This is a genomic window from Shimwellia pseudoproteus, assembly GCF_016415625.1.
In the GTDB taxonomy this organism is placed as follows: Bacteria; Pseudomonadota; Gammaproteobacteria; order Enterobacterales; family Enterobacteriaceae; genus Shimwellia; species Shimwellia pseudoproteus.
In genome coordinates this window covers 1-56,546 of record NZ_WBXP01000023.1, presented here as the reverse complement: position 1 = coordinate 56,546, position 56,546 = coordinate 1, and the positions used below count along the sequence as shown (strand labels likewise).

Sequence of the window (56,546 nt, the reverse complement as noted above, 5' to 3'; positions counted from 1 at the left end):
CCCATGCCTTTGATAAACACCATGCGTTATTTCACCTGCTGGAGCGGGTCCTCAAAGGGCCGGAGATCCGCCTGCCGGCCGGGTACAGCTTTGTTGATAAAACCGGTACTGAGCGGCGCAATATCCGGGCCCGCTGGTGGTGCCAGGATGCGGTCACTTATCGCCAGGCGGCGCAGGTCCAGCCAGCCATGGTCAACAATATCCCCGATCTCCCCCTGGCGCAGCCCGCGGGTACCCCCCCGGATGTCCCGGTGGTTATCGGGCATTACACCCTGCACGGTACCCCACAGCTGCTGAGCGATAGCGTTATCTGCGTGGACTATAACGCGGCCAAGGCCGGGCACCCACTGGTGGCCTGGATTTATGACAGTAACCACCCGGCGATGACCGCCCAGGGGTTTATTTCGGCTGGCGGTGGATGATGAATGGCCTGGGGGCTATTCGCACCGTGGCCTTTTCCCGTTCCTGCCCTATAGTTTGATGGCCGGCACGTTGCCAGGCGTGATGTCAAACAGGAGAAGCGAATGGCACTGGACAATACCTCACCGGTTACCTCACTGCGTTTTGCTATTAACCTCGGTAATCCGGTGCTGGCGCAGCAGCAACCGGATGGTACCCTCACCGGCATTACCCGGATCCTGGCGGAGCAACTGGCGGCATCATTGCATTGTCGCGCCGACTTTATCTGTTACGACACGGCAGGTAAGGTTGTGGATGATGCGGTGGCCGGGCGCTGGGATATTGCCTTTCTCGCCATTGATCCGCTGCGCGCCGCGGTATTGCGTTACACCGATCCCTATTTGATTATCGAGGGCACCCTGATGGTGCCGGTGGGCTCTGATATCACCCGGGTTAGCCAAATGGATAGCGCCGGAAACCGCATTAATGTTGGCCTGGGGGCAGCTTATGATCTCTTCCTTAGCCGCCACCTGCGCCAGGCAGGGCTTCAGCGGTTTGGCTCCTCACAACAGGCAATTGATAAATTTCTGGCCGGCGAGGGGGATATGGTGGCCGGTATTCGCCAGGTGCTGGAACAGTATGCCGCCCGGGACGGCCGTTACCGGGTATTGCCGGACAGCTTTACCGATATTCGCCAGGCGATTTGTGTGCCCCATAACAGCCCGCTCTATGATGCGCTAGCCGGCCAACTTGCCCTGTGGCAGCAAGATGGCCGCCTGGCCCTGTGGATTGAGCAGAATATCTCCGCAAACTGACTGTAAACCGGCCCATTACTGGGACGGCGGGAAATAAAGCCCGCCGCTGGCGCGCATTTAATGGTCAGGGGTCTGCAGTTCCGCTACGCTATGCCGGTAGCCGGCTCCTTATCTCTGGCGTACTGCCAGGGGATGCGGTCCAGAGCCGGTTTTTTATTTTATCAAACGGAGAGGTATTACCATGAGCCAGGGCCCATTAGACGCTGCAGAACTTGAATGGCTGGACGATGTCCTGATGGAGTACGGCAATGAAGGCTCGGTACTGGATGTATCAGAGCTGGACGGCTTTTTAACCGCCATTCTGTCTGGCCCGGTTGTTATCCCGCCTGAACGCTGGATCCCGGCAATGTGGGGAGGGGAGGCTCAGGTACCTCAGTGGAACACGCCCGACCAGCAGAAACGTTTCAGTAGCCTGGTCTTCCAGCATATGGATGACATCGCGCTGCGTTTGCACGATGCCCAGGATCAATTTGAACCGATGTTTGGCTTCCGCGAAGTGGACGGTCTGGAAGTGACCATTGTGGAAGAGTGGTGTTTTGGCTATATGCGCGGTGTGGCGCTGGCCCGTTGGCTGCCGCTGCCAGAGTCGTTACAGCCTGCGCTTAACGCCATTGCGCTGCACGGTGAGGAAGAAAGTTTCGATCGTCTGGATACGCTGAGTGGCGATGAATTTTTAGACAGTATCGATGCCATTCGCCCGGCGGCGCTGAGTATCTACCAGTGGTGGCGTAAAACCCACTGATCCCTATTAGGAACTGCCACCGGGCAGTTCCTGCTATTTATGCGCCCGGCAGCGTCGCTGCCGGGTGGTGAATCAGCCCACTGCCGGTAAGCATTTCAGGGCAATGGCCGCCTGAATCGCAATCACGGCGACACCACACAGCAGGATCAGGCACAGCGCCGGTTTCCCGCCCAGCACCCGGTACTCCGCTGACGGATACTGTTTGCGGCTTTGCCATACCAGTAGCGCAGGCAAGATCAGGGCCAGCACCGCCAGTGCGACCCCGGCATACCCCAGGGCAATAACAAACCCTTCCGGATAAAACAGCGCGAACGCCAGCGGCGGCAGGAACGTGATAAGCCCAGTCTGCAACCGTCCTGAGAACCGGTTATTGCGCTGGAACAGATCCGCCAGATAATCAAACAGCCCCAGCGAGACCCCGAGAAATGAGGTCGCCAGCGCCAGATCGGCAAACAAATGCACCGCCAGCTCCACGTGCGGGGTGGCGACCACTTCACGAATCGCCTGTAACAGCCCATTCAGGCCGCTATGACTGGCCATAATCCCCATGAAACTGGTGCTGCTGATGGCGCCCAGCGTTGTCAGTTGCCACAGGATATAGGCCATCAGCGGAATGGCGCTGCCGACAATAAAGACCAGCCGCAGCTTGCGCTGGTTGCCATTGAGGTAGCTGACAATACTCGGCACGCTACCGTGGAACCCAAAAGAGGTAAAAATAACCGGGATCGCCGACAGGGTAAGCCCCTGGGCCAGTGGCATGGTCAGCAGATTCGCTTTGTGGATATGGGGCAGCAGCAGCGCCAGCATAATGACCAGGAAGATAACTTTGGCGCTGAACAGGAAGCGGTTAAATAGATCCACCATCGCCGTGCCTGCGCATACCACGCCTCCGGCAATCACCGTAAACAGCAGCACTCCGGTTGTCGGGGTAATGGCGGTATCCAGCCACTGGCTCAGGCTGGAAGCCAGCAGTTCACCGGCCCCGCTGATATAGGCGGCGGTGAGTGCGTACATTAAAAACAGCATACTGCAACCGGCGATCCACTGGCCCGGGCGGCCAAGATAACGCAACGCCAGGCTGCTCAGCCCCATGTCCGCCGGAGCGTGTTGGTACACTTCCACCAGCAGCAGTGCGGTATAGCTCATTAACGCCCACAGGCCCACCAGCAATAGCAGCGTGACACCAAACCCGATCCCCGCTGCCGCCAGCGGCATCGCCAGCATACCTGCACCGATGGTGGTACCAGCCACGATGAATACACTGCCTAATACGCGATTTCTCACTATTTCCTCTGCCTGTGGCGCTGCTCTGTATCAAATTGTGTCGCAGATTAAGGCAAAAACCGGAGTTCGTCAAACCGGCTTTACAAGTGGTGTAATATATTATTTACATATAATGAAGGAAGAAAATGCCGCGTCGGAGCGCCCCGGGTGTCGCCAGCCCCAGGGCAAAAACTGTGAATGCATACTGTATTTTAAAACAAAATTTCATTAAATTTGAAAGTGAGTTTGCAATCGTGTTTTACGCCAGCGTATGGTAGGGGAATGCGTCCACCTATCGTGGTAATCAATGGTATTGGCCCAGGAGAACAGAGAATGAAAATTGCACTGATGATGGAAAATAGTCAGGCAGCGAAAAACGCAATCATCCACCAGCAGTTGCTCTCAGTTGTTGAGGAGAAAGGCTACCCGGTCTACAACGTGGGGATGTGCGATGAGCAAGACCACCACCTGACGTATATCCATCTCGGTATTATGGCGAGTATTTTGCTGAACGCCAAAGCGGTTGATTTCGTGGTTACCGGTTGTGGTACTGGCCAGGGGGCGCTGATGTCCCTGAATATTCACCCAGGTGTGGTGTGCGGCTATTGTATCGACCCGGCGGATGCTTTCCTGTTTGCCCAGATCAATAACGGTAACGCGCTGTCGCTGCCGTTTGCCAAAGGCTTCGGCTGGGGGGCAGAACTGAACGTGCGCTTTATTTTTGAAAAAGCCTTCACCGGCCGCAACGGGGAAGGTTACCCCCCGGAGCGCAAAGAACCCCAGGTGCGCAACGCAGGCATTCTCAACCAGGTAAAAGCGGCCGTGGTGAAAGATAACTATCTGGATACCTTGCGGGCTATCGATCCGCAACTGGTGAAAACGGCGGTGTCCGGCGAGCGCTTCCAGCAGTGCCTGTTTGAAAACGGCCAGGATCAAGAGATTGTGGCGTTTGTGCGCCAGATACTGGCATAGTTATCAGCCAATTATCCCGATTTACGGCCCGTGTATGACGGGCCTTTTTTATGTTTACCATTTAACACAACCTGTGGCAGTCTTTCTGTTTTCTTTATTTGCGCGTGGAGCCGCACATGAATATCAGACCCGTTACCTCAGCCGATTTCGCCCTCTGGCAGCCTCTGTGGCAACAATATCTCGATTTTTATCAGCGTGAGCTACCGGCGGGGGTTACCCGCACGGTGTTTGAGCGGTTATGTGTCGGCAATGAGATGCTGGGCCTGGTGGCCGCCGGTGATGACGGCCAGCTCCTGGGGCTGATGAATCTGGTGTTTCACCCCTCAACCTGGAGCCTGCACGGTTACTGTTATGTGGAGGATCTGCTGGTGGACCAGGCTGCCCGGGGGCAAGGGATCGCCCGCGCGCTGTTTAGCTATGCCGGGCAACTGGCGGACAAGCGCCAGTGCGATCGGGTCTACTGGCTGACCCGGGAAGATAACCAGGCCGCCCGCGGTTTGTATGATAGCATAGGCCACCAGATCCCCTTTGTGGTGTATAACCGCTAACCTTTTCCTGATACTGTGCTGCCCGCCCTGGCTGGCAGCCGCAGGGTATCCACCATGCCCAGCAGGCAAACCAGGGCCACCACCACAAAGGCCAGCCGGAAGCTGATCCCCGGGATCCCCGCCAGCAGGGGCCAGTGGGCAGCCATCTCCCCCAGGCGCACCCCAATGGCCCCGAGGGTGATCCCGAGGCCTACCGCCAGTTGGGTGGCGGTACTGAACAGCGTATTGGCATAACTCATTGAGGACGCAGGGACATCGGCAAAGGCCAGGGTGCTGATGGCGGTAAACTGCATCGAGCGGAACATCCCGCCGAGGAACAGGATCCCCAGCGTGAGCCAGGTCGCGGTATGCGGTGTCAGCAGCGCGCAGGCCAGCAGTGCAATAACATTCAGGCCACCGTTAAGCAGCAGCAGCGGTTTAAACCCCAGCCGGCGGATAAGCCAGGTGGTGGCGGGCTTCATGGCCAGGTTACCGGCAAACACTGCCAGCACCAGCGATCCGGCGTGGAAGGCATCCATACCGAACCCCACCTGGAATAGTAGCGGCAGCAGGAAAGGAACCGCGCTGATGGCGCAGCGAAACAGCGATCCGCCGTACATGGTCACCGCAAAGGTTGGCACGGCCATGGCGTCCAGGCGGATCATCGGGTGAGGGGCGTGGCGAAAGTGGCGCAGCGTCCAGGCCAGGGCTAACAGGCCGGTAACCAGGGCTGTGGCGGTTTGCCAGCCGTGTGACGCGGTTGCCGCCAGCATCTCCATGCCAATCACCAGGCCCACCATTGCCAGCGCCATCGCCAGAAAACCGGCGCTATCAAACGGCCGACGCTCATCGGCTTTGAGATTACGCACAATACGCCAGGCGAGGGCCATTGCCACCAGGCCGAGCGGGACGTTGATAAAAAAGATCCAGCGCCAGTTGGCAAACTGGGTGATAAACCCGCCCAGCGGCGGGCCGATAATCGGCGCCACCAGGGCAGGCCAGGTGAGGGTGGCGATCGCTTTAATCAACTGGTCCTTCGGGGTGGTACGCAACACCGCAAGGCGGCCCACCGGTACCATAAGCGCCCCGCCAATGCCCTGGATAATGCGCATTGCCACGAACATCTCAACACTTTCGGCCAGCCCGCAGAACACTGACGATAAAGTAAAAATACCCAGCGCGAGGGTGAAGATGTTGCGGGCGCCGAAGCGGTCTGCTATCCAGCCGCTGGCCGGGATAAGCACCGCGAGGGTCAGCAAATAGGCGCTGATACCAATATTCAGATCCACCGGCCGGACGCCAAAGCTCTCTGCCATTTGTGGCAGCGCCGTGGCGATAACAGTACCGTCGAGGAATTCCATAAAAAAGGCACCGGCGACCAGCAACGCCGTTGGCGAGAGCCCGCGGTTTGCCGGCACAACATGAGAGTCGGACACGGTAATTACCAGAAGTAAAATGGTGTTTTGAAGTATCCAGCTTTGCAGTAAACGTTTTGCGGCACAAGGGAATAGTTGAGTGGGTGAATTTTTGGTTATTTTAATGTTGTGACTTATGTCTCATTTATGTTGATTTTTGTGATTGATGTCATATTATTGGGCAACGATAAATATCACCTGCATAACCAGCGGCAGTATAAGCCGCATAACGGAGTGCTCATGAAGCAGAGACTGCGTAACATCCTCAAAAGCATGTTTGAAAACTACTGTAAGACGTTCAAAGATGTGCCCCCGAGTAATATGTTCTGAAACCTGCCGCTGGCAGGTTTTTTTATGCCCGCCAATTAACCCACCGCATGGATGAGGCCCGCTAACTGGGTTATGGTTTGAATACGATACTGTATTGAATCCATGAAGAGAGGCACATGATGGCGCGGATAGTTTATGTCAATGGACACTATATGGATGAACAGCAGGCCACGGTTTCAGTGTTTGACCGGGGGTTTCTGTTTGGGGATGCGGTCTATGAAGTGACTGCGGTGATTGACGGTAAACTCTGGGATCTTGAGGATCACCTGCACCGTTTACGGCGCTCTTGTGCCGGGCTTGAGCTGGACTGTCCCTGGTCTGAAGATGAACTGCGTGAGATGCACCACACCCTGGTGGCAAAGAACCAGCTACGGGAAGGTGTCGTCTATTTACAGCTCTCCCGGGGTAATGCCGGTGATCGTGATTTTTCGTATGCCGACACGGCCGTTCCCCCTACGCTGGTGATGTTTACCCAGCAAAAAGCCCTGGTGGATACCCCTAAAGCCCGGGAGGGCTTGCGGATGATCACGCGCCCGGATGTCCGCTGGCAGCGGCGCGATCTGAAAACCGTCTCTTTACTGGCGGCCAGCATGGCCCTGACTGAGGCCCGGCGCCAGGGGGCTGATGATGCGTTACTGGTTGAAAATGGCATGATCACTGAGGGGACATCGTCCAACGTCTTTATTGTCACCCAGGACGATACCGTGATCACGCGCCCGCTGGGTAGCGGTATTTTACCCGGCACCACGCGCCGCCTGCTGCTTGAGTTGATTGCGCACAATAATCTGCATCTCAGCGAACGGGTGTTTACGCCTGAAGAGGCGCGGCGGGCGAAAGAGGTCTTTATCAGTTCAACCACGGCATTAATCATGTCGGTGGTGGAGCTGGACGGCTGCGTCATTGGTAGCGGCGCCCCGGGGCCGGTTGCCACGGCGCTGCGTAACGGGCTTATCCGCTGGATCCGCCACGACGAGTAACCGCCCAACAGTACCGTTTTACTGACCGGCCATGTAGTATGGCCGCTTTGATATTTACAGGAGTAAGTGACAATGTCAGATATGTTGTCTGCGGATCAAGAACTGGTTTCCGATGTGGTAGCCTGCCAGCTGGTTATCAAACAGATCCTTGATGTGATTGATGTAATTGCCCCGGTAGAAGTCCGGGAGAAAATGGCTCAGCAGCTGAAGAGTATTGATTTTGCCAGCAATCCGGCGGCGGCGGATCCGGTTACCCGCCGGGCAGTACAAAAAGCCATTGCCCTGATTGAGCTGAAGTTTACCCCCCAGGAAACGTCCCATTAAACCCGGCTAGCCGACCCGCACCGCGGGCGGGAAATGGCCACAACTAAACCGGGTCTGAAAGGGAAATCGTGACCCGGTTATTGCGATAAGCCGATGCGATGTGCGCGCCCCACAGATTGCGTATTAGTGCAACAGACCGGCAAGGTGTTTATCAGTTTGCGCCATGCACATCCCCGCGTTGCGCGCTTGCCGGGCTTCGTCGGACAGTGCTTTCAGTAACCGGCCGCTCTGGTGCAGGCTGGTGCCAATGTCCTGCAGAAAGTGCAGGGTAGTGGTGTCATTCAGCGCTTCCGCTTCCGAAAATAACTGCTCCAGTGCCGCGCTGCGCGCCTGATGATCGTCAAGGGCTTTCGCAAACAGCGTTTCCAGTGAATCACAGGGATTGCCGGGCACGTGAATTTCGCCTACCACCGGGTTAGCGCCTGATTTTTTCATATAATCAAACAGTAACATCATCTGGGTGACATCACCCTGTGCCTGGCGACGCAGAAAATGGGCGGTGCCATTAAGGCTGTGCTCACTGCACCAGCTGCTGAGTTGTAAATAGAGATTTGACGAGTAGAAGACGCGGTTCATTTGCGCGTTGAGTTGTTCAACCATTCCGAAAACTGCCATAAAATATCCTTTTTTGATGGTACCGATTCACTGCTTACCGCTATAGCTCTTTCATCATGAAATATATAATGCGGTGTGGGATAAGAATGATAATAAAGAACACTGCAACCCGTTTAGCAACGCATGCGCTACATCACATAATGGCGCCAGTGCCGGTACATAATACCTTTTCTGATAAAATAGGAAAATATCCATAACGCGCGTTTTACGGATATTTACAACTAACCTGAATAATGGAATAAAATGGCGTATAGTTGATTAATATATTGAATATGAAGGTTATTTTTTCTGTTTTGTTTTGGTGGTTTATGGCGCGTTGGCGCGCCAAATGCTTGTTTTATACGCTGAATTTATTTTCTAAAAATAAGTGTTAATTTGTTTTTCTGCGATTGTTGACGTTATTTAAGTCGTTGCGATGTGAATATATTAGAGGCAGAACAGTAAATGCGTGCGGAATAATGATTTGCGCAATTCAATAATTGTTCTGGATCAATTTTTTCCGGTTTATACCCGTGGTTTGGTGGCCGGATAGATAAGAAATAATAATTAAATACGTGGCGTTATTAATGATCCGCGGGGCGCCGGGGCGATAATGCCTCTCGCCATCGCCGTTAATCCCTTCATGGCGCCCGCCGCTGCCACCCGCACCGCCGTGCTGAACATATGGACAATTCTGTCAGGCCTGACTCAATCGTATGATGATTACGCCCGTTTTTATGGGGTAAACCGCTAAATATATGTACGTAACCACTGTAATTCTGCGGTGTGATTTTGCTCTCCTATGGAGAATTAATTTCTCGCTACAACTATTGCAGTTTTAGCGAGTGCCGCGATGCAGCCGCACTAATTTATTGTTTTATTAACTATAACGCCTAAAACCCTGGTTTTTACTTCACACATTACCCTGTTCAGCCTGGAGTTAATCATGCACAAATTCACTAAAGCGTTTGTCGCCATTGGTCTTGCTGCGGTTATGTCACATTCCGCTATGGCCGATAATGTAAAACTGGGTTTTCTGGTGAAACAGCCGGAAGAACCCTGGTTCCAGACTGAGTGGGCCTTCGCCGATAAAGCCGGCAAAGATCTGGGTTTCGAGGTTATCAAAATTGCGGTGCCCGATGGGGAAAAGACCCTGAATGCCATTGATAGCCTGGCCGCCAGTGGCGCCAAAGGTTTCGTGATTTGTACCCCGGACCCGAAGCTGGGGGCGGCCATTGTGGCCAAGGCCCGCAGTTATGATATGAAAGTGATTGCCGTGGATGACCAGTTCGTCAACGCCAAAGGCAAGCCGATGGACACGGTCCCGCTGGTGATGATGGCGGCGACAAAAATTGGCGAGCGTCAGGGCCAGGAACTGTATAAAGAGATGCAGAAACGCGGCTGGGATGTTGGCACCACTGCCGTGATGGCGATTACTGCCAATGAGCTGGACACCGCGCGCCGCCGCACCAGCGGCTCACTTGACGCCCTGAAAGCAGCGGGTTTCCCGGAAAAACAGATCTATCAGGTTCCCACCAAATCGAATGACATCCCCGGCGCCTTTGATGCGGCGAATTCTATGCTGGTACAGCACCCGGAAGTGAAACAGTGGCTGATTGTCGGCATGAACGACAACACCGTGCTCGGCGGGGTACGGGCCACCGAGGGTCAGGGTTTTAAAGCCGCGAATGTTATCGGTATCGGCATTAACGGGGTGGATGCGGTGAACGAGCTGTCTAAATCCTCAGCCACCGGGTTTTACGGCTCCCTGCTGCCCAGCCCGGATGTTCACGGCTATAAATCCAGTGAAATGCTCTACAACTGGGTGACCAAAGACGCGGCACCGCCGACGTTTACCGAAGTGACCGACGTGGTGCTGATCACCCGGGATAACTTCAAACAAGAGCTGGCGAAGAAAGGGCTGGGCGGTAAGTAATACCGCCTGTCGCGGGCGGGCCTGGGGCCCGCCGTACCTCTCACTTCAGGAGGCATTATGATGCCGCAAACGCCATATCTCTCTTTCCACGCCATCGGGAAGACGTTTCCCGGGGTAAAAGCGTTACAGGACATTAGTTTTGACTGCCATGCTGGCCAGATCCATGCGCTGATGGGGGAAAACGGGGCGGGGAAGTCGACCCTGCTGAAGATCCTCAGCGGCAACTATGCCCCAACCAGCGGATCGCTGGCGATCAACGGCCAGCCCATGCACTTCAAAGATACCGCCGCAGCGCTGGATGCCGGGGTCGCCATTATTTACCAGGAGCTGCATCTGGTGCCGGAAATGACCGTGGCGGAAAATATCTGGCTGGGCCAGTTGCCCCATAAAGGCGGGATAGTGAATAACAGCCTGCTTAATTATGAAGCCGGATTACAGCTAAAACACCTCGGGCTGGATATTGACCCCCAGACCCCACTTAAATACCTCTCCATCGGCCAGTGGCAAATGGTTGAGATCGCTAAGGCACTGGCGCGCAATGCCAAAGTGATTGCCTTTGATGAACCGACCAGTTCGCTGTCGGCCCGGGAAATCGACAACCTGTTTCGGGTGATCCGGGAGCTGCGGGCAGAAGGGCGGGTTATTTTGTACGTCTCCCACCGCATGGAAGAGATCTTCGCCCTGAGTGATGCCATCACCGTGTTTAAAGACGGGCGCTACGTGTGCACTTTCACTGATATGGCACAGGTCAATCACGATAGCCTGGTCCAGGCGATGGTGGGCCGCGATCTGGGTGATATTTATGGCTGGCAACCCCGTCCCCACGGGGAAGAGTGCCTGCGGCTGGATAATGTCAAAGCACCCGGGGTCCGGGCGCCGGTTTCCCTGACGGTACGCCGGGGTGAGATTGTCGGGTTATTTGGTCTGGTGGGGGCGGGGCGCAGCGAACTGATGAAAGGGCTGTTTGGCGGCACCCGGATCACCGCAGGCCAGGTGTCGATTGACGGTAAACCGGTCACGATCCGTAAACCGGCAGATGCCATTGCCGCCGGGATGATGCTGTGCCCGGAAGATCGTAAAGCAGACGGGATAATTGCCGTCCACTCGGTGCGCGACAATATCAACATCAGCGCCCGGCGGCGATTTCTGCGCGCCTGGTGCCTGATCAATCCCGGCTGGGAGGCGAAAAATGCCGACCACCATATTCAGGCGCTGAATATCAAAACCCCTGGGGCAGAGCAACTGATCATGAACTTATCCGGCGGTAACCAGCAGAAGGCGATACTTGGCCGCTGGCTGTCGGAAGAGATGAACATCATCCTGCTGGACGAGCCGACCCGCGGTATTGATGTCGGGGCGAAACACGAAATTTACCACGTTATCTATGCCCTGGCCGAACGCGGGGTGGCGGTGTTGTTTGCCTCCAGCGATCTGCCGGAAGTGCTGGGCGTTGCCGACCGTATTCTGGTGATGCGGGAAGGGGAGATTGCCGGAGAGCTGCTCCACGAACAGGCGACTGAGCAACAGGCGCTACGCCTCGCAATGCCGGCCATGACCAGCCAATCCCATGACACACCAGACAACCGCCAGGCTGTGGCCTGATACGCTGTACAAACAGGAGTAATGCTATGTCTTCATTAACCACATCGGGTGCGACACCATCGCGGTTAAATCTCGGCCGTATCTGGGATCAGTACGGCATGCTGGTGGTCTTTGCCGTGCTGTTTCTGGCATGCGCTATCTTCGTACCGAATTTTGCCTCTTTTATTAATATCAAAGGGCTGGGGCTGGCCATTTCAATGTCCGGCATGGTGGCCTGCGGGATGCTGTTTTGCCTGGCCTCCGGGGATTTTGATTTGTCGGTGGCCTCGGTTATCGCCTGTGCCGGGGTGACCACGGCGGTGGTCATTAACCTCTCCGAAAGCCTGTGGATCGGTGTGTTTGCCGGCCTGATGATCGGGGTACTGAGCGGCCTGGTAAACGGCTTTGTGATTGCCCGGTTGAAAATCAATGCGCTGATCACCACCCTTGCCACCATGCAAATTGTCCGCGGCCTGGCGTATATCATCTCTGACGGGAAAGCGGTGGGCATTGAGGATGAGCGCTTCTTCGAACTGGGTTACGCCAACTGGCTGGGGCTCCCGGCACCTATCTGGCTGACGGTGATTTGTCTGGCTATTTTTGGCTTCTTACTCAATAAAACCACCTTCGGGCGCAATACGCTGGCGATTGGCGGTAACGAAGAGGCGGCCAGGCTGGCGGGTGTCCCGGTGGTGCGTACCAAAATCATTATCTTTGTCCTGTCCGGCCTGGTGTCGGCGGTGGCGGGGATTATCCTCGCTTCGCGCATGACCAGCGGCCAGCCGATGACCTCTATCGGCTATGAGCTGATTGTTATCTCAGCCTGTGTGCTGGGGGGCGTCTCCCTGAAAGGCGGGATCGGTAAGATCTCTTATGTGGTGGCGGGGATCTTGATCCTCGGTACTGTCGAGAATGCGATGAATCTGTTGAATATCTCGCCGTTCTCTCAGTATGTGGTGCGCGGTTTGATTCTGCTGGCGGCGGTGATTTTCGACCGTTACAAACAAAAGGCGAAACGTACGCTGTAATCGGCTTTACTGCACATCCACATCTCCCCATACAGCGCCGGTCTTCAGCACCGGCGCTGTGCATTTCCCCACCAAAAACTGTGTCAATTCTTATCAATAATCTCCCGGTGATCAGCGGTTTTTCAGAGCATTCTGGCATAAAAAAACCGCCGATCCGGCCCGCAGGCTGCCGCCTGGTATGGCGGTGTGGGGCTCAGGGACTATACTTTTTGGGGATTATGCTTTTTAGGCTAATGATAAGTATTGGTAACTATTTGATTATCACCATTGTATTGCCTGGCCGCTGCCAGGCAGCGCACACCGGACAATATTCCCGCATTGTACCGGGCATTAATCACAGGAGGACGACAAGGTGGCCGATGTACTCTCTGTTCCACCCCTGATATCCGAACCATACGGCTTTTTTTTTGATTTTGATGGTACCCTCGCGGAGCTACAGCCGCTTCCCGACCAGGTCGCACTGCTGACGGAACGCCGCCGATTACTGGCGCGGCTGCAAATTATCAGTGAAGGGGCCGTGGCATTGATTTCAGGGCGCTCCCTGGCGGAGCTGGATACGCTCACCGCACCATTGTGTTTTGCCCTTGGCGGGGTGCATGGTGCTGAACGCCGTGATATCAATGGTCAGTTATCGACAGTGACCCTCCCACCCCCCCTGATGGTGCAGCTCAGGGCGCAATTACAGGCGCTGTGCCTGCGTTTCCCCGGTACCTTTCTTGAAGAAAAAGGGATGGCATTTGCGGTGCATTACCGGGGGGCCGAGCAGGCTGGCCCGGCGGTGTATCAGGCTACTGCGGCCATTGCACAGCCTCACCCTGAACTGGCGTTACAGCCTGGCAAATGCGTGGTGGAGATCCGCCCGGCCGGGGTGTCCAAAGGCCATGCGCTGGCTCAGTTTTTAACGGAGCCGCCCTTTAAGGGGCGCCGCCCGCTGTTTATTGGCGATGATATTACCGACGAAAGTGCCTTTGAGGTGGTGAACCAGCGGGGCGGGATCAGCATTAAAGTGGGGGAGGGAGATACGCTTGCACATTACCGGCTAAATAGCGTGACGGCGGTGTATTTATGGCTGGCCAGGGTCGTTACCCGGCTGGAAAAGGCGTCAACGGGCGTGACCGTAAAGGGGGTGGGCTATGAGCCGTTTAGTGGTAGTCTCTAATCGCATCTCTATACCGGATGATAAAAAAACCGGCGCCGGTGGCCTGACGGTGGGGGTGCTCGGTGCCCTGAAGGCCGCAGGCGGGCTGTGGTTCGGCTGGAGCGGGGATATCGGCGATCCTGATGCCCCGCTGAAAACCACCCACCGGGGGAATATCCACTGGGCCTCTTTTCAGTTGAGTGAGCAAGACTACCAGCAGTATTACTGTGAGTTTTCTAATGCGGTACTGTGGCCTGCCTTCCACTACCGGCTGGATCTGGTGAAGTACGATCGCCAATCCTGGGAGGGGTATTCCCGGGTTAATGCCCGCCTGGCGGAACAGCTGCTGCCGCTGCTGGAACCGGATGATATCCTGTGGATCCACGACTATCATCTGCTGCCTTTTGCCAGTGAACTCCGCAAACGCGGGGTGCAAAACCGCATTGGTTTTTTCTTGCATATTCCTTTCCCGGCGCCGGATATTTTTACCGCGCTGCCGCCCTTTGCCACGCTGCTCGATCAACTGTGTGATTATGATCTGCTGGGCTTTCAGACTGAGGGGGATCGTCAGTCTTTCCTTGATACCCTCAATGGCCAGACTACCCTGTATAGCCCGGCAGCCGGTAGCCATCAGGCCTACGGGAAGACGTTTCGCACCGCCGTGTACCCGATAGGCATCTCCCCCGGGGAGATTGCCCGCCAGGCCGCCGGCCCGCTACCGGCGAAACTGGCGCAACTGAAAGCTGAGCTTGCCCGGGTGAAGAATATTTTCTCGGTGGAGCGGCTGGATTACTCAAAAGGGTTACCGGAGCGTTTTGCCGCCTTTGAATCCCTGCTGGAGAAATACCCGGAACATCACGGGCAGATCCGTTATACCCAGATAGCCCCCACCTCCCGGGGGGATGTCCAGGCGTACCAGGATATCCGCCATCAACTGGAAACCGAGGCCGGGCGGATTAACGGTAAGTACGGGCAATTGGGCTGGACACCGCTCTATTATCTCAACCAGCACTTTGATCGTAAGTTGCTGATGAAAGTCTTCCGTTATGCGGATGTCGGCCTGGTGACCCCGCTGCGGGACGGGATGAACCTGGTGGCAAAAGAGTATCTGGCGGCACAGGACCCGGCTAACCCGGGGGTATTGATCCTGTCGCGTTTTGCCGGGGCGGCCCAGGAGCTGGGCTCCGCGCTCCTGGTGAATCCCTATGATCGCGATGAGATGGCGCTGGCGATGCATAAAGCGTTAAAGATGCCGCTGGCGGAGCGTATTGCCCGCCACAGTGAGGCTATGGAAGTACTGCTCAAGAACGATATTGATCACTGGCAGAAGCGGTTTATCGCCGATCTTCGCGGCCTGGAGCCCGGGGTAGCAAAGCCCGGGATGGGGAATAAAGTGGCGCCATTCCCCAGGCGCGCCTGAGTGCTGACCGGCCAGGATGGCCGGTCGTCCGCAGAGGGTTATCTCAGGCAAACCAGCAACACATCCACCTTGCTGGCGGCGATCACCGATCGGGCAGAGCACAGCGCTTTGCTGAAAAAGGTGCTGTTGTGGTTACCGCAGATAACCAGATCGATGCGCTGCTGCTCACAAACCGCCATCAGGTGCGGCGTTAGCTCACCGGTGGCAATGATCTGTGCCGCAACCGGATAACCACAACCTTTAACCAGATCGTCCAGAAACAGCCGGGTCTCTTCCAGCAAGAGTTCACGCAAGTCTTCCAGCATCGGTGAGGCCATATGATTATAAAACTCGGGCTCCACCGCGAGGGTAATCAGCGTAACGGTGCCATTTACCGGCCGGGCAAGGGCGACGGCTTTATCAAGCAGTTGGCGGCTTTCCACCCCCGGGGCAACCGCCACCAGCAGACGGGTATAAGGCATTCACACCTCCATGAGCAGTCATCCTGCATTCAGTGTAGGTGCTGCTGGCCCGGTAAGACTGTGCGCTGAGGTAAAAATTAGGCGATTGTGTCCACCACGGCTTTTTTTGCTTACTTCATTCCCAGCCGCTTCGCCAGCCGGTGCAGGTTGGCGACATCGGTGTGCAGTGCCCGGGCGCTGGCCGCCCAGTTGTGCTGGTGGTTATCCAGAGTGGCCTGGATTAGCTGGCGCTGGAACGCATCGGTGGCGTCACGCAGGCTGGCGGCGCTATTGCCTGGGGTAAGGCTTCCGGCGGTGTTAATGTCCGGGGCGTTGCTGTTTGGCAGACTCAGGGGCTCCCCGGGGGAGGCTGTTGCCGCCAGCGGTAAATGGGCGGCGCTGAGCACCACATTGCGTCCCGGCTGGGCAGCCCGGGCAATAATGGTTCCCCGATAGATAGCGTGTTCCAGCTCGCGTACGTTACCCGGCCAGCGGTACTGTTGCAGGTGGTCCGCCGCATCCTGGCTGAGTACCACGCTGTCCAGGCCCAGCTTATTACGGCATTGTTCGCAGAAGTACCCCGCCAGCAGGACAATATCTTCACCGCGCTCCCGCAGGGGGGGAACCCAGAGCGGGAAGACGCTCAGCCGGTGGTAGAGATCCGCCCGGAAGCGGCCTTCTAGCACTTCGGTTTTCAAATCCCGGTTAGTGGCCGCCAGCACCCGCACGTCAACCCGCTGGCTGCGGTCGTCACCCACCCGCTGGATATCACCGTATTGCAATACCCGCAGTAATTTTGCCTGCAGGGCCAGGGATAGCTCGCCAATCTCATCCAGAAAGAGGGTGCCGTTATTGGCCAGCTCAAATTTCCCCTGGCGGTTGCCAATCGCGCCGGTAAAAGCCCCTTTTACGTGGCCAAACAGCTCGCTTTCCGCCACGGATTCCGGCAGGGCCGCGCAGTTCAGGTACACCATCGGTTTACCGGCCCGGGGGGAGGACTCGTGGATGGCCCGGGCCACCAGTTCTTTACCGGTGCCGGTTTCACCGCTGATCAGCACGTTAAGGTCCGAGGCGGCGACAATATCAATTTCGTGTTTCAGCGCCATCATGCCGGTGCTCAGGCCAATCATTCCGGCATCCGGGATACTGGCGCTGGCGCCGTCATGGGGGACCAGCAGGTTCTGGCTTTCCAGTTGCTCAATCAGCAGGGCGTTGTTCAGGGCGCCGGCGGCCAGGGCGCTGATCAGCCGCAGCTCTTCATCGCTGAAGATATCGAACTGATGGGGGGACATGCTGTCGAGCGTGAGGGCGCCAATCAAGTTATGGCCGGCAAATAGCGGCAGACCAACACAGGCGTGTACTTTAAGCTCTTGCTGGCCGGGGATCAGCCCATCGTAAGGATCGGGCAGGGTGCTGTCCGCCGGGAAGCGCACAATATCGCCGGCCCGGGCGATGGCCTCCAGCCGCGGATGGGTCTGGAGCGCAAACCGGCGCCCCAGCACATCCGGCGCCAGCCCGTCGATAGCCAGCGGGCGGAACTGCTGCTCTTCGTAGCGCAGCAGTGCGGAGGCATCACAGTGCAGCATCTGGCGCAGTGTGGTGATCAGGCGCTGGAAGCGATCCTGATGAGTAAGACCTTGCTGCAATTCAATGGCAACGGCGGCCAGCAAGTTAACGGAGAGAGCCATAGCGCCTCGTTGATGATGGAGTGTGTATCACAGTGCGTAGCGGGTAATTTTGTCATAGCGACACAGTGCGCGGGTAGCGTTTTTGGCCGGTAACATCACCGGCCAGCGGAATGGTCTGCGGGGCGGGGATTATTGACGCCAGAAATCGTCAAACACCGTAATTGGCGGCCGGCGTTTGTGTTCGGTTTTGGTGTACCAGTTCTCGATAATCGCCGTGAGCTTGCTGTCCAGCACTTTCCCTTCCAGGTAATCATCAATAGTGTCGTAATTGACCCCCAGGGCTATCTCATCCGGCAGGGCGGGGCGATCGTCTTCCAGATCCGCGGTCGGCTGTTTGAGATAGAGATGCTCCGGGCAACCGAGGGTCTTCAGCAAGAGCTTGCCCTGGCGTTTATTAAGGCGAAACAGCGGGTTAATATCGGTGCCGCCATCGCCGTATTTGGTGAAGAACCCGGTCAGCGCTTCGGCGGCGTGATCGGTGCCGACCACCACGCCTTTGGTCATACCGGCAATGCTGTACTGGACTTTCATGCGCTCGCGGGCCTTTTCATTGCCGCGAATAAAATCACTCAGCTCGATACCCGCCTCGCGCAGTGATTGCTCGCTGGCCAGCACGGCGGGTTTGATATTCACGGTCAGGGCGCGGTCCGGCTGAATAAACGCCAGCGCATCCTGGCAATCCTGCTCATCGGCCTGTACGCCATAAGGCAGGCGAACCGTAATGAACTGGTAGCTGTCATCGCCGGTTTCCTGGCGCAGCTCGCTGATGGCGCTCTGGCACAGTTTGCCCGCCAGCGTGGAGTCCTGGCCGCCGCTAATCCCGAGGACCAGTGAACGCAGGAACGGGTACGTCTTCAGGTATGATTTTAAAAAATCGATGCTGCGGCGGATTTCTTCACCGGCATCAATCTGTGGTTTTACCCCCAGCGCCTGAATAATGTCTTGCTGTAATGCCATAAACCCCTCCGTTAACGTCAAGCTGCCCGTGTGGCTAAATTTAAATAGTTAGAATGGCAACAAAATTACCGCGTTGTGCTGAAAACGACAAGCCGGACATCGTGGTTCTGGCCACTGACCGGCGGCGAAACCGCCCGCAGGGCGGGCCGGTGTTACATCATTCTGGTATTTCGCTAACCGGCAGAGCGTAAAATGGCTAACAGGTTGATAAAATATATTTTATATTCCAGACTTATAAGTGCATAACCGGATAATTATCAGAGGACGTAATAATGAATAAACATATCGCCGGAGTATTAGGTGCTGCCGCAGCGTTGGCAATGTTGGCGGGCTGTACCGCTTATGATCGCACTGCCGATCAGTTCACCCAGCCGGTAGTCAAAGATGTCAAAAAAGGGATGACCCGGGCCCAGGTTGCCCAGATTGCCGGTAAACCTTCATCTGAAATCACCATGATCCACGCCCGCGGCACCTGCCAGACGTATATCCTCGGCCAGCGTAATGGCAAAGTGGAAACCTACTTTGTTGCCCTTAATGACACCGGGCACGTGATGAACACGGGCTACCAGACCTGTGCAGAGTACGATACCGATCCTTCTGTTCAGAAATAACCCCCGTCGGTATTTGCCAGTGTGGCTCGGGTAAGCATGCTGGCAGATACCCGCCTGATTGACCCCACAGGATGAGTGCGTTACCCGGTAGCCGTTTCGCACGAGATGGGCGACGTCCCCGCCAGGCTAAGGTATAATTGCCGCTGTTTGTGTGATTGCCATAGAGCCTGATTTGACGCCATGAAACCACTTCGACAACAAAACCGCCCCATCGTTAACTATATTCCACGGGTTGAGCCTGCTCCCCCCAGCCACGCCTGGCGGATGGAAGAGTACCGGGATGTCTGGGTCCTGAAAAATAAATATGTCGCTTTTATTCTGGTTGGGGACCGGTTCCGTCAATCGCCGGGGTTTGATATCCCCCAGGCCGCCCAGCGCTGGGCCGATCAAATCCGTCAGGACGAGCTATAACCCGGCTGTTCCGGGAATAAAAAAACGCCGCCCTGTGACCAGTGCGGCGTTTTTTCGTTTCTGATAGTCAGCCGGTCAGGCATGACTTACAGAAATGGCTTGCGGGTATCAGTGCTGGGCCAGTTCGACATTATCGTCACTGTTAAGAATGTCGGTGTCGGTTTGCTTCATCAATTGGCTGGTAATGGTGCCCGCGGCCATCGCGCCATTGACGTTCAGTGCGGTACGGCCCATATCAATCAGCGGCTCAACCGAGATCAACAGCGCCACCAGGGTCACCGGCAGGCCCATTGCTGGCAGCACAATCAGCGCCGCAAAGGTGGCGCCGCCGCCGACACCGGCGACCCCAACAGAGCTCAGGGTTACCATCCCGGCGAGGGTGGCAATCCACATCGGATCTAACGGGTTGATGCCGACCGTCGGGGCAACCATGACCGCCAGCATTGCCGGGTACAGGCCCGCGCAGCCGTTCTGGCCAATGGTGGCGCCGAAGGAGGCTGAGAAGCTGGCAATAGATTCCGGCACCCCAAGGCGACGGGTCTGGGCTTCCACATTCAGCGGAATTGACGCCGCACTGGAGCGGCTGGTAAACGCGAAGGTGATGACCGGCCAGACTTTGCGGAAGTATTTCACCGGGCTGATACCGTTTACCGCCAGCAGAATCGCGTGTACCGCGAACATGATCCCCAGGCCAATATAAGACGCCACCACGAAGCTACCCAGCTTCACAATGTCCTGTAAATTAGATCCGGCAACCACTTTGGTCATCAGCGCCAGCACCCCGTATGGGGTCAGCTGCATCACCAGACGGACCAGCTTCATCACCCAGCTTTGCAGAGTGTCGATAGCCACCAGCACCCGCTGGCCTTTGGCCTGGTCATCTTTCAACAGCTTCAGGGCGGCGACACCGAGGAAGGCCGCAAAAATCACTACGCTGATAATGGAAGTCGGGCTGGCGCCGGTGAGATCGGCAAACGGATTTTTCGGCACAAAAGAGAGAATAAGCTGCGGCACGCTCAGATCCGCCACTTTTCCGGCGTAGTTGGTTTCGATGGCAGTCAGACGGGCGGTTTCCGCCGTTCCCTGTACCAGACCTTCTGCGCTTAACCCGAACAGGTTGGTGATAAAAATCCCCACCAGGGCGGCAATCAGGGTGGTAAATAACAGGATACCGATGGTCAGTACGCTGATTTTTCCCAGCGAGGCGGCATTATGCAAACGGGCCACGGCACTGAGGATAGAAGCGAAGACCAGCGGCATCACAATCATTTGCAGCATCTGTACATAGCCGTTACCGACAATATTCAGCCACGGCAGGGTTGCGGCCATTACCGGGTTATTGGCACCGTAAATCGCCTGCAAAACGAGGCCAAAAACCACCCCCATGCCCAGGCCGAGCAACACTTTTTTTGCCAGGCTCCACTGGGTGTGGCGGGTTCTGGCCAGCGCCAGCAACAACATAACGAACACGGCAATGTTCGCAATAAGTGGAAGGTTCATCCCCAAATCTCCAGTTCATTATTATCAGGCAGTCAATTGGTCATGCCTTTATACCGGTCAGGGTAGCAGAAGTCCTGACGGCTGTTTATATTCAAAAGATATTTTTTATTTCCGAATGGAATATATGACGCGAAGATTACTGTTGCTGGTGAATAATAAAACGATTAAATCCGCTCTGGAAGGTATTTATCAATTGGGTTGACCAGCGCACTACCTGATTTTCCGGCAGGCTTTGGGGCATCCAGATGGAGAAACCAAACAGCAGAATACATAACACCCGCTCCAGTTGGTTATTTTTGTGGGGGGTGACGATGGGCAACCGAAAACGCCAGCGGCAGGGCCACAGCAAGGGAACCCCGGCGGGGGTCAGCATATCGGCGGCAATATGGCTCAGGTAACCCAGTACCATCCCCTGTAAGACATCCGCAGGGATAAGCCAGGTCTCCGGGACCTTCAGATACAGCAGGGCCAGGGCGACAAACACCGCCATCAAACTGTGGGTGAAGCCCCGATGACCAAATGCCCGGGCAATGGGGGTGGAGAGTAACCGCAACCGCTGGCCGAGAAACGAACGCGGGTGGTCAATATCCGGCAGCAGACAGGTCAGGATCGCGGCGGGCACAATATGCCACCAGTCGCCCTGGGCCAGCACCGGGGTCAGCCCGGCATTTTTGGCGAAAACCGCACTGGCGATAGAAAAGAGCAGGTGGCCTTCCGCCGTCATGATACAACCCAAAAATAACTGTCGATTCATCCAGTATAGGGTTTTTATACAGTGGACGGAAGAGGTGACGCGGTAACAAATTGTCACGATGGCCCGACATTGCCGGGCCGGGGGGGAATCAGCCCTGCAAATGCGCGAGCTGTAATGCCTCAAGTGAAGGTAACTGGACGTCTGCCAGTACCCAGCGCGGGTTGGTGCGGTTCTCCGGGGCGGGCACCACAATCGAGCGCATCCGGGCGGCTTTGGTGGCTATCATCCCGTTAACCGAATCTTCCAGGGTGACACAATGCAGCGGGGAAATATCCAGTTGCCGTGCGGCATTAAGGTAAACCTGAGGATGGGGTTTGCTATAGGGCAGATGCTCTGCGGAGGCGAGGGTATCGAACTGGCTGCGCAGGTTAAACATTTCCAGCACTTGCTCCAGCATGGCAAGGGGGGAGGCGGAGGCCAGGCCCACTTTCATGCCGCTGGCTTTGCACAGCGCGATGGCTTCTGCGGCCCCGGGCAGCAGCGGACGATGCTGATCCACCAGCGCCAGGGTGCGTGTAAATATCGCCTGGGTCACTTCAGCTCTGGACGGCCCCTGCCACGGCTGGCGGGCGTACCAGAGGTCGACCACCATATCGATACGCAGGCCGAGGGTATCCGGTAGCTCATGACGGCGGCTGATATCGACGCCTACCCCGGCGAGGATTTCCAGTTCAGCCTGATCCCACAGCGGCTCCGAATCAATTAACAGGCCGTCCATATCAAACAGGGCTGCGGCAACACGAGGGGCAGTTGACATCGGCAATGACTCCTTAGCGGTAAAGTCGTTATTCGGGTTATGCCCTGATTTTACGCTGGCTGGCGCAATTAACAAAATGGCCAGCAAAGTTCAGGCGAAAAGCAGCGCGAACAGGTAAACTTAAGGCGGATTTTTACGAATATAAATCAAGGGGAAGGGATGACGTATCAACAGGTGGGGCGTGTTGCCATCATTAAACGTATTGCGGGCTGGGTGATTTTTATTCCCGCAGTGATATCGACGCTGGTGTCGATACTGCAATACTTGTACCTGCACAGTGAGAAAAAGCCGGGAATTGATGCCGTCATGCTGGACTTTGCCCATGTGATGATCGACATGGTGCGTTTTAACACCCCTTTTCTTAACCTGTTCTGGCACAATTCGCCGGTGCCGGATTTCCACCACAGTCTGAATATCGGCTTCTGGATTATTTATATTTTGATCTTTGTCGGTATTGCGCTCCAGGCCAGCGGTGCCCGGATGTGGCGCCAGTCGCGTTTCCTGAAAGAGGGCGTTGAGGATCAGCTAATCCTTGAGCAGGCCAAAGGGGCCGAGGGGTTAAGCCGCCGCCAGTTAGAAGAGCGGCTGGTGATTCCGCGCCACAGCGTGTTCAGACAGTATTTCCCGTTGTATATCTTGCCGGTTATCGTGGCAGTAATTGGTTACGTTTGCCTGTCGCTGCTGGGATTCCTGTGAACCCGTCAGGCTGCTCCGGCAGCCTGACGCTGAGCGGTCATGATGCCATAAAGCTATCCACCGCCTGATGTGCGGTTTGCAGATGCTGGCCGCCAAACAGGTTGGCGCGGTTTAGCAGGGTATAAAGCTGGTACAGCGGCTGGCGATCAAGAAAGTCGCCGGGCAGCGGTGAAACCGACTGGTAACCGTCGTAAATCTGCGGCGGTTGGTCCGGGTACAGCGGCAACATCGCCAAATCGCACTCGCGATCCCCCCAGTAGCATGCCGGGTCAAAAATCACCGGCCCGTCAGGCCCCTGTGCGCAGTTACCGGACCACAAATCCCCGTGCAGCAGAGAGGGCTGGGGCTGGTGGCCCGCTAAACGGCTCTCCACACGATTGACTATCTGGTCTATTTCACCGAAGTCGATGCCTTTTTCCGCGGCCAGCTCCAGTTGCCAGCCGATACGCTGCTCGGCAAAAAAGCCCGACCAGCGGCGTTGCCAGCTGTTGGGCTGCGGGGTGGTTGACAGGTCATTATCGAAATCCAGCCCGAATTGCGGCTGGTCGCTCCACTGATGGAGCCGGGCAAGCTGTTGGCCGAGTAAAAATGCGTTGTGTGCATCCAGCGGGCGCAACGGGAGGTAGTCGAGCAGTAAAAAACTGTACTGCCGGTCGCTGCCGACGCCCCATACCCGGGGAACGTGCACCGTACCACTGCGGGCCAGCAGTTCCAGCTGGTCGGCTTCGGCAGTGAAGATTGGCAGCAGCTCGCGTTGATCGCTTTTAATAAAAATATCTTTCCCGGCATACTGGCAGCGCCAGGCGCTGTGGATCTCTCCCCCGGGCAGTTCAGTGCGTTGCAGGGTGTCTGACTCTCCGAGTTGCTCTCTTAACAGACGACTGATGGCTTGCCACATAGTATTATCCCCACGTTGTCTGGTAGATCATTAGCTTACGCGTTAAGCATGGACAAAAACACGACTTGTTGCACAACAATCATGCGAAATAGCGCGGAATCCCGCTATTTGATCAACGCCCGCCACGCTTGCCAGGTCAGGGTGTTGACCTCGGGTTGTTCATTAATAGCGGATTCCACCAGTGATGAGACCATCCTGGTTATCTCCTGGGCCGTCAGGGGAGAGGTTATACCGAAAGTGCCTGGCCCCAGCTCGTGGATCTGGCCGTCTTCATCGGTCATGGTGAACTGGAAGCCGGCCCTTGATAGGTGGTTGTTGATCTCGTTAACCGCGGCCAGACTGTCTGCTTTCCAGTGCACTTCTACTATATAGCGTGCTGGTTCACCGTTACTCATCCTACCTCCAGTCAACAGCGCAGGGATTTGACTCAGTGTAAGGGGCGGCGTCGCCGCCTTTTCTGTGGTTTACGGGCAACCGGATCAAGCCTAGCACCGATAGCGAATTTTTGTCTGAATAACAGGCTGATTTATAATATAAAGCTTTTTTTTGTCCGGCTGTTTCTATATTCACTTTTAGTAAAATCCGGATATTGCTTATTCAAAAGATGAAATAAGAATTTATTGCTATGTAAAAAGGGCTTTTTTATAATTCGCCACCTTTCTATGGACAACCTATTTAGATCCTCAGAAAAATATCCGGGGCCGGAGCGGCCTCTTTTTATGCTGTGCGGACAACGAGTTAAATGAAACTTTTTAAGACAGTACCCGTGGCCCTGATCCTCGCGGGCAGCGCGCTTGTAAGTCATAATGTAGTTGCAGACGATAATGTTTTTACTGTCATGGATGATCCCTCCTCAGCGAAGAAACCCTTCGAAGGGAACCTGAATGCCGGCTACCTTGCGCAGTCAGGTAACTCTAAAAGCTCTTCATTAACCGCAGACACGACCATGACCTGGTATAACCGTTCTACGGCATGGTCCTTGTGGGGTAACGCCAGCAATAACTCATCGAATGATGAACGTTCTTCGGAAAAATATTCTGCCGGGGCCCGTGGCCGCTATAACTGGACCGATGTTGACTACCTGTTTGGCCAGGCCAGCTGGCTGACGGACCGTTATAACGGTTACCATGCGCGGGATGTGTTCACCACCGGTTACGGTCGCCAGATATGGAATGGCCCGGTGCACAGCCTGCGGGTGGAATTTGGTCCCGGGGTGCGTTATGACGAATATACCGACGGCGGCGATAAAACCCAGCCGCTGGGCTATGCGGCGGGCTCATATGCATGGCAACTGAGCGATAACGCAAAATTCACCCAGGGGCTCTCTGTGCTGGGCGCGGACGATACCACGGTGAACTCCGAGACGGCCCTCAACGTAGCGATCAATGACCACTTCGGGCTGAAGGTGGCCTATAACGTGACCTGGAACTCGAACCCACCCGACACGGCCCCGAAACATACCGATACCCGCACGACAGTGACCCTCGGCTACCGGATGTAACTATTATACAGGCCAGTGGATAACTGGCCTGTTATTAACGGACCATTAATTACTAACTTAATAATGACGGAAGTTACCTTTCGGTCAGCGACAGTATTCCCGCTGGTTAACAAAAAATGCGCCGGAAAAATAAAGCGTAATAAATTCCTGTGCGGAACGGCCTTGCCGGTGTCTGCCGGAAATAATCATTTGGCCCGCTTTTAACTTGCTATCTTTGATAAATGCAAAATAGCGCTTAGTTATTCATCGTTTTAAGCAAAACAAAGCAAAATTTACCTCAGTAGGGGCGGTGGGGCGACAACGACCCCCTAAAGTGCTACTATCCCTATTCGCAGGTTGTAACAGACACCTGCATGTTCAGATGCCGCCCCGCAACTCGCAATTGTCGGCGAGATGGGTTGGCAACACACCTAAATTCTAAGCTAATAAAACATTGTATGTGAGCTTTCGTGTGGCTCACCACTGCAAGTAAGGACTTATAATGCCTGTTATTACTCTTCCTGATGGCAGCCAGCGTGTTTACGACCACGCTGTCAGTGCAATGGATGTGGCGCTGGATATCGGCCCCGGTTTGGCGAAAGCCTGTATTGCTGGTCGCGTGAATGGCGAACTGGTAGATGCTTGTGATCCTATTGAACAGGATTCAACCCTGGCGATTATCACCGCGAAAAATGAAGAAGGGCTGGAGATTATCCGCCACTCTTGTGCACACCTGCTCGGTCATGCAATCAAGCAACTGTGGCCCAATACCAAAATGGCAATTGGCCCGGTTATCGACAACGGTTTCTACTATGATGTCGACCTTGACCACACCCTGACCCAGGAAGATATCGACCAGCTTGAAAAGCGTATGCACGAGCTGGCGGATACCGATTACGACGTCATCAAGAAAAAGGTGAGCTGGCAAGAAGCCCGCGATACTTTCGTCAGCCGTGGTGAAGACTACAAAGTGGCGATCCTTGATGAGAACATCAGCCATGACGACAAACCTGGTCTCTACCATCACCAGGAATATGTCGACATGTGCCGTGGGCCTCACGTGCCTAACATGCGTTTTTGCCACAATTTCAAACTGATGAAAACCGCCGGTGCTTACTGGCGTGGCAACAGCGACAACAAAATGTTGCAGCGTATCTACGGCACCGCCTGGGCAGATAAGAAAGCACTGAGTGCCTATCTGCAGCGCCTGGAAGAAGCCGCAAAACGCGACCACCGTAAAATCGGTAAGCAGCTTGACCTGTACCATATGCAGGAAGAAGCGCCGGGTATGGTGTTCTGGCACAACGACGGCTGGACCATTTTCCGCGAGCTGGAAGTCTTTGTTCGTTCTAAACTGAAAGAGTACCAGTATCAGGAAGTTAAAGGTCCGTTTATGATGGACCGCGTGCTGTGGGAAAAAACCGGCCACTGGGAAAACTACAAAGACGCGATGTTCACTACCTCTTCTGAGAACCGTGAATATTGCATCAAGCCCATGAACTGCCCGGGTCACGTACAGATTTTTAACCAGGGTCTGAAGTCTTACCGCGATCTGCCGCTGCGTATGGCGGAGTTCGGTAGCTGCCACCGTAACGAGCCGTCAGGTGCCCTGCACGGTCTGATGCGTGTGCGCGGGTTTACCCAGGATGATGCGCATATCTTCTGTACTGAAGATCAGGTGCGCGATGAAGTGAACAGCTGTATCCGTATGGTCTATGACATGTACAGCACCTTCGGTTTTGAAAAAATCGTGGTGAAACTGTCTACCCGTCCGGAAAAACGTATCGGTAGTGATGCCACCTGGGATCGTACCGAGGCAGATCTGGCGGCTGCGCTGGAAGAGAACAACATTCCGTTTGAGTATCAACCGGGTGAGGGCGCTTTTTATGGTCCTAAGATCGAGTTTACGCTGCATGACTGTCTGGATCGTGCGTGGCAGTGTGGTACTGTACAGCTCGACTTCTCTTTACCGGGTCGTCTGAGTGCGTCCTATATCGGGGAAAACAACGAACGTCAGGTGCCGGTTATGATTCACCGCGCTATCCTGGGGTCCATGGAACGCTTCATCGGTATTCTGACTGAAGAGTTCGCCGGTTTCTTCCCGACCTGGTTAGCACCAGTACAAGTGGTGATCATGAATATCACCGATAGTCAGTCTGAATATGTCAACGAACTGACCCGTAAATTGCAAAATGCGGGCATTCGTGTGAAAGCAGACTTGAGAAATGAGAAGATTGGCTTTAAAATCCGCGAGCACACTTTACGTCGTGTCCCTTATATGTTGGTTTGTGGCGACAAAGAAGTAGAAGCCGGCAAAGTAGCCGTGCGCACCCGTCGCGGCAAAGACCTGGGCAGTCTGGACGTAAATGATGTGATTGAGAAGCTGCAACAAGAGATTCGCAGCCGCAGTCTTCAACAACTGGAGGAATAAGGTATTAAAGGCGGAAAACGAGTTCAAACGGCGCGTCCGAATCGTATTAACGGCGAAATTCGCGCGCAGGAAGTTCGCTTAACAGGTCTGGAAGGCGAGCAGCTTGGTATTGTGAGTCTGAGAGAAGCTCTGGAAAAAGCTGAAGAAGCCGGAGTAGACTTAGTCGAAATCAGCCCTAACGCCGAGCCGCCGGTTTGCCGTATAATGGATTACGGCAAGTTCCTCTATGAAAAGAGCAAGTCTTCTAAGGAACAGAAGAAAAAGCAAAAAGTTATCCAGGTGAAGGAAATTAAATTCCGCCCTGGTACAGATGAAGGTGACTATCAGGTAAAACTCCGCAGCCTGATTCGCTTTCTTGAAGATGGCGATAAGGCCAAAATCACCCTGCGTTTTCGCGGTCGTGAAATGGCCCACCAGCAGATCGGTATGGAAGTGCTTAACCGCGTGAAAGAAGATCTGGTTGATCTGGCAGTAGTCGAATCCTTCCCAACGAAGATCGAAGGCCGCCAAATGATCATGGTGCTCGCTCCTAAGAAGAAACAGTAAGGCCATCAAGTGATCCTGTCTGAGGGGTTCGCCTCCCGGGCAGGGTTCGCCTTTGTTTCGTTTATTTAACAATGCGAAGTGGAAGTTAATAAGATGCCAAAAATCAAAACCGTACGCGGTGCTGCTAAGCGCCTCAAAAAAACCGGTAAAGGTGGTTTTAAGCGCAAACACGCTAACCTGCGTCATATTCTGACTAAAAAAGCGACTAAGCGTAAACGTCATCTGCGCCCGAAAGCCATGGTTTCCAAAGGCGATCTGGGTCTGGTAATTGCTTGCCTGCCGTACGCATAAGCCAATTTTTTAATTTAATCGCCCGATCCATTTTGCGTTGTGATCAGACCAATAGGTTCTGATCCCCAAAATGATGGGTAACAACAGAATATAGATACAGGAGAGAGCATATGGCTCGCGTAAAACGTGGTGTAGTTGCACGTGCACGTCACAAGAAAATTTTGAAACAAGCTAAAGGCTACTACGGTGCGCGTTCTCGCGTATACCGCGTTGCCTTCCAGGCTGTTATCAAAGCTGGTCAGTACGCTTATCGTGACCGTCGTCAGAAAAAGCGTCAGTTCCGTCAGCTGTGGATTGCACGTATCAACGCTGCAGCACGTCAGAACGGTATCTCTTACAGCAAATTCATCAACGGCCTGAAAAAAGCCTCTGTTGAAATTGACCGTAAGATCCTGGCTGACATCGCCGTATTCGACAAAGTAGCATTTACTGCTCTGGTCGAAAAAGCGAAATCAGCACTGGCGTAAGTCAGTTAAGAGAGGGAGCCTGGCTCCCTCTTCTTGTTTTATCTGGAAATATCAAGTGATTGACATTTCCAGATAAACACCTTTGAATAGAACGACGACGATAAGTACCACACAAGGTAACGCAAGCATGAATGCTGCTATTTTCCGCTTCTTTTTTTACTTTAGCACCTGAACCAGGAGGCTAGCGCGTGAGAAAAGAAACGGAAACAAGCGCCCAAGCCTCCTTATGGAGGCTTTTTTTATACCTGACGTTTTCGAATTTTGAATAAGACCAACGACTCCGGCTACTGAGCCGGCATAAGAGGAATACCATGCCACATCTCGCAGAGCTGGTTGCCAATGCAAAGGCAGCCATTCACGATGCCCAGGATGTTGCCGCGTTAGATACTGTACGCGTCGAATATTTAGGCAAAAAAGGGCATTTGACCCTCCAGATGACCACCCTGCGTGACCTGCCCCCTGAAGAGCGTCCCGCTGCCGGTGCGGTAATCAACGAAGCGAAAGAGCAGGTACAACAGGCACTCAACGCCCGGAAATCTGATCTGGAGTCCGCGGCGCTGAACGCCCGCCTGGCAGAAGAGACCATTGATATCTCCCTGCCGGGACGGCGTATCGAAAACGGCGGCCTGCACCCGGTGACCCGCACGATTGATCGCATTGAAAGTTTCTTCAGTGAGCTTGGCTTTACCGTGGCAACCGGCCCGGAGATAGAAGATGACTACCATAACTTCGATGCCCTGAATATCCCGGGCCACCACCCGGCGCGGGCAGACCACGACACGTTCTGGTTCGATGCAACACGCCTGCTGCGCACCCAGACCTCCGGGGTCCAGATCCGCACCATGGAACATCAGCAGCCGCCGATCCGTATTATTGCCCCGGGCCGGGTTTATCGTAACGACTACGACCAGACCCACACCCCGATGTTCCATCAGATGGAAGGGCTGATTGTTGATAAAAATATCAACTTCACCAACCTGAAAGGCACCCTGAACGATTTCCTGCGCAACTTCTTCGAAGAAGATCTGCAGATCCGTTTCCGCCCGTCCTATTTCCCGTTCACCGAACCTTCCGCGGAAGTGGACGTCATGGGTAAAAACGGCAAATGGCTGGAAGTGCTGGGCTGCGGCATGGTGCACCCGAACGTACTGCGTAATGTGGGCATCGATCCGGAGGTTTACTCCGGCTTCGCCTTCGGGATGGGGATGGAGCGTCTGACCATGCTGCGTTATGGCGTGACCGATCTGCGCGCATTCTTCGAAAATGACTTACGTTTCCTCAAACAGTTTAAATAAGGCAGGACTATCCAATGAAATTCAGTGAACTCTGGTTACGCGAATGGGTAAATCCGGCCATTGACAGCGATGCACTGTGCAGCCAGATAACCATGGCCGGTTTAGAAGTTGACGGCACCGAAGCCGTTGCCGGCACCTTCAACGGCGTTGTGGTCGGTGAAGTGGTTGAATGCGCACAGCACCCGAATGCAGACAAACTGCGGGTAACGAAAGTCAATGTCGGCGGTGAACGCCTGCTGGATATCGTCTGCGGTGCGCCGAACTGCCGCCAGGGCCTGCGCGTAGCGGTGGCGACTATTGGCGCCGTACTGCCGGGTGATTTTAAAATTAAAGCCGCCAAACTGCGCGGTGAGCCTTCTGAAGGGATGCTGTGCTCTAACTCTGAGCTGGGTATTTCTGACGATCATAACGGCATTATCGAACTGCCGGCCGATGCGCCCATCGGCACCGACCTGCGCGACTATCTGAAGCTGGACGACACCGCCATTGAAGTCAGCATCACCCCGAACCGCGCCGACTGCCTGAGCATTATCGGTGTGGCCCGTGATGTTGCGGTACTGAATAAAATGGCCCTTAACGAGCCGGAAATTACCCCGGTTGCGGCCACCATCAGCGATACGCTGCCGATCCGTGTTGATGCCACCGACGCCTGCCCGCGCTACCTGGGCCGGGTGATCAAGGGCATTAATGTGAAGGCCGCCACGCCGCTGTGGATGAAAGAGAAACTGCGCCGCTGTGGTATCCGCTCTATCGATCCGGTGGTTGACGTCACGAACTACGTTCTGCTGGAGCTGGGCCAGCCGATGCACGCCTTCGACCTGAACCGTATTGACGGCGGGATCGTGGTGCGCATGGCGGAAGAGGGTGAGAAGCTGGTACTGCTGGACGGTACAGAAGCCACCCTGAAAGCCGACACCCTGGTGATTGGCGATCATAAAAAAGCCCTGGCGATGGGCGGTATCTTCGGTGGCGAACATTCTGGTGTGAATGACGAAACTCAGGACGTGCTGCTGGAATGCGCTTTCTTTAATCCGCTGGCGATCACTGGCCGCGCGCGCCGTCACGGCCTGCATACCGATGCTTCCCACCGTTACGAACGCGGTGTCGATCCTACCCTGCAATTCAAAGCGCTGGAACGCGCAACCCGCCTGCTGATTGATATCTGCGGCGGCAACGCTGGCCCGGTTATTGACCAGACCAGCCTGGCTGATCTGCCGAAGCGCGCAACCATTACCCTGCGCCGCAGCAAACTGGATCGCCTGATTGGCTACCATATTGACGATGCACAAGTGACCGATATTCTGACCCGTCTGGGTTGTGAGGTCACCGTGGGTCAGGACCAGTGGCAGGCCGTCGCGCCGGGCTGGCGTTTCGATATGGAAATTGAAGAAGATCTGGTTGAGGAAGTTGCCCGCCTGTTCGGTTACGACAACATCCCTAACGCCCCGGTCCAGGCAGGCCTGGTGATGGGCAGCCATCGTGAAGCGGTGCTGTCCATGAAACGGGTGAAAACCATGCTGGTGGACAAAGGCTACCAGGAAGTGATCACCTACAGCTTTGTGGATCCGAAGATCCAGCAACTGCTGCACCCGGGTGAAGAAGCGCTGATCCTGCCAAGCCCTATCTCCAGCGAAATGTCTGCCATGCGGCTTTCCCTGTGGTCTGGCCTACTGGGCACCGTGGTGTACAACCAGAACCGCCAGCAGGGCCGCGTCCGGTTGTTTGAAACCGGGCTGCGCTTTGTCCCGGATACCAATGCAAACCTGGGTATCCGCCAGGACCTGATGCTGTCTGGTGTTATTTGCGGTAACCGCTATGAAGAGCACTGGGATCTGGCGAAAGGCAGCGTCGACTTCTATGATTTGAAAGGCGATCTTGAGTCGGTACTGGAACTGACCGGTAAATTATCTGAAATTACCTTCAAGGCAGAAGCCATTCCGGCACTGCATCCGGGCCAGAGTGCCGCCATTTATCTGGATGGCGCACGTATTGGTTATATTGGGGTGGTTCACCCTGAACTGGAGCGCAAACTGGATCTTAACGGCCGTACACTGGTGTTTGAGCTGCTGTGGGATGCGCTGGCAGACCGCGTTGTGCCTCAGTCTCAGGGGGTTTCGCGCTTCCCGGCTAACCGTCGCGATATCGCGGTTGTGGTAGCAGAAAACGTGCCCGCAGCGGATGTTTTGGCAGAGTGTAAGAAAGTTGGCGTAAATCAGGTAGTTGGCGTAAACTTATTTGACGTGTACCGTGGCAAGGGTGTAGCTGAGGGTTATAAGAGCCTCGCTATCAGCCTGATCCTTCAGGATTCCGGCCGTACACTCGAAGAAGAGGAGATTGCCGCTACCGTTGCCAAATGTGTAGAGGCACTAAAAGAGCGATTCCAGGCATCATTGAGGGATTGAACCTATGGCGCTTACAAAAGCTGAAATGTCAGAATATCTGTTTGATAAGCTTGGGCTTAGCAAGCGGGATGCCAAAGAGCTGGTCGAACTGTTTTTCGAAGAGATCCGTCGCGCTCTGGAAAATGGGGAGCAAGTGAAGCTTTCTGGTTTTGGTAACTTTGACTTGCGCGACAAAAACCAACGTCCAGGACGCAATCCGAAGACGGGGGAAGATATTCCCATTACGGCTCGCCGGGTGGTGACCTTCAGACCCGGGCAGAAGTTAAAAAGCCGGGTCGAAAACGCAACGCCGAAAAGCGAATAACTGACGACATCCAAAAGGCCGCCTTGTGCGGCCTTTTTTTTTATCTGCCCCGGTGTATTGCCATCCACGCACCCATAAATCCCTACCAACTGTATTGTTATTCTTCACTTTCCTGCGGTCCTGGCAGCCCGTAAAATCAGCCCGTTACCCTGATAATGGAATCTGCCATGCCCGGATTTATCCTTGCCCAGCGTCGCCGTGAAAAACAGTGGCTTATTGCGCTCACCCTGGTGGTGGTGGCCAGCCTGCTGCTGAGCCTGTGTGCCGGAGAGCGCTGGATTTTCCCCGGGGCGTGGCTGAGTGCTGACGGCCAGCTGTTTGTCTGGCAGATTCGCCTGCCGCGTTCGCTGGCGGTACTGCTGGTGGGCGGGGCCCTGGCGCTGACCGGGGCGATTATGCAGGGGCTGTTTGCCAACCCGCTGTCAGAACCCGGCTTGCTGGGGGTCTCTAACGGGGCCGGGGTTGCCCTGGTGGCGGGGCTATTCATCGGTGGCGGGGGCTGGCCTGGCTGGGCGCTGGGGCTCTGTGCGATTGTCGGGGCGCTGGTGATAACCGGGATCCTGCTGCGTTTTGCCCGCCGTCACCTCTCTACCAGCCGCCTGCTATTAGCCGGGGTGGCGCTGGGGATCATTTGCAGCGCCCTGATGACCTGGGCGGTCTATTTCAGTACCAGTATGGATTTGCGCCAGCTGATGTACTGGATGATGGGGGGCTTTGGCGGGGTGGACTGGCGCCAGGGGTGGCTGATGCTGGCGCTGGTGCCGGTAATGGTCTGGTTGTGTCGCGTAGGGCATCCGCTGAACCTGCTGGCCCTCGGGGAGAGCAGCGCCCGGCAACTGGGGCTGCCGGTGTCTCTCTGGCGTAATCTGCTGGTGCTGGCCACCGGCTGGCTGGTGGGGGTGAGTGTGGCCCTCGGTGGCGCTATTGGTTTTGTTGGCCTGGTGGTGCCGCATATCCTGCGTTTATGCGGGATCACCGATCACCGGGCCCTGCTGCCCGCCTGTGTGCTGGCGGGGGGCGGTGTCCTGCTGCTGGCGGATATCCTGGCCCGGCTGGCGATGCCGGCGGCAGAACTGCCGATTGGTGTGGTGACCGCTACCCTCGGCGCGCCGGTGTTTATCTGGCTGTTGTTGAGGTCAGCCCGCTGACTCTGGCGCGGCGCTGGCGCTCTGCTGGAGCATATCCCTGACTGCCTGAATAAAAACCGGCAGGGCGGGGTTCGGGTTGCTCTTCGAATAGACTAAAAAATTGTGCGCCTGAATATTGGCATCTTCAATATTAATATAAGCCACGTGCGGGAAATTAAGGGTCCTGGCGGATGCCGGGACAATCGCGCACCCCAGGCCAGCGCTGACCATGCCGAGAATAGTATGGGTCTGGGTGAACTGGTATTTATAATGGGGGCTAATATTATTGAACGTGAATAAATCAGTAATCCGTTCGTGAAAAATACGCGCTTCATTTTGGCTGTAACAGAAAAAAGGCTCATTATTAAAGGCGGAGAGCGGTATTTTTCGTTTTCTGGCTAACGGGTGATCCGTATGAAAAGCGGCAACAAAGGTTTCTTTGGTCAGCGGCAGGTAGGTGAGTAATGGATTTGGTGGGACGTGACGCACAAAACCGACATCAATAATATTATCTTCAATCGCGCTAATCTGTTTTTGTGAGACTTGCTCATCGAGCTCGAAATCCAGCCCGGGGAAGGTTGCGGTCATATTCTTCAGCAACTGGGGAATAAATTGCCATGAGAACACCGCCGTAAAGCCGATGCGCAGCGTCCCCACCACGCCATCTATCCGCTGCTGGGCGGAATACTGGAGCTGGTCCGCCAGCTTGAGGATCAGCCGCGCCTCTTTGAGCACGTTCTCCCCCATGTGGGTGAGGCCAACATGGCGGTTATTTCTGTCAAAAAGCGTGCACCCGAGGCTTTTTTCCAGCAGTTGTATCTGGCGACTAAGGGGCGGTTGGGTAATATGCAGACGGGCCGCTGCACGCCCGAAGTGCAGCTCCTCGGCAACGGCAATAAAACAACGCAACTGATAGAGATCCATGATTCAATTCTTATATCAATGAATGTCCAGTTTATATTAGACATGAAATAATTCGCTGTCCATCATCAGCATTAATAGCAACCGTCTGATGGATGACCGCGATGACAGAAAAATCAAACAACCAAAAAATACACATCTTATTAACTCAGCCCGTTCCTGAGCCCATCGATCAAATAATGGCGCGGGAATATGAAATCCACCGGCTTTATCAGGCTGATAACCCAGAAAACATGCTCGCTGAGATCGGCTTATTAATTCAGGGGGTAGTTACCGGCGGGGCCAGAGGGCTGCCGCGGGAAATAATGGCACAGCTGCCGCAATTAAAAATTATTGCTATCAGCGGCATTGGTACCGATGCCGTGGATCTCGACCTCGCCGCCCGGCGGGATATTTATGTCACCACCACCCCTCAGGTGCTGACCGATGATGTGGCGGACATGGCGATGGGGCTGATTATTACCACGCTGCGGCGGATGAGCGAGGCGGAGCACGTTGTCCGCACTGGCCGCTGGCCGGACACCACGCTCCCCCTGGCGCGTAAAGTGAGCGGCGCCCGCCTTGGCATTATCGGCCTGGGTCAGGTGGGCCTGGCCATTGCCCGGCGGGCGGAGGCATTCAGTATGCCGATTGCGTACACCAGCCTCGCCCCCCGGGACGATGTGGATTACCCCTTTATGGCTGATATTCATGCCCTGGCGCGCAGTGTGGATGTGCTGGTGCTGGCGGCGTCTGCGGATGGCGGGCAGGTGATTGTCGACGCCCCGGTGCTGGATGCCCTGGGGCCAGAGGGGTACTTCATCAACGTTGCCCGGGGCAAACTGGTGGATGAAGCAGCCCTGGTGAATGCCCTGCAACAGCGCCAGATTGCCGGGGCGGGCCTTGACGTATTTGCCGCTGAACCCCGGGTGCCGGAGGCGCTCTTCAGCTTGCCAAACGTGACACTGCAACCACACCGGGCCAGCGCCACTGAACAAACACGCATTCTGATGGGGCAGCGCGTACTGGAAAATCTGGCTGCCTGTTTTAACGGTCAGCAACCACCGCACCGGGTGTAAATCATGCCTCTCTGACCCGCACATAAAAAGGAAGTAATAACGATGAGCAATCATAAAGAAAGTTATGTTTCCCCCCGTCATGCAGGTTATACCGGACACCGCCGTTATTGGGTACTGGCACTCATTTTTATCATTACCGTTATCAACTATGCCGATCGCGCCACCATGTCGATTGCCGGGACCTCGGTTGTCCGGGATTTGGCGCTGGACCCGCTGATGCTGGGGGTGATTTTCTCCGCATTCGCCTGGGCTTACGCGATAGGGCAGATCCCCGGTGGCTGGTTGCTGGATAAGTTTGGCGCCCGGCGGGTGTACGGCACCAGTCTGATCCTGTGGTCGATTTTTACCGCACTCCAGGGCACCGTCGGGTGGCTGGGGATGTCAGGGGCGCTGGCGGCGATGACGCTGTTCCTGATGCGTTTTATGCTCGGGCTGGTGGAGTCCCCGGCCTTCCCGGCCAACTCGCGTATTGTCTCCTGCTGGTTTCCCACCCGGGAGCGGGGGCTGGCCTCGGCACTGTTTAACTCCGGGCAATATATGGCGGTGGTGGTCTTCGCCCCGCTGATGGCGTGGATCACCCACGCCTGGGGCTGGGAGCATATCTTTTTATGGATGGGGGCGATTGGCCTCGTGCTGTCGGTAGTATGGTTTGCCTCCTACCGGGAGCCGCACCGGGACCCACACCTGAGCCCGGAAGAGAAAACCCTGATGCGCGAAGGGGGAGCGCTGGTGGATCTGGATGCCGGGCATAACGCTCAGGCGAAGAAAGTCTCGGCCAGTGAGTTAAAAAGCCTGTTTGTCGAACGTAACCTGTGGGCGATTTATCTGGGCCAGTATTGCATTACCGCGCTGACTTACTTTTTTATCACCTGGTTCCCGATTTACCTGATTCAGGGACGCGGAATGTCGATTATGCAGGCCGGGTGGGTGGCCGCGTTACCGGCAATTTGCGGCTTCAGTGGTGGCCTGCTGGGTGGGTATTTGTCGGATCGCCTGATTGCCCGGGGGATGCACCCGTCCCGGGCGCGGAAAACCCCGTTTGTTATCGGCATGGGGCTGTCAACCTGCCTGGTGTTTGCCAATATGGTTGATACCAACAGCGCGGTGGTGTTCCTGATGGCGCTGGCGTTCTTCGGTAAAGGGTTTGCCGCCATCGGCTGGGCGGTGCTGTCCGATGTGGCGCCGAAGAATATGATAGGGCTGTGTGGCGGGGTGTTTAACTGCATCGGCAATATTGCCGGGATAGTGACCCCGCTGGTGATTGGTTATGTGGTGTCGGTCACCGGCTCGTTTAACCTGGCGCTCTATTTTGTTGCCGCCCACGGGGTGCTGGCGATTGTTAGCTATCTGGTGATTGCCCGCCGCTTTGAGCGTGTCGAGTCTTCCCCGCAACCGCGGCGTACCTCGGGTTATTCCGCCCGGGTGAGATCGTCTGCGGAGTAATCGTAAAACCAACTGACAACGCGGCAGGTTCGCGGGCAAAAGATTTGGCTATCCGGACCAGGATCTGGCTATTATTATCCTCCAGATGATAACAACAACCTGTAAGGATTTTGCTATGCAACAGTCGCTTGTCACTCTTCCGTTAACCACGCTCGACGGCCAGTCTGTCACCCTGGAAAACTGGCCGGATCAGGTATTGTTAATCGTTAATGTGGCCTCAAAATGTGGCCTGACCCCGCAGTACGAACAGCTGGAAGCCCTGCAAAAGCACTACCAGTCCCAGGGGTTCAGCGTGCTGGGCTTCCCTTGTAATCAGTTCCTCGGCCAGGAGCCGGGCAGCGCTGAAGAGATCAAAACCTTTTGCAGCACCACCTACGGGGTCACCTTCCCGATGTTCAGTAAAATCGACGTCAACGGCGAGCATCGTCACCCGCTGTATCAGGCGCTGATTGCCGAGGCCCCAGAGGCCATCTTCCCCCAGGACAGCGGCTTCTATGAGCGCATGGCCAGCAAGGGGCGGGCGCCAGCTCACCCCGGGGATATTCTGTGGAACTTTGAAAAATTCCTGATTGGCCGCGGCGGCCAGGTGATCGCCCGTTTCTCCCCGGATATGACCCCGGATAACCCGCATCTGATCACTGCCCTGGAAATGGCGCTGGCCGGGTAATGGTGGCGCTGTTAAGCCTGCAAAATATTGCCGTCACCGGGCGGCTGACCCCCCTGAGCGGCGCTGTCCTCCCGGGGGAGTACCTTCATCTGGTGGGGCCGAACGGTGCCGGCAAAAGTACGCTGCTGGCCTGTATGGCGGGGTTACATCCTCATCAGGGGACGCTGCTGCTGGAGGGGAAACTCCTTGCCAGCTGGTCCGGCCCGGCGCTGGCGCAGCGGCGCGCCTGGCTGAGCCAGCAGCAACTGCCGCCGTTTGCCATGCCGGTCTGGCATTATTTGTTACTGCACCAGCAGCGGGGCGCCGCCCGGGATGTTATGCAGTCCCTGGCCCGGGAGCTGGGGCTGGACGATAAGCTCACGCGCCCGGTAAGCCAGTTGTCTGGCGGGGAATGGCAGCGGGTGCGCCTGGCGGCCTGTGTGTTACAGATCCATCCCGATTGCCATGCTGAGGGGCGGCTGTTGTTGCTTGATGAGCCAATGGCAAGCCTGGACGTGGCGCAGCAGGCGGCGGTGGATAGGCTACTGGCCCGCTTACACCAGGCGGGGATCACCATTGTGATGAGCAGCCACGATCTTAACCATACCCTGGCACACGCCAGTGGCGTGTGGTTGCTGAAAGGCGGCGTTTTGCTGGCCAGTGGCACGGCAGAACAGGTGTTGAGTGAGTATCATTTATCCCGGGCCTACGGGGTAAATTTCCGCCATTTGCGGGCAGATGGATACAATATGGTCGTTCCTGTTCCCTGAGCAGGTCTGGGCCTTGCGGGGGAAGGGGGACGGCGCTACATTACGCGGGATAAAATACGCGATAACTAGAGGGATTTAGCGGAATGCGCTATTGGGTAATAGTCCTGGTGACTCTGATTCTGGCCGGGTGTAGTAGCCACCGGGCCCCGCCGCCTAATGCGCGGTTGTCTGACTCTATCACAGTGATCGCCCAGCTTAATGATCAGCTCAATACCTGGCGCGGCACGCCGTACCGCAATGGCGGTATGAGCCGCCGTGGCGTGGATTGTTCCGCGTTTGTCCTGATGACCTATCGCGATCAATTCAGCCTGCGGGTACCGCGGGTGACCACTGCACAGGCCAAAATAGGCACCGAGATCAGCAAAGACGAGCTGCTACCCGGTGATCTGGTGTTCTTTAAAACCGGCAGTGGCGAAAATGGCCTGCATGTCGGTATTTATGACACCGATAACCAGTTTATCCACGCCTCAACCAGCCACGGGGTAACCCGCTCGTCTCTGGATAATGTCTACTGGCGGAAAAAATTCTGGCAGGCTCGTCGCCTGTAGCCGCTATTCCCCCGTTTAGCGGGGGAATAACCCTGACGCCTCCCGGTGTTTAAAGGCGGCCCGAAGCACTACACTGCAGGCAGGAGGCGCTATGAACCCAACACCCCGTTTTACCAATAGCTGGTACCACCAGCTCCCCGGCTTTTACGCTGAGGTTACACCGTACCCCCTCGAGAATACGCGGTTAATCTGGCATAACCCGGCTCTGGCGGATGCGCTGGGCCTTGATCCGGCACTGTTTTCCTCCCCGGCCGTGTGGGCCGGTGAGCAATTATTACCGGGGATGGCGCCCCTGGCTCAGGTGTATAGCGGCCACCAGTTTGGCCAGTGGGCCGGGCAACTCGGGGACGGCCGGGGGATCCTGCTGGGGGAACAGTCCCTGGCGGACGGCAGCGTGCGCGACTGGCACCTTAAAGGGGCAGGGACCACGCCCTATTCCCGGATGGGAGATGGCCGGGCCGTGCTGCGATCCACCCTGCGGGAAGCCCTCGCCAGTGAGGCCCTGCATTATCTGGGCATTCCCACTACCCGGGCGCTGACGGTGATAACCAGCGATACCCCGGTATACCGGGAAACCGAAGAGCGCGGGGCGATGCTGATGCGCATTGCCGACAGCCATCTGCGCTTTGGTCATTTTGAACATTTCTATTACCGTAAAGCGCCGGAGAAGGTGCAGCAACTGGCGGACTATGCCATTGCCCGCCACTGGCCTGAGCTGGCGGCAGAGGCCGACGGCTACGTGGCGTGGTTTCGGGATATTGTTGAGCGCACCGCCCGGCTGATTGCCCACTGGCAGGCAGTCGGTTTTGCCCACGGGGTGATGAATACCGACAACATGTCCCTGCTGGGGCTGACCCTCGATTACGGCCCCTATGGGTTTATGGATGATTACCGGCCTGGTTTTATCTGCAACCACTCCGATAATCAGGGGCGTTATGCTTTTGATAACCAGCCGGCGGTGGGGCTGTGGAATTTGCAGTGCCTGGCCCGGGCGCTGTCGCCGTTGATTGCAGTGGACGATCTCAATGCGGCGCTGGATCTGTATCCTCAGGCGCTTTCCCAGGCGTGGGGTAGCCATATGCGCGCCAGGATGGGGTTCTTAACCCCGATGGATGGCGATAATGAGCTGCTGGTAGAGCTCTTCAGCTTAATGGCCCGGGAGGGCAGTGACTACACCCGTACCTTCCGGATGCTGAGCGCCACTGAACAGTACAGCGCCAGTTCGCCGCTGCGGGATGAATTTATCGATCGCGCCGGGTTTGATGCCTGGTTCAGCCGTTACCGGCAGCGTTTGCTGGATCAACAAATTGCCGACGGGGTGCGCCAGCAAGCCATGTACCGGGCCAATCCGGCGGTGGTATTGCGTAACTGGCTGGCCCAGCGGGTGATTAGCGCCGCGGAGCACGGGGATTATGCCCCGCTTCATGAGCTGCACCAGGTGCTGATGCAGCCCTTTGCCAGCCGGGATGACGACTATACTCACCGGCCCCCGGACTGGGGGAAACATCTGGAAGTCAGCTGCTCGAGCTAAAAAAATCCCGGCCACAGGTGCCGGGATTTTTTTGCCACAAGGATCAGAACCGGCTGTCGGTGGCGTCGGACAGCATCTGCAACAGGGTTTCGGTATCGTCCCAGTTCAGGCATGGGTCGGTGATTGACTGGCCGTACACCAGAGGCTGGCCGGCAACGATTTTCTGGGTACCTTCGCGCAGGAAGCTTTCCGCCATCACCCCGGCAATGGCCCGGGAGCCGTTGCGGATCTGCTGACAGACGTTCTCGCACACATCCAGCTGGCGGCGGTGTTGCTTCTGGCAGTTACCGTGGCTGAAGTCGATAACCAGGTGTTCCGGCAGATCGAAGCTGTGCAGCGCATCGCAGGCGGCGGCAATATCCTCGGCGTGGTAGTTCGGGGCTTTCCCGCCGCGCATAATGATATGGCCGTGGGGGTTGCCGCTGGTCTGGTAAATGGTCATCTGGCCGTTTTTATCCGGGGAGAGGAACATATGGCTGGCCCGGGAAGCGCGGATTGCATCAATCGCAATGCGGGTATTGCCGTCAGTGCCGTTTTTAAACCCTACCGGGCAGGAGAGGGCCGAGGCCATTTCCCGGTGGATCTGGCTTTCTGTGGTGCGGGCTCCGATGGCCCCCCAGCTGATCAGGTCAGCAATATACTGGCCGATCACCATATCGAGAAATTCAGTCGCGGTGGGGACCCCCAGCTCGTTCACCTGTAACAGTAAGCGACGGGCCTGCTCAATACCGTGGTTAACCCGGTAGGTGCCGTTCAGGTCCGGGTCGGAAATCAGCCCTTTCCAGCCCACCACGGTGCGCGGTTTTTCAAAATAAGTGCGCATCACGATTTCCAGCCGGTGCTGATATTTATCACGCATCTGCTGGATACGGCGGGCATAGTCCATGGCCGCATCCAGATCGTGGATTGAGCATGGGCCAACAATGACTAACAGACGGGGATCGGTGCCGTTAAGGATTTTTTCAATGCGGTGGCGCGCTGCGGTCACAGAACTGGCCACGGCACCGGAAATGGGGTGGCGGCTGGCCAGCTCTGCGGGGGTGACCAGGCTGTCGATACGCGCAGTCCGCAGTTCATCAGTTTTATTCATGCAATATCTCGGGAAAATGGTCTTCTCTGCGGTGAAATACCGGGAAGTGATGGCGATCACAATAAACCAAACCATGCCTAATGAAAAGCAAGGCGGCGCACCGGTAACCGGAAAGCCTGTACCCTAACATATCCACTTGTATTTGTGTACTAGTTTATCAGTACATGCGGCGACTTAATCCCATAATATCGAGGATTTTGGTGGCTATCTCCTCGACCGAGAAGTTGGTGCTGTTGATATAGGGCACCTGATGTTTACGGTACAGTGCTTCCACTTCGGCCACTTCCATCCGGCACTGGCGCAGTGAGGCATAGCGGCTGTTTTCCCGGCGCTCCTCGCGGATTGCCGCCAGGCGTTCCGGGTTAATGGTCAGCCCAAAGAGTTTGTGTTGCAGTGGTTTAAGGGCCGCGGGCAGTTGCAGATCGTCCATATCATCGGCAATAAACGGATAGTTAGCGGCCCGGACACCGAACTGCATGGCCAGATAGAGGCTGGTGGGGGTTTTTCCACAGCGGGACACCCCCAGCAGGATCACCTGTGCCTGGTCGAGATTACGCATTGAAATACCGTCATCATGGGCGAGGGTGTAATCAATGGCGGCGATACGGGCATCATATTTATTCAGGTTGCCCGGTGTCAGCCCGTGGGTGCGGTGAGCTATCGGGGTCGGGTCCAGTTGCAGCTCATGCTGGAGGGGGGCCACCAGCGCCTGCACGATATCCTGACAAAAACCGGCGCTTTGCAAAATAATGTTGCGGATCTCCGGCAGCACAATGGAATAGAACACCAGGGGGCGGATACCGGTTTGCTTCCAGATGGCGTCAATCTGTTCTTTTACCGCTCTGGCCCGGGACTCACTCTCAACAAACGGCAGTGTGATGCTGTTAAAGGTCACCGGAAACTGTGACATCACCGCGTGGCCGAGAACTTCTGCGGTGATGGCGGTGCCGTCGGAAATATAAAAAACATGTCGATCGATATAATTTTCCATGAAACGATCCTGATTAATTAATGATACCTGCCGATACGCTATAAATTAAAACAATCGACTGTATTTTGCTAACCCTGCCCCCATTAATAAATGAAATGGTGTTTTTACTTTTTATGAAATGGCCTGACCACATTTACCCGGCAGTCAGTTTCAGCGCTGTTTATTATATTTATGATGATAATCAGCTTGTTATAAAAAACTTCTTTTTTTCTTAAAAGTTAAAAAATATTTTTGCTTGAACGATTCACCGTTTTATCCGCTGCGATAAATATGCCAAGCTAAACAGGTAATCCGGTGTAGTAACGCCCCATTCCTATATCACAAAAAGGATTGTTTCGATGTCCAATAATGGTTCGTCACCGCTAGTGCTTTGGTATAACCAACTTGGTATGCATGATGTTGACAGAGTTGGGGGCAAGAATGCCTCCCTTGGTGAAATGATCACTAACCTTTCTGATTTAGGTGTTTCCGTACCAAACGGGTTTGCCACCACCGCAGACGCCTTTGACCAATTTCTGGATCAAAGTGGTGTAAACCAGCGGATTTACGCACTGCTGGATGAAACCGATATTGATGACGTATCGGCACTGGCGAAAGCCGGGGCGCAGATCCGCCAGTGGGTCATTGATACGCCGTTCCAGCCTGAGCTGGAAGAGGCCATCCGCAATGCGTATCTGCAACTGTCTGACGGTAATCCCCAGGCCTCCTTCGCGGTGCGCTCCTCCGCCACGGCGGAAGATATGCCGGATGCCTCCTTTGCCGGGCAACAGGAAACCTTTCTTAACGTCCAGGGTATCGACGCCATTATGGTGGCGGTGAAGCATGTGTTTGCCTCACTGTTTAACGATCGCGCGATTTCTTACCGCGTCCACCAGGGCTATGACCATCGCGGCGTTGCGCTTTCTGCCGGGGTCCAGCTGATGGTCCGTTCCGACCTGGCGGCCTCCGGGGTGATGTTCTCCATTGATACTGAATCAGGCTTTGACCAGGTGGTCTTTATCACCGCGGCCTGGGGGCTGGGTGAGATGGTGGTTCAGGGGGCGGTTAACCCGGATGAATTTTATGTACATAAACCGACCCTGGCTGCAGGGCGTCCGGCGATTGTGCGCCGCACCATGGGGTCGAAGAAGATCCGCATGGTCTATGCCGACAGCCAGCAACATGGCAAACAGGTGCGTATTGAAGATGTCCCGCAGGGCTACGGCGATCGCTTCTGTCTGACGGACGAAGAAATTCACGATCTCGCCAAACAGGCGTTACAGATAGAACAGCATTATGGCCGCCCGATGGATATCGAGTGGGCCAAAGATGGCCACACCGGCAAGCTGTATATCGTCCAGGCCCGCCCGGAGACCGTGCGCTCCCGTGGTCAGGTTATGGAGCGCTATACGCTGCATTCCCAGGGGAAAATTGTCGCCGAAGGCCGCGCTATCGGCCACCGCATTGGCGCCGGTGAAGTGAAAGTGATTCACGATATTAGTGAAATGAACCGCATTGAGCCCGGCGATGTGCTGGTGACCGATATGACGGACCCGGATTGGGAACCTATCATGAAAAAGGCGGCGGCGATTGTCACTAACCGCGGCGGGCGTACCTGCCACGCGGCGATTATAGCCCGTGAGCTGGGGATCCCCGCGGTGGTTGGCTGCGGGGATGCCACAGAGCGCCTGCATACCGGCGACAAGGTCACCGTTTCCTGCGCCGAAGGGGATACCGGTTACGTCTATAGCGACTTGCTGGACTTCAGCGTGCAGAGTTCCAGTGTGGACACCATGCCGGACCTGCCGCTGAAAATTATGATGAACGTCGGCAACCCGGATCGGGCGTTTGACTTCGCCTGCCTGCCTAACGAAGGGGTTGGCCTGGCGCGGCTGGAGTTTATTATTAACCGGATGATCGGGGTACACCCCCGGGCACTGCTGGAGTTTGACGACCAGGAGCCAGCGCTGCAAAACCAGATCCGCGAGATGATGAAAGGCTACGATTCGCCGCGCGAATACTATGTCGGGCGCCTGACGGAGGGGATTGCTACCCTCGGGGCGGCATTCTGGCCGAAGCGCGTTATTGTGCGACTGTCGGACTTTAAGTCCAACGAATACGCCAACCTGGTGGGCGGGGAGCGTTACGAGCCCCATGAAGAGAACCCCATGCTCGGTTTCCGCGGCGCCGGTCGTTACGTGTCCAACAGTTTCCGCGACTGCTTTGCCCTCGAGTGCGAGGCGGTGAAACGGGTACGTAACGAGATGGGGCTGACCAACGTTGAGATAATGATCCCCTTCGTGCGCACCGTAGAGCAGGCAAAAGCCGTGGTTGATGAGCTGGCGCGCCAGGGGCTGAAACGCGGTGAGAACGGCCTGAAAGTGATTATGATGTGCGAAATTCCGTCCAATGCACTGTTGGCGGACCAGTTCCTCGATTACTTTGACGGTTTCTCTATTGGCTCTAACGATATGACCCAGTTAGCCCTGGGGCTGGATCGCGACTCTGGGGTGGTCTCTGAGCTGTTTGATGAGCGTAACGAGGCGGTGAAAGCGCTGCTGTCGATGGCTATCAAAGCCGCGAAGAAGCAGGGTAAATACGTTGGCATCTGTGGCCAGGGCCCGTCGGATCACGAGGACTTTGCCGCCTGGCTGATGGAGCAGGGTATCGACAGTCTCTCTCTGAACCCGGATACCGTGGTACAAACCTGGCTGGGACTGGCTGAACTGAATAAATAAGCCCGGCCAGCGTGTGATAAACCGTCCTGTCCCGTCAGGGGCCGGGCGGTTTTTTTACGGGTAGAACCCGGCGAGCAGACAAAAAAAAGCCCATCGTGGGTGATGGGCAAAGACTACACACAGCAATTTGTTGATTCACTCAGGGGATGTATCCATGCTTATAAATCAATATGTTGATTCATAACCGTGTATTCATACTAGGTACTGGGGGGAAACCGTCGATCAGATTCATCCCAATAGTTGCGAAAAAGTAAACGTTAATCAGCGAATGTAGCAATTAATACCGAATTGCCGGTAGGTCAGAGAACGTCACAACAGGGCGCAGGGTTAATGGGCGGGCAGGGGGTGACAAGGGAAAGTGCCGGGAAAAAGAGAAAAACAGAAGAAAAGAGACGACGGCCCCGTGGCCGCCGCCGTGACCATTACTCCGGGTCTTGATTGATGGAGCTGGGGTGGTGGCCTTCGAGAATTTCCACCAGTTCTTCCGGGTCTTCATCCGGCAGGGCGGTTTCGTTAACCCACACCGCATACAGCCGGTAAGAGACCGCCAGCACAACCGGGCCGATAAACAGGCCAATCATCCCAAAGGCGATTAATCCGCCAATAACGCCAGACAGCACCAGAATCAGCGGCAGATCGGCCCCCATGCGGATAAGCATCGGGCGGATAACGCCATCCATCATCCCGACTATCGCACTCCAGACCAGCAGCACGGTGCCCCAGGTGGTATCCCCACTCCAGTACAGCCAGATAATCGCCGGGATAAGCACCAGCAATGGACCGATTTGTACCAGGCAGCAGAGGATCATCACCACCATTAGCAGGGTGACGTAAGGAATACCGCAAATGGCCAGCCCGATCCCCCCGAGGATGCCCTGCACCAGCGCAGTGACCACCACGCCCAGCGCCACGGCGCGGATAGCCTGAGCCGCCAGCACCACCGCAGCATCCCCCCGCTGAGCCGCCAGACGATAGGCAAAATGCCGTAACCCGAGGGCGACATTTTCCCCGCGCCAGTACAGCAGGGCACTGAAGGCCAGCATCAGGACGCAGTGCATTACAAAGCTGCCAACGTGGGCTATCTGGCCCACAAACCAGTTAGTGGTGGTACCGATATAGGGCTGGACTTTATCCATCAGCGCGCGGCCACCGTTGTGTAACAGGCCGTGCCAGCTCTGCCACAGCTTATCGCCCACCATCGGGATGTCGCGCAGCCAGTTAAGCGCCGGCGGGCTCATATGGCTGGAGGCGGTCGCCCAGTTGGCAATTGTGCTGCTGTTGTCGACGATGCTGTTCACCAGCAGCGCAATAGGGATCACGAACAACAGGGTTAATAACAGGGTCATCACCAGAACCGCCAGGGAGCGACGTCCCCACAGCAGGTGCTGTAAGCGCAGTAATACCGGCCAGGTGGCAATCACCACGGTACCGGCCCAGGCGAAGCCCAGAATAAACGGCTGCACTACCCACAGGCAGGCGATGATCATAATAGACAGGAACAGTACCGAGAGCAGCACTCGCGGAATGTCCACACGTTGATTTAAGCTGGGCATAAACCTGATTTACCTTAATAGTCTGCCAGGATGGCAAAAAGACGTACCGGGAAAGTACCTGATGTCTGTGATTTTAGCGCGTTTTTCGCGTTTTTGGGCAGTGTGTCACAATGCGATGGAAATTGGCGGGGAAATAACCGGACCCCCCGGGCGAGGGATCCGGCGGGATATTACCCGGCGTTAACGGTTGCGGCCTTCATTTTGCGGGCAAAATCCGTTAATTCGCGCAGCATAACGTCCGGCTGCTCAAGGTTTTTTTCAATGATTTTTACCACCGCCGAGCCGGAAATCGCCCCGGCGGCCCCGGCGGAAATGGCATCCTGCACCTGGGAAGGTTCAGAAATCCCGAATCCCTGGAGCGGGGGAGCAGCATGATAAGCGGCCAGTTGCTCCACCAGATGATGCAGCGGCAGGCTGGCGCGGTTTTCGCTGCCGGTTACCCCGGCCCGGGACAACAAGTAGGTATACCCCCGGCCATGGGAAGCAATCTGGCGCAGTAACTCATCGTCCGCATTGGGCGGACAGATAAAGATTGGCGCAACATTGTGCCGCAGGGCGGCCTGGCGGAACGGGGCGGACTCTTCCACCGGGACATCGGCAATCAGCACCGAATCCACACCAACGCTGGCACACTGGGCGTAGAACTCGTCAATACCGCGGTTGAACACCAGGTTGGCATACATCAGCAGGCCAATCGGCAGTGCCGGATATTTCGCGCGGATAACCGCCAGCATTTCAAAACACTGGCTCGGGGTCACCCCGGAGGCAAACGCCCGCAGGGTGGCATTCTGGATGGTGGGGCCGTCGGCCAGCGGGTCAGAGAACGGGATCCCCAGCTCCAGCGCATCGGCCCCGCCCGCCACCAGGGCATCAATGATTGCCAGGGACTGTGCCACTGACGGATCACCCAGGGTAACAAAAGGCACAAATGCGCCTTCATGGCGGCTTTTCAGCTGCGCAAATACGTGATCATAACGTTCCATCAGATTTCCCCCCGGGCTTTCAGGATGTCATATACAGTGAAGATGTCTTTATCGCCGCGCCCGGAGAGGTTCACCACCAGCAACTGTTCTTTATCCGGATTTTCTTTGATCATTTTCAGGGCATGGGCCAGGGCGTGGGAAGACTCCAGCGCCGGGAGGATCCCCTCATGGCGGCACAGGGTTTCAAAGGCATCCAGCGCTTCGTTATCGGTAATCGACACGTAATCTGCCCGGCCAATACTGTTGAGGTAGGCATGTTGTGGGCCGACAGACGGGAAGTCCAGCCCGGCAGAGATTGAGTAAGATTCTTCAATCTGGCCTTCATCTGTCTGCATCATCGGGGATTTCATACCGAAATAGATCCCCACGCGGCCGTGTTTCAGCGGCGCACCGTGCTCCCCGGTTTCAATCCCGTGGCCTGCTGGCTCCACACCGATCAGTTTGACGCTGGTGTCATTGATAAAGTCAGCAAACATACCGATAGCGTTAGAGCCACCGCCCACACAGGCGATAACCGCATCCGGCAGGCGTCCTTCTTTCTCCTGCAGCTGGGCTTTGGTCTCTTCACCGATCATGCGCTGGAACTCGCGCACGATGGTCGGGAACGGGTGCGGGCCCGCCGCGGTGCCCAGCATATAGTGGGCATTTTCATAGCTGCCGGACCAGTCGCGCAGCGCTTCGTTACAGGCATCTTTCAGGGTGGCTGATCCGCTGTGTACCGGGATAACCTCCGCCCCCATCAGGCGCATACGGAACACGTTCGGGGACTGGCGCTCAACGTCTTTTGCCCCCATATAAATACGGCATTTCAGCCCCAGCAGCGCGCTGGCAATCGCCGAGGCAACCCCGTGCTGGCCGGCGCCGGTCTCGGCGATGATTTCGGTTTTACCCATCCGTTTCGCCAGTAACGCCTGGCCCAGCACCTGGTTTGTTTTGTGGGCGCCGCCGTGGAGCAAATCTTCCCGTTTCAAGTACAGGGTGGTTTTGGTGCCAGCGGTAATATTGCGGCATTTGGTCAGGGCAGTAGGGCGCCCGGCGTAGTTTTTCAGTAAATCAGTAAATTCCTGCTGAAACGCCGGATCGCTCTGGGCGCTGACAAACGCCTCTTCCAGCTGGCGCAGGGCCGGCATCAGCAATTGGGGAACATACATTCCGCCAAACTCACCAAAATAAGGATTAAGTAAAGTTGTCATGCGCATTGCTTCCTTAGTATGCCCGCAGGGTGCTGAACACCGCTGCCAGCTTGTGTACATCTTTAATTCCTGGCGCGGATTCAACGCCGGAGTTGACATCGAGCCCGCTACAGCCCGCTTTGGCGGCTTCCACGCAATTATCCGCCCCCAGGCCGCCAGCCAGCAGGACATTATCCAGTTGCTGGCCGTTAAGCAGTGACCAGTCAAAACGCTGGCCGGTGCCGCCCTGGCCGTTATCGAACACGTATTTATCCACGTGGTTCAGATCCCGGGCGGGTAATGTGCTGCCGACGCTGAGCGCTTTCCAGATTTGTACCTGCTGGGGCAACTGGGCACGCAACTGGTCAATATAAGCTTGATCTTCGGCCCCGTGGAGCTGCACGGCAACCAGCCCTAACTGCCGGGCCGTGGTGGCCACATGGTCGAGGCTGGCGTTGCGAAATACCCCCACCCAGCGCAGCGGGGCGGCGGCCATCACCAGGCGTGCGGTGGCGATATCAATTTCACGAGGTGACCCTGGGGCGAAAATCAGCCCGCCATAGATGGCACCCGCCTGGTATGCGGCGGCGGCGTCCTGGGGACGGGTCAGACCGCAGACTTTATTCTCCCCCAGCAGTACCTGGCAAACGGCGGTACGTAAATCGTCAGCCCCCATCAGGGCGGAGCCTATCAAAAAGCCGTTAGCAAAATGGGCCAGTTCGCGGATCTGGCGGTAATTGCCAATCCCGGACTCGCTGATAACCGTGACCCCATGAGGCAGGCGCGGAGCCAGCTGGCGGGTACGGTTGAGATCTATCGACAGGTCGCGCAGGTCGCGGTTGTTGATGCCGACCACTTTGGCCTGCAGGGCAATGGCGCGCTCCAGTTCGGCGTCGTTACTGACCTCGGTCAGCACCCCCATATTCAGGCTATGGGCCACCGCCGCGAGCTGACGGTATTGCTCATCGTCCAGTACCGACAGCATCAGCAGGCAGGCATCCGCCTGATAATAACGGGCCAGATAGATCTGATACGGGTCGATAATAAAGTCTTTGCACAATACTGGCTGGGTGACCACGCTGCGCACGATGGGCAGGAACGCGAAATCCCCCTGGAAGTATTTCTCGTCGGTAAGTACCGACACCGCCGAGGCAAAATCTTTATACACCCCGGCGATGCGCGCTGGGTCGAAATCTTCGCGGATCAGCCCCTTAGAGGGGGATGCTTTTTTGCACTCCAGAATAAACGCGGTGCGGGTACCTTGCAGCGCGTGGTAAAAGCTGCGGTCGCTGGGCACGATGTCATTCTGAAAGGAGGCCAGTGGTTGCTGTGCTTTACGTTGAGCAACCCAGATGGCTTTATCGGCGACGATTTTGGTCAATACAGTCTCTTGCATCATTTATCCTCTGGCCGCCAGGGCTTGTACCTGGTCGAAAGCGGCCCCAGTGTGTAAGAATTCAATCACCCGTTTCGCGTTCGCTTTGAGGTCTTCTTCCCCATAAAGACGCATCAGCATGGCAACGTTGACAGCAACGGCGGCTTCGTGGGCGCTCTCGCCTTTACCTTGTAACAGGCGGCTGAGAATGTCACGATTTTCTTCCGGGGTGCCCCCGGCCAGCGCCTCTTTGGTGTACGGGATCAGGCCAAAATCAGCCGCGGTTAACGGGTAACTGCGAATCTCACCGTTGCACAGCTCTGCGACCTGAGTGGTGGCGTGCAGCGAGACTTCATCCATCCCGCCGCTGTGGACCACCGCCGCCCGCTGGTAGCCCAGCACGCGCAAGGTTTCGGCAATCGGCAGCACCAGTTCCGCACTGTACACCCCAATCAGCGCCAGCGGTGGGTGTGCCGGGTTAATCAGCGGCCCCAGCACATTAAACAGGGTGCGGGTTTTAAGCTGCTGGCGTACCGGCATCGCATAGCGGAAACCGGTGTGGTATTTCGGGGCAAACAGGAAGCACAGCCCCAGCTCATCCAGGGCGCGGCGGGATTTCTCCGCGGTCATATCAAGGTTGATACCAAAAGCCGCCAGTAAATCCGATGAACCGGACTTGCTGGAGACACTGCGGTTACCGTGTTTGGCCACTTTAAAGCCCATGGCTGACGCCACAAACGCACTGGCCGTGGAGATATTAATGCTGTTGCTGCCGTCCCCGCCGGTACCGACGATATCGGCAAACAGATAATCCGGGCGCGGGAAGGGGGCGGCATTCTCCAGCAGCGCCGTGGCGGCACCGGCGATTTCGTTCGGGCTTTCACCGCGAATTTTCAGGCTGACCAGCGCAGCGGCCAGTTGCTCCGGTTTTACCTCGCCGCGGACCACGGCCGAGAACAGCTGGTGGCTTTCCGCCTGGGTCAGTTCCTGGGCCTGGTAGAGTTTTTCCAGCAGCGGCTGTAGGGTGGTGGCCGGCTCTTGCTTTTTCAGCGCCCAGTCGAGGGTTTGTTCCAGCAGACGGGCGCCCTGGGTGGTCAGGATAGATTCCGGGTGGAACTGGAAGCCGCACACCCGGTCAGTATCGTGGCGAACCGCCATCACCATGCCGTCAAAATGGGCGTTAATGGTCAGCCCCGCCGGGATATTGCTGCCCACCAGCGAGTGGTAGCGCGCTACCGGCAGCGGGTTCATCAGGCCAGCGAACATCGCCTGGTCATCATGCTGAATGCTGGAGGCTTTGCCGTGCAGGATCTCCCCTGCCTGGCCTACGTAGCCGCCGTAGGCTTCCACAATGGCCTGGTGGCCGAGGCAAATCCCGATGATCGGCAGTTTACCGCGTACCCGGGTGAGTAATTCAGGCATGCAGCCGGCTTCGCTCGGGGCGCCAGGGCCGGGGGAGAGCATCAGCACCGGGTTGTCCATGGTTGCCAGGCGGTCCATCAGCATCTGGGCCGGGACATGGTTACGGTAAATCACCACGTTGTGGCCATTCGCTCTGAGCTGATCCGCAAGGTTGTAAGTAAAAGAGTCGATATTATCGAGCAGCAGAATGTCAGCCATCAGAACGTCTCCTGTGCGTGGTGAGCAGTCGCAATCGCGCGTAATACGGCGCGGGCTTTGTTACGGGTTTCGTCCGCTTCAGATTGCGGTACCGAGTCCAGCACGATCCCGGCACCGGCCTGGATCGAGGCAACACCGTTCTCCACCCATGCAGAGCGGATAACGATACAGGTATCCAGATCCCCGTGGGCGGTGAAGTACCCCACTGCACCACCATAACTGCCGCGGCGGCGGCCTTCTGCTTTGGCGATCAACTGCATTGCTCTCACTTTCGGGGCGCCGCTCAGGGTGCCCATATTCATACATGCCCGGTAGGCGTGCAGCGCGTCCAGATCCCGGCGCAGTTCACCCACCACCCGGGAGACCAGATGCATCACAAAGGAGTAACGGTCGACTTTGGTCAGGTCCGCCACATAGCGGCTGCCCGGGGTGCAGATCCGCGCCAGATCGTTGCGGGCCAGATCTACCAGCATCAAATGTTCGGACAGCTCTTTATGATCGGTACGCATTTCCAGCTCAATACGGCTGTCCAGATCCCGGTCCAGCGAGCCATCGGCCCGGCGGCCGCGGGGGCGGGTCCCGGCAATCGGATAGATTTCAATCTGGCGAGTGTCGGCGGCGTATTTCAGTGAGCTCTCCGGGGAGGCGCCGAACAGGGTAAAATCGCCATCCTGCATAAAGAACATATAGGGGCTGGGGTTGCTGTTTTTCAGCACTTCATACGCGGCCAGCGGCGACGGGCAGGGCAGTGAAAAACGGCGCGACGGTACCACCTGGAAAATTTCCCCGGCGCGGATGGATTTTTGCATCTGGCGCACAACATCGCCGTACTCTTCGTCACTCTGGCTGCAATCACAGTGCATATGGGGCACCGTTTCGACCGGTAACGGTGGCGGCGTCTCTTCCAGTTGCTGGCGCAGGGTGGCTATCCGGTGACTCAGGCGGGCTTTTTCCGCCGTGTCCGGGGTAAACAGGCTGGCCTGAATGCGGGTGCTCTGTTGCTGATGGTCGATAACCAGCAGGGTTTCGGCCAGATAAAAGCAGTAATCCGGGCAGCTGTCATCGTGGCTCAGGGCGGGGAGATCTTCAAAACCCGACACCAGGTCGTAGGCGAAGAGGCCGCCGAAGAACATGGCCTCGTGGTTATCCGCCGGCAGGGTTACGCATTCCTGTAACAGACGGAAGGCGTCAAATACCGACAGGGAACATAAGCGGGCGTCTTCATCCAGCAGCGGGCTGGCCGCCGGGAAATGTAACTCACGGCCGTTAGCCAGCGGCTGGTTGACCACCCCGGCAGGGAGGGCGGTGTCCAGCTGCGCCAGCAGATTGCTGCCGTTCTGGCTCATGGCCTGTAATGTCACCACGTTGCCCAGGGCGGTGATCCGCAGGGCGCTGTCCACCAGCAGTAAACTTTTGAGGTTATTTTTACTGTCGATATCGGCAGACTCCAGCAACAGCGTGGCCGGGCGGTCTGCGCATAACTGGTGGAATACCGCGGTTGGATTGTCGCGATAGACCCCGTCGCCGGTCAGGATATCAATTGCTGGTTTTTGCTTTTCCATAGTGTTTTCTCTTTTATTCTGTTCATAAAAAAGCCCGCTGTGGCGGGCCGGGGTATCTGTTTGCGTTAAGCAATAGCGTTCTCACGGCCCAGGTCAGGTCGTCCGCCACCCGTTGTGCAGAGTGATGAGTGCTGTCATTTCAGATACCTCGCTGTGAAAACATGCGTACTAGTTAACTAGTTCGATGAATCAATGTCAACAGTAATTTTTGATCCTCGTCAGGAGTGGTTATGATAACCACTTCGCAGTAAGACGCTTTAGGGCACAGGAGACGCTTTGAACGAGACATCACGACCGCTTATCTATGATTTACATAGTCACACCACAGCTTCTGATGGTCTGCTTTCTCCGCGTCAGTTGGTCGAACGCGCTGTTGAGTATCACATTGATGTGCTGGCAATTACCGACCACGATACCGTTGACGGGCTGGATGAGGCCCGCCGCGCCATCAGTGAACTTCAGCTACCCTTAGCACTGATTAATGGTGTTGAAGTGTCCACGGTATGGGAAAACCATGAAATACATATTGTTGGCCTGGGGGTTGATACGGCCAACGCCGGGCTGCGCGACTTTTTAGGCCGCCAGAGCGCCAGCAGGAGACTGCGGGCGGAAATGATAGCCGACCGGCTGGAGAAAGCCCGGATCCCTGGGGCGCTGGAGGGGGCGCTGCGTATTGCCGACGGCGGGGCGATAACCCGGGGCCATTTTGCCCGTTACCTGGTGGAGTGCGGCCGGGCAACGACTATCGCGGGGGTATTTAAAAATTACCTCGCCCGGGGGAAAACCGGCTATGTTCCGCCCCAGTGGTGTACAATAAAACAAGCTATTGATGTGATTCACCATTCCGGTGGTCAGGCTATTTTGGCCCATCCGGGGCGTTACCGTCTGAGTACCAAGTGGCTAAAACGGCTGCTGGCGTATTTTGCTGAATGCGGCGGTGACGGGATGGAAGTTGCACAATGCCAGCAGGCCCCCAATGAACGCAACCAGCTGGCACAATTTGCCCGCCAGTACGGATTACTGGCGTCTCAGGGATCGGACTTTCATCAGCCCTGTCCATGGATTGAACTGGGGCGCAATTTGCGTCTGCCGCCGGATGTTACTCCTGTCTGGCAGCAATGGGCGCCACCAGTCCTGATTGAAGAGAGTGAAGCATGAGCCAATTTTTTTATATCCATCCGGATAATCCCCAGACCCGGCTAATTAACCAGGCGGTGGAAATCATTCGCAAGGGTGGGGTGATTGTCTATCCTACCGACTCCGGCTACGCCCTGGGGTGTAAGTTGGAAGACAAAAACGCCATGGAGCGGATCTGCCGTATCCGCCAACTGCCGGACGGGCATAACTTTACCCTGATGTGCCGGGATCTTTCTGAGCTGTCAACCTACGCCTGGGTTGATAACGTGGCGTTTCGCCTGCTTAAAAATAACACCCCCGGCAATTACACCTTTATTCTGAAAGGGACCAAAGAGGTCCCGCGCCGTCTGTTACAGGAAAAGCGTAAAACCATTGGTCTGCGGGTGCCGTCTAACCCGATTGCGCTGGATCTGCTTGCGGTACTGGGCGAGCCGATGCTGTCGACATCCCTGATGTTGCCGGGCAGTGAGTTTACCGAGTCCGACCCCGATGAAATTAAAGACCGCCTCGAAAAACAGGTGGATCTTATCATCCACGGCGGTTACCTGGGCCAGCAGCCGACAACGGTGATTGATCTCACTGATGACGCCCCGGTGATATTGCGTGAAGGGGTGGGGGACACGCGCCCATTCTTATAATCTTGTCCGGTCATGGCATCTTGCCTGTGACCCGGTAATACAGTGGTCCGCCCCCGCAGGCCACTGTATCGCGCTTCCTGCGTTACCCTGTCGTTAATCCCACCGTTGCGGTAAATAACACCTTGTTGTGCTTCTTATTTTTTTCTTCACTAACATCCTTGTTACATATTGCATTAGGCTTTGTTGAATAAATCGAACTTTTAGCCGAAATTAGGATCAGATCACCACACTCCTGACCCTGTAGCGACATCCTGTGACAAAGCAAAAGTTCAAAA

General features: G+C 56.1%; 56 protein-coding genes, 1 other RNA gene and 1 other annotated feature (1 of these 58 running past the window's edge). Of the genes, 35 read left to right on the top strand and 22 right to left on the bottom strand.

Going from position 1 to position 56,546, the window contains the following annotated elements; translation table 11 throughout:
* From F9C28_RS11840 to F9C28_RS11830, 3 genes are all read left to right on the top strand, one after another.
* A protein-coding gene (locus F9C28_RS11840) for a metallophosphoesterase (protein WP_199015546.1) crosses the window boundary here: on the top strand, positions 1–422 show its end. Its footprint begins 523 nt before the window's first position; the window shows 422 of its 945 coding nt (coding positions 524–945); its start codon lies off the left edge, out of view; it ends in the stop codon at positions 420–422.
* A gap of 102 nt (positions 423–524) precedes the next feature.
* The gene (locus F9C28_RS11835; RefSeq protein ID WP_199015544.1) at positions 525–1,214 is read left to right on the top strand and encodes a transporter substrate-binding domain-containing protein; all 690 of its coding nucleotides are present in this window, start codon (positions 525–527) and stop codon (positions 1,212–1,214) included.
* Positions 1,215–1,395: 181 nt separating this feature from the next.
* Positions 1,396–1,956 (top strand): UPF0149 family protein, encoded by a 561-nt coding sequence (locus F9C28_RS11830; protein WP_199015543.1) that lies wholly within the window; start codon positions 1,396–1,398, stop codon positions 1,954–1,956.
* Between the two features lie 72 nt (positions 1,957–2,028).
* Here the strand turns inward: F9C28_RS11830 and tyrP are convergent, their stop codons facing one another.
* Positions 2,029–3,240: a tyrosine transporter TyrP gene (gene tyrP, locus F9C28_RS11825; protein WP_199015542.1), complete on the bottom strand. Its 1,212-nt coding sequence runs from the start codon at positions 3,238–3,240 to the stop codon at positions 2,029–2,031.
* A gap of 312 nt (positions 3,241–3,552) precedes the next feature.
* Between tyrP and F9C28_RS11820 the strand changes: the two genes are divergently transcribed.
* Together F9C28_RS11820 and F9C28_RS11815 are read left to right on the top strand one after the other, a co-directional pair.
* Complete coding sequence (locus F9C28_RS11820; RefSeq protein WP_199015541.1) at positions 3,553–4,191, top strand: RpiB/LacA/LacB family sugar-phosphate isomerase; 639 nt, start codon at positions 3,553–3,555, stop codon at positions 4,189–4,191.
* 116 nt (positions 4,192–4,307) lie between these two features.
* Positions 4,308–4,739 (top strand): GNAT family N-acetyltransferase, encoded by a 432-nt coding sequence (locus tag F9C28_RS11815; RefSeq protein ID WP_199015540.1) that lies wholly within the window; start codon positions 4,308–4,310, stop codon positions 4,737–4,739.
* Here the strand turns inward: F9C28_RS11815 and F9C28_RS11810 are convergent.
* Positions 4,736–6,154: an MFS transporter gene (locus F9C28_RS11810; protein WP_332909415.1), complete on the bottom strand. Its 1,419-nt coding sequence runs from the start codon at positions 6,152–6,154 to the stop codon at positions 4,736–4,738. The two genes, F9C28_RS11815 and F9C28_RS11810, sit on opposite strands and share 4 nt — an antisense overlap.
* Before the next feature lie 219 nt (positions 6,155–6,373).
* On the opposite strand from F9C28_RS11810, the gene azuC reads away from it, so the two are divergent.
* The 3 genes from azuC to F9C28_RS11795 all read left to right on the top strand — a co-directional run bounded on the left by azuC (position 6,374) and on the right by F9C28_RS11795 (position 7,764).
* Positions 6,374–6,463 (top strand): stress response protein AzuC, encoded by a 90-nt coding sequence (gene azuC, locus F9C28_RS11805; RefSeq protein ID WP_199015539.1) that lies wholly within the window; start codon positions 6,374–6,376, stop codon positions 6,461–6,463.
* Positions 6,464–6,582: 119 nt separating this feature from the next.
* On the top strand, positions 6,583–7,440 hold the full coding sequence (locus F9C28_RS11800; protein WP_199015556.1) for a D-amino-acid transaminase: 858 nt from the start codon (positions 6,583–6,585) through the stop codon (positions 7,438–7,440).
* A 72-nt stretch (positions 7,441–7,512) separates the two neighbouring features.
* Positions 7,513–7,764, top strand: coding sequence for a DUF2766 family protein (locus tag F9C28_RS11795; protein ID WP_199015538.1), 252 nt, complete (start codon positions 7,513–7,515; stop codon positions 7,762–7,764).
* A 123-nt stretch (positions 7,765–7,887) separates the two neighbouring features.
* Here F9C28_RS11795 and F9C28_RS11790 read toward each other — a convergent pair whose 3' ends face one another.
* Positions 7,888–8,379, bottom strand: a complete 492-nt coding sequence (locus F9C28_RS11790) for a non-heme ferritin-like protein (RefSeq protein ID WP_199015536.1) — start codon at positions 8,377–8,379, stop codon at positions 7,888–7,890.
* A gap of 925 nt (positions 8,380–9,304) precedes the next feature.
* Between F9C28_RS11790 and F9C28_RS11785 the strand changes: the two genes are divergently transcribed.
* The 5 genes from F9C28_RS11785 to otsA all read left to right on the top strand — a co-directional run bounded on the left by F9C28_RS11785 (position 9,305) and on the right by otsA (position 15,461).
* Positions 9,305–10,294: an arabinose ABC transporter substrate-binding protein gene (locus tag F9C28_RS11785; protein ID WP_199015535.1), complete on the top strand. Its 990-nt coding sequence runs from the start codon at positions 9,305–9,307 to the stop codon at positions 10,292–10,294.
* A 57-nt stretch (positions 10,295–10,351) separates the two neighbouring features.
* Positions 10,352–11,896: an L-arabinose ABC transporter ATP-binding protein AraG gene (gene araG, locus F9C28_RS11780; protein ID WP_199015534.1), complete on the top strand. Its 1,545-nt coding sequence runs from the start codon at positions 10,352–10,354 to the stop codon at positions 11,894–11,896.
* A 26-nt stretch (positions 11,897–11,922) separates the two neighbouring features.
* Positions 11,923–12,903 carry an L-arabinose ABC transporter permease AraH gene (gene araH / locus F9C28_RS11775; protein WP_199015533.1) on the top strand — a complete coding sequence of 327 codons (981 nt, stop codon included), beginning with the start codon at positions 11,923–11,925 and terminating at the stop codon, positions 12,901–12,903.
* 352 nt (positions 12,904–13,255) lie between these two features.
* A complete protein-coding gene (otsB, locus tag F9C28_RS11770) occupies positions 13,256–14,062 on the top strand; it encodes a trehalose-phosphatase (protein ID WP_199015532.1) in 807 nt (268 codons plus the stop codon).
* Positions 14,037–15,461, top strand: coding sequence for an alpha,alpha-trehalose-phosphate synthase (gene otsA / locus F9C28_RS11765; protein ID WP_199015531.1), 1,425 nt, complete (start codon positions 14,037–14,039; stop codon positions 15,459–15,461). Before otsB ends, otsA begins: the two co-directional genes overlap by 26 nt.
* 38 nt (positions 15,462–15,499) lie before the next feature.
* Here the strand turns inward: otsA and uspC are convergent, their stop codons facing one another.
* From uspC to nadE, 3 genes are all read right to left on the bottom strand, one after another.
* Entirely contained in the window at positions 15,500–15,922 is a 423-nt protein-coding gene (gene uspC, locus F9C28_RS11760) for a universal stress protein UspC (protein WP_199015530.1), read from the bottom strand.
* Between the two features lie 110 nt (positions 15,923–16,032).
* Positions 16,033–17,589 (bottom strand): nitric oxide reductase transcriptional regulator NorR, encoded by a 1,557-nt coding sequence (norR, locus tag F9C28_RS11755; RefSeq protein ID WP_199015529.1) that lies wholly within the window; start codon positions 17,587–17,589, stop codon positions 16,033–16,035.
* 129 nt (positions 17,590–17,718) lie between these two features.
* Positions 17,719–18,546 (bottom strand): ammonia-dependent NAD(+) synthetase, encoded by an 828-nt coding sequence (gene nadE / locus F9C28_RS11750; RefSeq protein ID WP_199015528.1) that lies wholly within the window; start codon positions 18,544–18,546, stop codon positions 17,719–17,721.
* A gap of 272 nt (positions 18,547–18,818) precedes the next feature.
* On the opposite strand from nadE, the gene osmE reads away from it, so the two are divergent.
* Together osmE and cedA are read left to right on the top strand one after the other, a co-directional pair.
* Positions 18,819–19,157 carry an osmotically-inducible lipoprotein OsmE gene (osmE, locus tag F9C28_RS11745; protein ID WP_199015526.1) on the top strand — a complete coding sequence of 113 codons (339 nt, stop codon included), beginning with the start codon at positions 18,819–18,821 and terminating at the stop codon, positions 19,155–19,157.
* A 180-nt stretch (positions 19,158–19,337) separates the two neighbouring features.
* Positions 19,338–19,568, top strand: coding sequence for a cell division activator CedA (gene cedA / locus F9C28_RS11740; RefSeq protein ID WP_199015524.1), 231 nt, complete (start codon positions 19,338–19,340; stop codon positions 19,566–19,568).
* Between the two features lie 108 nt (positions 19,569–19,676).
* On the opposite strand, the gene F9C28_RS11735 is transcribed toward cedA, so the two are convergent.
* The 3 genes from F9C28_RS11735 to hxpB all read right to left on the bottom strand — a co-directional run bounded on the left by F9C28_RS11735 (position 19,677) and on the right by hxpB (position 22,579).
* Positions 19,677–21,068: an L-cystine transporter gene (locus F9C28_RS11735; RefSeq protein WP_199015523.1), complete on the bottom strand. Its 1,392-nt coding sequence runs from the start codon at positions 21,066–21,068 to the stop codon at positions 19,677–19,679.
* Positions 21,069–21,204: 136 nt separating this feature from the next.
* Positions 21,205–21,804 carry a metal-dependent hydrolase gene (locus F9C28_RS11730; RefSeq protein WP_199015555.1) on the bottom strand — a complete coding sequence of 200 codons (600 nt, stop codon included), beginning with the start codon at positions 21,802–21,804 and terminating at the stop codon, positions 21,205–21,207.
* 106 nt (positions 21,805–21,910) lie between these two features.
* Positions 21,911–22,579, bottom strand: coding sequence for a hexitol phosphatase HxpB (gene hxpB / locus F9C28_RS11725; RefSeq protein WP_199015522.1), 669 nt, complete (start codon positions 22,577–22,579; stop codon positions 21,911–21,913).
* A gap of 159 nt (positions 22,580–22,738) precedes the next feature.
* On the opposite strand from hxpB, the gene F9C28_RS11720 reads away from it, so the two are divergent.
* A complete protein-coding gene (locus tag F9C28_RS11720) occupies positions 22,739–23,275 on the top strand; it encodes a YniB family protein (RefSeq protein ID WP_199015521.1) in 537 nt (178 codons plus the stop codon).
* A gap of 37 nt (positions 23,276–23,312) precedes the next feature.
* Here F9C28_RS11720 and F9C28_RS11715 read toward each other — a convergent pair whose 3' ends face one another.
* Both F9C28_RS11715 and ghoS read right to left on the bottom strand, forming a co-directional pair.
* Positions 23,313–24,173 carry a fructosamine kinase family protein gene (locus F9C28_RS11715; protein ID WP_199015520.1) on the bottom strand — a complete coding sequence of 287 codons (861 nt, stop codon included), beginning with the start codon at positions 24,171–24,173 and terminating at the stop codon, positions 23,313–23,315.
* 104 nt (positions 24,174–24,277) lie between these two features.
* A complete protein-coding gene (gene ghoS / locus F9C28_RS11710) occupies positions 24,278–24,568 on the bottom strand; it encodes a type V toxin-antitoxin system endoribonuclease antitoxin GhoS (protein ID WP_199015519.1) in 291 nt (96 codons plus the stop codon).
* 347 nt (positions 24,569–24,915) lie between these two features.
* On the opposite strand from ghoS, the gene F9C28_RS11705 reads away from it, so the two are divergent.
* The 10 genes from F9C28_RS11705 (at position 24,916) to btuC (ending at position 34,537) form a co-directional block, all read left to right on the top strand.
* The gene (locus F9C28_RS11705) at positions 24,916–25,674 is read left to right on the top strand and encodes a DUF481 domain-containing protein (RefSeq protein WP_199015518.1); all 759 of its coding nucleotides are present in this window, start codon (positions 24,916–24,918) and stop codon (positions 25,672–25,674) included.
* Between the two features lie 481 nt (positions 25,675–26,155).
* Positions 26,156–28,084 carry a threonine--tRNA ligase gene (gene thrS / locus F9C28_RS11700; RefSeq protein WP_199015517.1) on the top strand — a complete coding sequence of 643 codons (1,929 nt, stop codon included), beginning with the start codon at positions 26,156–26,158 and terminating at the stop codon, positions 28,082–28,084.
* Positions 28,085–28,087: 3 nt separating this feature from the next.
* Positions 28,088–28,630 (top strand): translation initiation factor IF-3, encoded by a 543-nt coding sequence (infC, locus tag F9C28_RS11695; RefSeq protein ID WP_199015553.1) that lies wholly within the window; start codon positions 28,088–28,090, stop codon positions 28,628–28,630.
* Positions 28,631–28,723: 93 nt separating this feature from the next.
* Positions 28,724–28,921 carry a 50S ribosomal protein L35 gene (rpmI, locus tag F9C28_RS11690; protein WP_199015515.1) on the top strand — a complete coding sequence of 66 codons (198 nt, stop codon included), beginning with the start codon at positions 28,724–28,726 and terminating at the stop codon, positions 28,919–28,921.
* Positions 28,922–29,031: 110 nt separating this feature from the next.
* Positions 29,032–29,388 (top strand): 50S ribosomal protein L20, encoded by a 357-nt coding sequence (gene rplT / locus F9C28_RS11685; RefSeq protein ID WP_199015513.1) that lies wholly within the window; start codon positions 29,032–29,034, stop codon positions 29,386–29,388.
* A 122-nt stretch (positions 29,389–29,510) separates the two neighbouring features.
* Positions 29,511–29,631 (top strand) — a sequence feature (Phe leader region).
* On the top strand, positions 29,516–29,560 hold the full coding sequence (pheM, locus tag F9C28_RS11680) for a pheST operon leader peptide PheM (RefSeq protein ID WP_001386830.1): 45 nt from the start codon (positions 29,516–29,518) through the stop codon (positions 29,558–29,560). (Overlaps the previous feature by 45 nt.)
* A gap of 68 nt (positions 29,632–29,699) precedes the next feature.
* Positions 29,700–30,683 (top strand): phenylalanine--tRNA ligase subunit alpha, encoded by a 984-nt coding sequence (pheS, locus tag F9C28_RS11675; RefSeq protein ID WP_199015511.1) that lies wholly within the window; start codon positions 29,700–29,702, stop codon positions 30,681–30,683.
* 14 nt (positions 30,684–30,697) lie between these two features.
* Positions 30,698–33,085: a phenylalanine--tRNA ligase subunit beta gene (pheT, locus tag F9C28_RS11670; RefSeq protein ID WP_199015509.1), complete on the top strand. Its 2,388-nt coding sequence runs from the start codon at positions 30,698–30,700 to the stop codon at positions 33,083–33,085.
* 4 nt (positions 33,086–33,089) lie between these two features.
* Positions 33,090–33,389, top strand: a complete 300-nt coding sequence (gene ihfA / locus F9C28_RS11665) for an integration host factor subunit alpha (protein WP_199015508.1) — start codon at positions 33,090–33,092, stop codon at positions 33,387–33,389.
* A gap of 167 nt (positions 33,390–33,556) precedes the next feature.
* Positions 33,557–34,537 (top strand): vitamin B12 ABC transporter permease BtuC, encoded by a 981-nt coding sequence (btuC, locus tag F9C28_RS11660; protein ID WP_199015506.1) that lies wholly within the window; start codon positions 33,557–33,559, stop codon positions 34,535–34,537.
* On the opposite strand, the gene F9C28_RS11655 is transcribed toward btuC, so the two are convergent.
* Entirely contained in the window at positions 34,526–35,440 is a 915-nt protein-coding gene (locus F9C28_RS11655; protein ID WP_199015505.1) for a LysR family transcriptional regulator, read from the bottom strand. The two genes, btuC and F9C28_RS11655, sit on opposite strands and share 12 nt — an antisense overlap.
* Before the next feature lie 92 nt (positions 35,441–35,532).
* Here F9C28_RS11655 and F9C28_RS11650 point away from each other — a divergent pair, with 92 nt between their 5' ends.
* The 6 genes from F9C28_RS11650 to F9C28_RS11625 all read left to right on the top strand — a co-directional run bounded on the left by F9C28_RS11650 (position 35,533) and on the right by F9C28_RS11625 (position 41,433).
* The gene (locus tag F9C28_RS11650; protein ID WP_332909414.1) at positions 35,533–36,495 is read left to right on the top strand and encodes a 2-hydroxyacid dehydrogenase; all 963 of its coding nucleotides are present in this window, start codon (positions 35,533–35,535) and stop codon (positions 36,493–36,495) included.
* 42 nt (positions 36,496–36,537) lie between these two features.
* The gene (locus tag F9C28_RS11645) at positions 36,538–37,938 is read left to right on the top strand and encodes an MFS transporter (RefSeq protein WP_199015502.1); all 1,401 of its coding nucleotides are present in this window, start codon (positions 36,538–36,540) and stop codon (positions 37,936–37,938) included.
* A 115-nt stretch (positions 37,939–38,053) separates the two neighbouring features.
* Entirely contained in the window at positions 38,054–38,605 is a 552-nt protein-coding gene (locus tag F9C28_RS11640; protein WP_199015500.1) for a glutathione peroxidase, read from the top strand.
* Positions 38,605–39,354, top strand: coding sequence for a vitamin B12 ABC transporter ATP-binding protein BtuD (btuD, locus tag F9C28_RS11635; RefSeq protein ID WP_199015498.1), 750 nt, complete (start codon positions 38,605–38,607; stop codon positions 39,352–39,354). The genes F9C28_RS11640 and btuD overlap by 1 nt, the downstream gene beginning before the upstream one ends.
* Before the next feature lie 83 nt (positions 39,355–39,437).
* Complete coding sequence (locus tag F9C28_RS11630) at positions 39,438–39,902, top strand: NlpC/P60 family protein (protein WP_199015497.1); 465 nt, start codon at positions 39,438–39,440, stop codon at positions 39,900–39,902.
* Positions 39,903–39,993: 91 nt separating this feature from the next.
* Positions 39,994–41,433, top strand: coding sequence for a protein adenylyltransferase SelO family protein (locus F9C28_RS11625; protein WP_199015495.1), 1,440 nt, complete (start codon positions 39,994–39,996; stop codon positions 41,431–41,433).
* A gap of 43 nt (positions 41,434–41,476) precedes the next feature.
* Here the strand turns inward: F9C28_RS11625 and F9C28_RS11620 are convergent, their stop codons facing one another.
* Together F9C28_RS11620 and ppsR are read right to left on the bottom strand one after the other, a co-directional pair.
* Entirely contained in the window at positions 41,477–42,523 is a 1,047-nt protein-coding gene (locus F9C28_RS11620; protein WP_199015493.1) for a 3-deoxy-7-phosphoheptulonate synthase, read from the bottom strand.
* 157 nt (positions 42,524–42,680) lie between these two features.
* Positions 42,681–43,514 (bottom strand): posphoenolpyruvate synthetase regulatory kinase/phosphorylase PpsR, encoded by an 834-nt coding sequence (gene ppsR, locus F9C28_RS11615; protein ID WP_199015491.1) that lies wholly within the window; start codon positions 43,512–43,514, stop codon positions 42,681–42,683.
* Between the two features lie 338 nt (positions 43,515–43,852).
* Here ppsR and ppsA point away from each other — a divergent pair, with 338 nt between their 5' ends.
* Positions 43,853–46,231, top strand: a complete 2,379-nt coding sequence (gene ppsA, locus F9C28_RS11610; RefSeq protein WP_199015489.1) for a phosphoenolpyruvate synthase — start codon at positions 43,853–43,855, stop codon at positions 46,229–46,231.
* A gap of 78 nt (positions 46,232–46,309) precedes the next feature.
* Here the strand turns inward: ppsA and rprA are convergent.
* The 7 genes from rprA to F9C28_RS11575 all read right to left on the bottom strand — a co-directional run bounded on the left by rprA (position 46,310) and on the right by F9C28_RS11575 (position 54,496).
* Positions 46,310–46,419: antisense sRNA RprA (gene rprA, locus F9C28_RS11605), an RNA gene on the bottom strand.
* A gap of 234 nt (positions 46,420–46,653) precedes the next feature.
* Positions 46,654–47,784 carry an AI-2E family transporter YdiK gene (gene ydiK / locus F9C28_RS11600; protein ID WP_199015487.1) on the bottom strand — a complete coding sequence of 377 codons (1,131 nt, stop codon included), beginning with the start codon at positions 47,782–47,784 and terminating at the stop codon, positions 46,654–46,656.
* Positions 47,785–47,954: 170 nt separating this feature from the next.
* Positions 47,955–48,767 (bottom strand): tryptophan synthase subunit alpha, encoded by an 813-nt coding sequence (trpA, locus tag F9C28_RS11595; protein WP_199015485.1) that lies wholly within the window; start codon positions 48,765–48,767, stop codon positions 47,955–47,957.
* Entirely contained in the window at positions 48,767–49,960 is a 1,194-nt protein-coding gene (gene trpB, locus F9C28_RS11590; RefSeq protein ID WP_199015484.1) for a tryptophan synthase subunit beta, read from the bottom strand. Before trpB ends, trpA begins: the two co-directional genes overlap by 1 nt.
* Positions 49,961–49,973: 13 nt before the next feature.
* On the bottom strand, positions 49,974–51,335 hold the full coding sequence (gene trpCF, locus F9C28_RS11585; RefSeq protein ID WP_199015552.1) for a bifunctional indole-3-glycerol-phosphate synthase TrpC/phosphoribosylanthranilate isomerase TrpF: 1,362 nt from the start codon (positions 51,333–51,335) through the stop codon (positions 49,974–49,976).
* Between the two features lie 3 nt (positions 51,336–51,338).
* Complete coding sequence (gene trpD, locus F9C28_RS11580) at positions 51,339–52,934, bottom strand: bifunctional anthranilate synthase glutamate amidotransferase component TrpG/anthranilate phosphoribosyltransferase TrpD (RefSeq protein WP_199015482.1); 1,596 nt, start codon at positions 52,932–52,934, stop codon at positions 51,339–51,341.
* Positions 52,934–54,496, bottom strand: coding sequence for an anthranilate synthase component 1 (locus tag F9C28_RS11575; protein ID WP_199015480.1), 1,563 nt, complete (start codon positions 54,494–54,496; stop codon positions 52,934–52,936). The genes trpD and F9C28_RS11575 overlap by 1 nt, the downstream gene beginning before the upstream one ends.
* 276 nt (positions 54,497–54,772) lie before the next feature.
* On the opposite strand from F9C28_RS11575, the gene rnm reads away from it, so the two are divergent.
* Together rnm and F9C28_RS11565 are read left to right on the top strand one after the other, a co-directional pair.
* A complete protein-coding gene (rnm, locus tag F9C28_RS11570) occupies positions 54,773–55,654 on the top strand; it encodes an RNase RNM (protein WP_199015478.1) in 882 nt (293 codons plus the stop codon).
* A complete protein-coding gene (locus F9C28_RS11565) occupies positions 55,651–56,271 on the top strand; it encodes an L-threonylcarbamoyladenylate synthase (RefSeq protein WP_199015476.1) in 621 nt (206 codons plus the stop codon). Before rnm ends, F9C28_RS11565 begins: the two co-directional genes overlap by 4 nt.
* 82 nt (positions 56,272–56,353) lie before the next feature.
* Here the strand turns inward: F9C28_RS11565 and F9C28_RS20140 are convergent.
* A partial coding sequence (locus tag F9C28_RS20140; RefSeq protein ID WP_233149039.1) for a hypothetical protein occupies positions 56,354–56,546 on the bottom strand: 193 nt, incomplete at its 5' end.

What these genes read in the sequence shown, in the direction of transcription:
- F9C28_RS11835 (WP_199015544.1), top strand. Translation starts at nt 525, where the DNA reads ATGGCACTGGACAATACCTCACCGGTTACCTCACTGCGTTTTGCTATT.
- F9C28_RS11830 (WP_199015543.1), top strand. Translation starts at nt 1,396, where the DNA reads ATGAGCCAGGGCCCATTAGACGCTGCAGAACTTGAATGGCTGGACGAT.
- F9C28_RS11820 (WP_199015541.1), top strand. Translation starts at nt 3,553, where the DNA reads ATGAAAATTGCACTGATGATGGAAAATAGTCAGGCAGCGAAAAACGCA.
- F9C28_RS11815 (WP_199015540.1), top strand. Translation starts at nt 4,308, where the DNA reads ATGAATATCAGACCCGTTACCTCAGCCGATTTCGCCCTCTGGCAGCCT.
- azuC (WP_199015539.1), top strand. Translation starts at nt 6,374, where the DNA reads ATGAAGCAGAGACTGCGTAACATCCTCAAAAGCATGTTTGAAAACTAC.
- F9C28_RS11800 (WP_199015556.1), top strand. Translation starts at nt 6,583, where the DNA reads ATGGCGCGGATAGTTTATGTCAATGGACACTATATGGATGAACAGCAG.
- F9C28_RS11795 (WP_199015538.1), top strand. Translation starts at nt 7,513, where the DNA reads ATGTCAGATATGTTGTCTGCGGATCAAGAACTGGTTTCCGATGTGGTA.
- F9C28_RS11790 (WP_199015536.1), bottom strand. Translation starts at nt 8,379, where the DNA reads ATGGCAGTTTTCGGAATGGTTGAACAACTCAACGCGCAAATGAACCGC.
- F9C28_RS11785 (WP_199015535.1), top strand. Translation starts at nt 9,305, where the DNA reads ATGCACAAATTCACTAAAGCGTTTGTCGCCATTGGTCTTGCTGCGGTT.
- araG (WP_199015534.1), top strand. Translation starts at nt 10,352, where the DNA reads ATGATGCCGCAAACGCCATATCTCTCTTTCCACGCCATCGGGAAGACG.
- araH (WP_199015533.1), top strand. Translation starts at nt 11,923, where the DNA reads ATGTCTTCATTAACCACATCGGGTGCGACACCATCGCGGTTAAATCTC.
- otsA (WP_199015531.1), top strand. Translation starts at nt 14,037, where the DNA reads ATGAGCCGTTTAGTGGTAGTCTCTAATCGCATCTCTATACCGGATGAT.
- uspC (WP_199015530.1), bottom strand. Translation starts at nt 15,922, where the DNA reads ATGCCTTATACCCGTCTGCTGGTGGCGGTTGCCCCGGGGGTGGAAAGC.
- norR (WP_199015529.1), bottom strand. Translation starts at nt 17,589, where the DNA reads ATGGCTCTCTCCGTTAACTTGCTGGCCGCCGTTGCCATTGAATTGCAG.
- nadE (WP_199015528.1), bottom strand. Translation starts at nt 18,546, where the DNA reads ATGGCATTACAGCAAGACATTATTCAGGCGCTGGGGGTAAAACCACAG.
- osmE (WP_199015526.1), top strand. Translation starts at nt 18,819, where the DNA reads ATGAATAAACATATCGCCGGAGTATTAGGTGCTGCCGCAGCGTTGGCA.
- cedA (WP_199015524.1), top strand. Translation starts at nt 19,338, where the DNA reads ATGAAACCACTTCGACAACAAAACCGCCCCATCGTTAACTATATTCCA.
- F9C28_RS11735 (WP_199015523.1), bottom strand. Translation starts at nt 21,068, where the DNA reads ATGAACCTTCCACTTATTGCGAACATTGCCGTGTTCGTTATGTTGTTG.
- hxpB (WP_199015522.1), bottom strand. Translation starts at nt 22,579, where the DNA reads ATGTCAACTGCCCCTCGTGTTGCCGCAGCCCTGTTTGATATGGACGGC.
- F9C28_RS11720 (WP_199015521.1), top strand. Translation starts at nt 22,739, where the DNA reads ATGACGTATCAACAGGTGGGGCGTGTTGCCATCATTAAACGTATTGCG.
- F9C28_RS11715 (WP_199015520.1), bottom strand. Translation starts at nt 24,173, where the DNA reads ATGTGGCAAGCCATCAGTCGTCTGTTAAGAGAGCAACTCGGAGAGTCA.
- ghoS (WP_199015519.1), bottom strand. Translation starts at nt 24,568, where the DNA reads ATGAGTAACGGTGAACCAGCACGCTATATAGTAGAAGTGCACTGGAAA.
- F9C28_RS11705 (WP_199015518.1), top strand. Translation starts at nt 24,916, where the DNA reads ATGAAACTTTTTAAGACAGTACCCGTGGCCCTGATCCTCGCGGGCAGC.
- thrS (WP_199015517.1), top strand. Translation starts at nt 26,156, where the DNA reads ATGCCTGTTATTACTCTTCCTGATGGCAGCCAGCGTGTTTACGACCAC.
- rpmI (WP_199015515.1), top strand. Translation starts at nt 28,724, where the DNA reads ATGCCAAAAATCAAAACCGTACGCGGTGCTGCTAAGCGCCTCAAAAAA.
- rplT (WP_199015513.1), top strand. Translation starts at nt 29,032, where the DNA reads ATGGCTCGCGTAAAACGTGGTGTAGTTGCACGTGCACGTCACAAGAAA.
- pheS (WP_199015511.1), top strand. Translation starts at nt 29,700, where the DNA reads ATGCCACATCTCGCAGAGCTGGTTGCCAATGCAAAGGCAGCCATTCAC.
- pheT (WP_199015509.1), top strand. Translation starts at nt 30,698, where the DNA reads ATGAAATTCAGTGAACTCTGGTTACGCGAATGGGTAAATCCGGCCATT.
- ihfA (WP_199015508.1), top strand. Translation starts at nt 33,090, where the DNA reads ATGGCGCTTACAAAAGCTGAAATGTCAGAATATCTGTTTGATAAGCTT.
- btuC (WP_199015506.1), top strand. Translation starts at nt 33,557, where the DNA reads ATGCCCGGATTTATCCTTGCCCAGCGTCGCCGTGAAAAACAGTGGCTT.
- F9C28_RS11655 (WP_199015505.1), bottom strand. Translation starts at nt 35,440, where the DNA reads ATGGATCTCTATCAGTTGCGTTGTTTTATTGCCGTTGCCGAGGAGCTG.
- F9C28_RS11650 (WP_332909414.1), top strand. Translation starts at nt 35,533, where the DNA reads ATGACCGCGATGACAGAAAAATCAAACAACCAAAAAATACACATCTTA.
- F9C28_RS11645 (WP_199015502.1), top strand. Translation starts at nt 36,538, where the DNA reads ATGAGCAATCATAAAGAAAGTTATGTTTCCCCCCGTCATGCAGGTTAT.
- F9C28_RS11640 (WP_199015500.1), top strand. Translation starts at nt 38,054, where the DNA reads ATGCAACAGTCGCTTGTCACTCTTCCGTTAACCACGCTCGACGGCCAG.
- btuD (WP_199015498.1), top strand. Translation starts at nt 38,605, where the DNA reads ATGGTGGCGCTGTTAAGCCTGCAAAATATTGCCGTCACCGGGCGGCTG.
- F9C28_RS11630 (WP_199015497.1), top strand. Translation starts at nt 39,438, where the DNA reads ATGCGCTATTGGGTAATAGTCCTGGTGACTCTGATTCTGGCCGGGTGT.
- F9C28_RS11625 (WP_199015495.1), top strand. Translation starts at nt 39,994, where the DNA reads ATGAACCCAACACCCCGTTTTACCAATAGCTGGTACCACCAGCTCCCC.
- F9C28_RS11620 (WP_199015493.1), bottom strand. Translation starts at nt 42,523, where the DNA reads ATGAATAAAACTGATGAACTGCGGACTGCGCGTATCGACAGCCTGGTC.
- ppsR (WP_199015491.1), bottom strand. Translation starts at nt 43,514, where the DNA reads ATGGAAAATTATATCGATCGACATGTTTTTTATATTTCCGACGGCACC.
- ppsA (WP_199015489.1), top strand. Translation starts at nt 43,853, where the DNA reads ATGTCCAATAATGGTTCGTCACCGCTAGTGCTTTGGTATAACCAACTT.
- ydiK (WP_199015487.1), bottom strand. Translation starts at nt 47,784, where the DNA reads ATGCCCAGCTTAAATCAACGTGTGGACATTCCGCGAGTGCTGCTCTCG.
- trpA (WP_199015485.1), bottom strand. Translation starts at nt 48,767, where the DNA reads ATGGAACGTTATGATCACGTATTTGCGCAGCTGAAAAGCCGCCATGAA.
- trpB (WP_199015484.1), bottom strand. Translation starts at nt 49,960, where the DNA reads ATGACAACTTTACTTAATCCTTATTTTGGTGAGTTTGGCGGAATGTAT.
- trpCF (WP_199015552.1), bottom strand. Translation starts at nt 51,335, where the DNA reads ATGCAAGAGACTGTATTGACCAAAATCGTCGCCGATAAAGCCATCTGG.
- trpD (WP_199015482.1), bottom strand. Translation starts at nt 52,934, where the DNA reads ATGGCTGACATTCTGCTGCTCGATAATATCGACTCTTTTACTTACAAC.
- F9C28_RS11575 (WP_199015480.1), bottom strand. Translation starts at nt 54,496, where the DNA reads ATGGAAAAGCAAAAACCAGCAATTGATATCCTGACCGGCGACGGGGTC.
- F9C28_RS11565 (WP_199015476.1), top strand. Translation starts at nt 55,651, where the DNA reads ATGAGCCAATTTTTTTATATCCATCCGGATAATCCCCAGACCCGGCTA.